The 57,671-nt window shown below is 55.6% G+C and carries 49 protein-coding genes and 4 tRNA genes (1 of these 53 running past the window's edge); 17 read left to right on the plus strand and 36 right to left on the minus strand.

Annotated features, from left to right (window positions below):
• Positions 1–20: 20 nt before the first annotated feature.
• The 12 genes from ACTVJH_RS11355 to ACTVJH_RS11410 form a co-directional block, all read right to left on the minus strand.
• Positions 21–239, minus strand: a complete 219-nt coding sequence (locus tag ACTVJH_RS11355; RefSeq protein ID WP_455990640.1) for a hypothetical protein — start codon at positions 237–239, stop codon at positions 21–23.
• Positions 236–1,309: an HlyD family secretion protein gene (locus ACTVJH_RS11360; RefSeq protein ID WP_455990643.1), complete on the minus strand. Its 1,074-nt coding sequence runs from the start codon at positions 1,307–1,309 to the stop codon at positions 236–238. The genes ACTVJH_RS11355 and ACTVJH_RS11360 overlap by 4 nt, the downstream gene beginning before the upstream one ends.
• Before the next feature lie 129 nt (positions 1,310–1,438).
• Positions 1,439–1,618, minus strand: coding sequence for a hypothetical protein (locus ACTVJH_RS11365; RefSeq protein ID WP_028577483.1), 180 nt, complete (start codon positions 1,616–1,618; stop codon positions 1,439–1,441).
• Complete coding sequence (locus ACTVJH_RS11370) at positions 1,615–2,661, minus strand: HTH domain-containing protein (RefSeq protein WP_455990646.1); 1,047 nt, start codon at positions 2,659–2,661, stop codon at positions 1,615–1,617. Before ACTVJH_RS11370 ends, ACTVJH_RS11365 begins: the two co-directional genes overlap by 4 nt.
• A complete protein-coding gene (locus ACTVJH_RS11375) occupies positions 2,651–5,641 on the minus strand; it encodes a type I restriction endonuclease subunit R (RefSeq protein ID WP_455990649.1) in 2,991 nt (996 codons plus the stop codon). The genes ACTVJH_RS11370 and ACTVJH_RS11375 overlap by 11 nt, the downstream gene beginning before the upstream one ends.
• Entirely contained in the window at positions 5,638–6,681 is a 1,044-nt protein-coding gene (locus ACTVJH_RS11380; protein WP_455990651.1) for a PDDEXK nuclease domain-containing protein, read from the minus strand. The genes ACTVJH_RS11375 and ACTVJH_RS11380 overlap by 4 nt, the downstream gene beginning before the upstream one ends.
• On the minus strand, positions 6,668–8,083 hold the full coding sequence (locus ACTVJH_RS11385; protein ID WP_455990654.1) for a restriction endonuclease subunit S: 1,416 nt from the start codon (positions 8,081–8,083) through the stop codon (positions 6,668–6,670). The genes ACTVJH_RS11380 and ACTVJH_RS11385 overlap by 14 nt, the downstream gene beginning before the upstream one ends.
• Complete coding sequence (locus ACTVJH_RS11390; protein ID WP_455990657.1) at positions 8,083–10,215, minus strand: type I restriction-modification system subunit M; 2,133 nt, start codon at positions 10,213–10,215, stop codon at positions 8,083–8,085. Before ACTVJH_RS11390 ends, ACTVJH_RS11385 begins: the two co-directional genes overlap by 1 nt.
• A gap of 510 nt (positions 10,216–10,725) precedes the next feature.
• Positions 10,726–11,982 (minus strand): MgtC/SapB family protein, encoded by a 1,257-nt coding sequence (locus ACTVJH_RS11395; RefSeq protein WP_455990660.1) that lies wholly within the window; start codon positions 11,980–11,982, stop codon positions 10,726–10,728.
• 129 nt (positions 11,983–12,111) lie between these two features.
• Complete coding sequence (locus tag ACTVJH_RS11400) at positions 12,112–12,522, minus strand: Fic family protein (RefSeq protein ID WP_455990663.1); 411 nt, start codon at positions 12,520–12,522, stop codon at positions 12,112–12,114.
• Positions 12,523–12,692: 170 nt separating this feature from the next.
• A tRNA-Ala gene (locus tag ACTVJH_RS11405) sits at positions 12,693–12,768 on the minus strand.
• A 24-nt stretch (positions 12,769–12,792) separates the two neighbouring features.
• Entirely contained in the window at positions 12,793–14,301 is a 1,509-nt protein-coding gene (locus ACTVJH_RS11410) for a glycosyltransferase family protein (RefSeq protein WP_455990666.1), read from the minus strand.
• Positions 14,302–14,325: 24 nt separating this feature from the next.
• Between ACTVJH_RS11410 and ACTVJH_RS11415 the strand changes: the two genes are divergently transcribed.
• From ACTVJH_RS11415 to thyX, 6 genes are all read left to right on the plus strand, one after another.
• Positions 14,326–14,931, plus strand: coding sequence for an RlmE family RNA methyltransferase (locus ACTVJH_RS11415; protein WP_455990669.1), 606 nt, complete (start codon positions 14,326–14,328; stop codon positions 14,929–14,931).
• Positions 14,932–15,083: 152 nt separating this feature from the next.
• Positions 15,084–15,833, plus strand: a complete 750-nt coding sequence (locus ACTVJH_RS11420; protein WP_455990672.1) for a YebC/PmpR family DNA-binding transcriptional regulator — start codon at positions 15,084–15,086, stop codon at positions 15,831–15,833.
• A gap of 65 nt (positions 15,834–15,898) precedes the next feature.
• Complete coding sequence (ruvC, locus tag ACTVJH_RS11425) at positions 15,899–16,402, plus strand: crossover junction endodeoxyribonuclease RuvC (protein WP_455990675.1); 504 nt, start codon at positions 15,899–15,901, stop codon at positions 16,400–16,402.
• Positions 16,403–16,449: 47 nt separating this feature from the next.
• Complete coding sequence (ruvA, locus tag ACTVJH_RS11430) at positions 16,450–17,058, plus strand: Holliday junction branch migration protein RuvA (protein ID WP_455990678.1); 609 nt, start codon at positions 16,450–16,452, stop codon at positions 17,056–17,058.
• Positions 17,058–18,026 (plus strand): Holliday junction branch migration DNA helicase RuvB, encoded by a 969-nt coding sequence (ruvB, locus tag ACTVJH_RS11435; protein ID WP_455990681.1) that lies wholly within the window; start codon positions 17,058–17,060, stop codon positions 18,024–18,026. Before ruvA ends, ruvB begins: the two co-directional genes overlap by 1 nt.
• Before the next feature lie 409 nt (positions 18,027–18,435).
• Positions 18,436–19,086 carry an FAD-dependent thymidylate synthase gene (gene thyX / locus ACTVJH_RS11440; RefSeq protein ID WP_455990684.1) on the plus strand — a complete coding sequence of 217 codons (651 nt, stop codon included), beginning with the start codon at positions 18,436–18,438 and terminating at the stop codon, positions 19,084–19,086.
• Positions 19,087–19,377: 291 nt separating this feature from the next.
• On the opposite strand, the gene ACTVJH_RS11445 is transcribed toward thyX, so the two are convergent.
• The 4 genes from ACTVJH_RS11445 to ACTVJH_RS11460 form a co-directional block, all read right to left on the minus strand.
• Positions 19,378–20,118 (minus strand): UPF0280 family protein, encoded by a 741-nt coding sequence (locus ACTVJH_RS11445; protein ID WP_455990687.1) that lies wholly within the window; start codon positions 20,116–20,118, stop codon positions 19,378–19,380.
• A gap of 304 nt (positions 20,119–20,422) precedes the next feature.
• Positions 20,423–21,565 (minus strand): hypothetical protein, encoded by a 1,143-nt coding sequence (locus ACTVJH_RS11450; RefSeq protein WP_455990690.1) that lies wholly within the window; start codon positions 21,563–21,565, stop codon positions 20,423–20,425.
• A gap of 47 nt (positions 21,566–21,612) precedes the next feature.
• Positions 21,613–23,715, minus strand: coding sequence for a right-handed parallel beta-helix repeat-containing protein (locus ACTVJH_RS11455; protein ID WP_455990693.1), 2,103 nt, complete (start codon positions 23,713–23,715; stop codon positions 21,613–21,615).
• Positions 23,716–24,147: 432 nt separating this feature from the next.
• Positions 24,148–25,269, minus strand: coding sequence for a glycosyltransferase family 4 protein (locus ACTVJH_RS11460; protein ID WP_455990696.1), 1,122 nt, complete (start codon positions 25,267–25,269; stop codon positions 24,148–24,150).
• Positions 25,270–25,465: 196 nt separating this feature from the next.
• Between ACTVJH_RS11460 and ACTVJH_RS11465 the strand changes: the two genes are divergently transcribed.
• A complete protein-coding gene (locus ACTVJH_RS11465; protein ID WP_455990699.1) occupies positions 25,466–26,296 on the plus strand; it encodes a glycosyltransferase family 2 protein in 831 nt (276 codons plus the stop codon).
• A 57-nt stretch (positions 26,297–26,353) separates the two neighbouring features.
• Positions 26,354–28,957: a tetratricopeptide repeat protein gene (locus ACTVJH_RS11470; protein ID WP_455990702.1), complete on the plus strand. Its 2,604-nt coding sequence runs from the start codon at positions 26,354–26,356 to the stop codon at positions 28,955–28,957.
• Between the two features lie 148 nt (positions 28,958–29,105).
• Here ACTVJH_RS11470 and ACTVJH_RS11475 read toward each other — a convergent pair whose 3' ends face one another.
• The 6 genes from ACTVJH_RS11475 to ACTVJH_RS11500 all read right to left on the minus strand — a co-directional run bounded on the left by ACTVJH_RS11475 (position 29,106) and on the right by ACTVJH_RS11500 (position 32,584).
• The gene (locus ACTVJH_RS11475) at positions 29,106–29,423 is read right to left on the minus strand and encodes a TusE/DsrC/DsvC family sulfur relay protein (RefSeq protein ID WP_455990705.1); all 318 of its coding nucleotides are present in this window, start codon (positions 29,421–29,423) and stop codon (positions 29,106–29,108) included.
• Between the two features lie 328 nt (positions 29,424–29,751).
• Entirely contained in the window at positions 29,752–31,482 is a 1,731-nt protein-coding gene (locus ACTVJH_RS11480; RefSeq protein WP_455990708.1) for a tetratricopeptide repeat protein, read from the minus strand.
• A complete protein-coding gene (locus ACTVJH_RS11485; protein WP_455990711.1) occupies positions 31,479–32,213 on the minus strand; it encodes a class I SAM-dependent methyltransferase in 735 nt (244 codons plus the stop codon). Before ACTVJH_RS11485 ends, ACTVJH_RS11480 begins: the two co-directional genes overlap by 4 nt.
• 137 nt (positions 32,214–32,350) lie before the next feature.
• Positions 32,351–32,425, minus strand: a tRNA-Gly gene (locus tag ACTVJH_RS11490).
• Positions 32,426–32,428: 3 nt separating this feature from the next.
• Positions 32,429–32,503: transfer RNA gene (locus tag ACTVJH_RS11495), tRNA-Cys, on the minus strand.
• A 6-nt stretch (positions 32,504–32,509) separates the two neighbouring features.
• Positions 32,510–32,584, minus strand: a tRNA-Gly gene (locus tag ACTVJH_RS11500).
• Positions 32,585–33,076: 492 nt separating this feature from the next.
• Here ACTVJH_RS11500 and dksA point away from each other — a divergent pair.
• Both dksA and ACTVJH_RS11510 read left to right on the plus strand, forming a co-directional pair.
• Entirely contained in the window at positions 33,077–33,439 is a 363-nt protein-coding gene (dksA, locus tag ACTVJH_RS11505; protein ID WP_455990714.1) for an RNA polymerase-binding protein DksA, read from the plus strand.
• A 209-nt stretch (positions 33,440–33,648) separates the two neighbouring features.
• Positions 33,649–35,151: an NFACT RNA binding domain-containing protein gene (locus ACTVJH_RS11510; protein ID WP_455990717.1), complete on the plus strand. Its 1,503-nt coding sequence runs from the start codon at positions 33,649–33,651 to the stop codon at positions 35,149–35,151.
• Positions 35,152–35,376: 225 nt separating this feature from the next.
• Here ACTVJH_RS11510 and ACTVJH_RS11515 read toward each other — a convergent pair whose 3' ends face one another.
• The 3 genes from ACTVJH_RS11515 to ACTVJH_RS11525 form a co-directional block, all read right to left on the minus strand.
• Positions 35,377–36,054, minus strand: a complete 678-nt coding sequence (locus ACTVJH_RS11515) for a DUF47 domain-containing protein (protein WP_455990720.1) — start codon at positions 36,052–36,054, stop codon at positions 35,377–35,379.
• Positions 36,055–36,225: 171 nt separating this feature from the next.
• Entirely contained in the window at positions 36,226–37,461 is a 1,236-nt protein-coding gene (locus ACTVJH_RS11520) for an inorganic phosphate transporter (protein ID WP_455990722.1), read from the minus strand.
• Positions 37,462–37,503: 42 nt separating this feature from the next.
• Positions 37,504–37,776 (minus strand): TMEM165/GDT1 family protein, encoded by a 273-nt coding sequence (locus ACTVJH_RS11525; RefSeq protein WP_455990725.1) that lies wholly within the window; start codon positions 37,774–37,776, stop codon positions 37,504–37,506.
• 285 nt (positions 37,777–38,061) lie between these two features.
• Between ACTVJH_RS11525 and ACTVJH_RS11530 the strand changes: the two genes are divergently transcribed.
• Together ACTVJH_RS11530 and ybeY are read left to right on the plus strand one after the other, a co-directional pair.
• Complete coding sequence (locus ACTVJH_RS11530) at positions 38,062–39,051, plus strand: PhoH family protein (RefSeq protein WP_455990728.1); 990 nt, start codon at positions 38,062–38,064, stop codon at positions 39,049–39,051.
• A complete protein-coding gene (ybeY, locus tag ACTVJH_RS11535; RefSeq protein ID WP_455990731.1) occupies positions 39,038–39,460 on the plus strand; it encodes an rRNA maturation RNase YbeY in 423 nt (140 codons plus the stop codon). Before ACTVJH_RS11530 ends, ybeY begins: the two co-directional genes overlap by 14 nt.
• 211 nt (positions 39,461–39,671) lie before the next feature.
• On the opposite strand, the gene ACTVJH_RS11540 is transcribed toward ybeY, so the two are convergent.
• From ACTVJH_RS11540 to ACTVJH_RS11565, 6 genes are all read right to left on the minus strand, one after another.
• A complete protein-coding gene (locus tag ACTVJH_RS11540) occupies positions 39,672–40,493 on the minus strand; it encodes a nitroreductase family protein (protein WP_455990734.1) in 822 nt (273 codons plus the stop codon).
• A gap of 91 nt (positions 40,494–40,584) precedes the next feature.
• The gene (locus ACTVJH_RS11545) at positions 40,585–41,301 is read right to left on the minus strand and encodes an ABC transporter permease (protein WP_455990737.1); all 717 of its coding nucleotides are present in this window, start codon (positions 41,299–41,301) and stop codon (positions 40,585–40,587) included.
• Between the two features lie 2 nt (positions 41,302–41,303).
• Positions 41,304–41,987: an ABC transporter permease gene (locus tag ACTVJH_RS11550; RefSeq protein ID WP_455990740.1), complete on the minus strand. Its 684-nt coding sequence runs from the start codon at positions 41,985–41,987 to the stop codon at positions 41,304–41,306.
• 65 nt (positions 41,988–42,052) lie between these two features.
• Positions 42,053–42,841 (minus strand): ABC transporter substrate-binding protein, encoded by a 789-nt coding sequence (locus ACTVJH_RS11555; RefSeq protein WP_455990743.1) that lies wholly within the window; start codon positions 42,839–42,841, stop codon positions 42,053–42,055.
• 34 nt (positions 42,842–42,875) lie between these two features.
• Positions 42,876–43,655, minus strand: coding sequence for an ABC transporter ATP-binding protein (locus ACTVJH_RS11560; protein ID WP_455990746.1), 780 nt, complete (start codon positions 43,653–43,655; stop codon positions 42,876–42,878).
• A 255-nt stretch (positions 43,656–43,910) separates the two neighbouring features.
• Entirely contained in the window at positions 43,911–45,602 is a 1,692-nt protein-coding gene (locus ACTVJH_RS11565; RefSeq protein WP_455990749.1) for a YcaO-like family protein, read from the minus strand.
• Between the two features lie 303 nt (positions 45,603–45,905).
• Between ACTVJH_RS11565 and ACTVJH_RS11570 the strand changes: the two genes are divergently transcribed.
• The 3 genes from ACTVJH_RS11570 to ACTVJH_RS11580 all read left to right on the plus strand — a co-directional run bounded on the left by ACTVJH_RS11570 (position 45,906) and on the right by ACTVJH_RS11580 (position 49,074).
• Positions 45,906–46,622: a hypothetical protein gene (locus ACTVJH_RS11570; protein WP_455990752.1), complete on the plus strand. Its 717-nt coding sequence runs from the start codon at positions 45,906–45,908 to the stop codon at positions 46,620–46,622.
• A gap of 397 nt (positions 46,623–47,019) precedes the next feature.
• A complete protein-coding gene (argF, locus tag ACTVJH_RS11575) occupies positions 47,020–47,922 on the plus strand; it encodes an ornithine carbamoyltransferase (RefSeq protein WP_455990788.1) in 903 nt (300 codons plus the stop codon).
• A gap of 105 nt (positions 47,923–48,027) precedes the next feature.
• Positions 48,028–49,074, plus strand: a complete 1,047-nt coding sequence (locus ACTVJH_RS11580) for an HD-GYP domain-containing protein (protein ID WP_455990755.1) — start codon at positions 48,028–48,030, stop codon at positions 49,072–49,074.
• A gap of 117 nt (positions 49,075–49,191) precedes the next feature.
• On the opposite strand, the gene ACTVJH_RS11585 is transcribed toward ACTVJH_RS11580, so the two are convergent.
• From ACTVJH_RS11585 to ACTVJH_RS11605, 5 genes are all read right to left on the minus strand, one after another.
• A complete protein-coding gene (locus tag ACTVJH_RS11585; RefSeq protein WP_455990758.1) occupies positions 49,192–49,896 on the minus strand; it encodes a protein phosphatase CheZ in 705 nt (234 codons plus the stop codon).
• Positions 49,897–49,932: 36 nt separating this feature from the next.
• Positions 49,933–50,796 carry a diguanylate cyclase domain-containing protein gene (locus ACTVJH_RS11590; RefSeq protein ID WP_455990761.1) on the minus strand — a complete coding sequence of 288 codons (864 nt, stop codon included), beginning with the start codon at positions 50,794–50,796 and terminating at the stop codon, positions 49,933–49,935.
• 289 nt (positions 50,797–51,085) lie between these two features.
• The gene (locus tag ACTVJH_RS11595) at positions 51,086–51,697 is read right to left on the minus strand and encodes a MotE family protein (protein WP_455990764.1); all 612 of its coding nucleotides are present in this window, start codon (positions 51,695–51,697) and stop codon (positions 51,086–51,088) included.
• A gap of 22 nt (positions 51,698–51,719) precedes the next feature.
• Positions 51,720–52,163, minus strand: coding sequence for a flagellar export protein FliJ (gene fliJ, locus ACTVJH_RS11600; RefSeq protein WP_455990767.1), 444 nt, complete (start codon positions 52,161–52,163; stop codon positions 51,720–51,722).
• A gap of 67 nt (positions 52,164–52,230) precedes the next feature.
• On the minus strand, positions 52,231–52,917 hold the full coding sequence (locus ACTVJH_RS11605) for a hypothetical protein (protein ID WP_455990770.1): 687 nt from the start codon (positions 52,915–52,917) through the stop codon (positions 52,231–52,233).
• A 204-nt stretch (positions 52,918–53,121) separates the two neighbouring features.
• On the opposite strand from ACTVJH_RS11605, the gene ACTVJH_RS11610 reads away from it, so the two are divergent.
• Complete coding sequence (locus tag ACTVJH_RS11610) at positions 53,122–54,387, plus strand: metallophosphoesterase family protein (protein ID WP_455990773.1); 1,266 nt, start codon at positions 53,122–53,124, stop codon at positions 54,385–54,387.
• Positions 54,384–57,671, plus strand: the 5' portion of a protein-coding gene (locus tag ACTVJH_RS11615; protein WP_455990776.1) for an AAA family ATPase. It continues 225 nt past the right edge of the window; only the first 3,288 of its 3,513 coding nucleotides appear in the window; its start codon is at positions 54,384–54,386; its stop codon lies beyond the right edge, outside the window. Before ACTVJH_RS11610 ends, ACTVJH_RS11615 begins: the two co-directional genes overlap by 4 nt.

Genomic DNA, 57,671 nt, shown 5'->3' on the forward strand with positions numbered 1-57,671 from the left:
TAAATCCATATTGTCGATTTTCAACATTTTTTCCTTACTAATAGAACTTGTTTCTTGATGCATTCTAAATTTGAATGCATCAAGGTTATTGTTGTATTCAGCATAACGTCCATTGCCACGGTTAATGCCTCGTCGAGCGCACGCACCTTGCCGTAGCGCAGGGACACATCCCGCAGGCGGGCAACCGGTGCGGCAGCACTCACGCCATCCTCGATCTGTGCATGTATGTCCCGGCTCATTGCGGCAGCCTCGTCTGCAGTTCAGGCGGCCAATCCACCCGTGGGTCGAGCCGCACATAGGCCATGCCCGGCAGGCCGGTCTTGACCTGGAGGAGGTGCTCTCTGAGCAGATCCGGGGCGATCCGCGCCTTGACCCGGAACATCAGCTTCAGGCGTTCTTCCGTTGTTTCCACCGTTTTTGGGGTGAACTGGGCCTCGTCGGCGACGAACGAGATCTCGGCCGGGATGACGTATTGCGGGGCGGCATCGAGCACAAGACGCGCTTCGGTACCCAGTGCGATCCGTCCGGCCGCCTTCGTCGGCAGGAAGAAGGTCATGTAGACATCGGTGAGGTCGATCATGTTCAGGACAGTGCCACCGGAGGCCAGCACCTCGCCGGGCTGGGCCACCCGGTATTGCACCCGTCCCTTCTGCGGCGCCTTCAGCACGCTGTCATCAAGGTCAGCCTGGATTCGCTCAAGCATCGCCCGGGTCGCCTCCACATCGGCTTGCGCGCCAAGCACCTGCGATCTGGCCGTGGCAATGGCCGCGGCCGCCCTTGCGACATCAGCCTCGGCAGCGCGCAACATAGCTTCGGCGCTGAGAAAAGCGGCTCGATCGTCGTCGAATTTCTGCTGGGAAACGGCTTTGTCGGCGACCAGCGATCGCGACCGCTCAAGCCGTATCCGTGCCACCTCGGCCTCGGCCACGCGTTGCGAGACCACTGCCTGCGCTGCCGTTTTCTCGCTTTGGCGCTGCACGACCTGGCTGTTGGCGATCCGCACCGAGTTCTCAGCCTGGCGCAAGTGGGCCAGCCCTTCTCTCAGCTGAGCTTCCAATACGGCGGTGTCCATCTTCGCCAGAACTTGTCCGGCCGTGATGAAATCGCCTTCGTCCACCAGGATATCCTTGAGCCGCCCCGCCGTCTTGGCGGCTATGTCAATCTCCACCGCTTCAATGCGGCCGTTGCCGCTGGTGAAGCCGTCGGGAATACCCTTTTTCTGCAAGGATTGCCAAGCAAAGAGTGCGGCCCCGATAACAAGCACCCCTATGGCGATGGCCAGCAACCGTCCTTTATTAAGCTTCGACATTTTTTGACCTCCGCTTTGCCCCGTTCCCAGAGAACAGGCGGCCATTCCGGAACAGATTCCAGTGAGCCGAAATATCTCCTAAAAACGGCTGCCCGGAATCCTTGTATTCTGGATAAGGGGCCAGCTTCATCACTCAGCCTCCCCGACAATCTGTTCCAGAAAGCCTTCGGTCTCCTGCTCCAGGGCGTAGATATCGGCCTTGATCTTATTTAAAGTGCATCCATTACGGAAGATCAGATGGCTTTTGATTTTGCTTATCCGTTCAATGGCCATTCTGTTCCCCACCGTTCCTCTGTCAATCGTGCTCATTTCACATCCCCTCCCATAGCAAACTCCTCATCGATCTCGAACAGATCCGGCGTCGAACGATGGACGCCGATGCCGTGTTCCATCAGCAGCATTACAAGCTGTTCCCCGTTCATCAGGGCGATGGGAGTCTTGTCGGGCTGGGCCGCTTCCTTGATGGCTCCGGCACTGAAGTCGCTGGTGGTAATGATCAGCCCTTGCTCGTGTGCTCCGAGGCTGCCGCGCACCTGCTGCACAACCGGAGCTTGGATATTATTCTTGAGCTTCCATTTCTTGACCTGGACGGCCATCTTGATGCGGACCACGTCACCGACCACCAAGGTGCCCCGGACATCGATGTCGCCGTCGCCGCTGAGTTTGGTCACCTCGACCATCTCGAAACCCATCTCCGCCAGTAACTGAGAGATGAGCTCCTCGAACTCACCGGGCTTCATGGCCAGCAAGCGCTCGCGCAGGACCTTGCGGACCTGGTGGTTGTGCTGCTCGATTTGGAATGCGAGTCCACGCCCCATCCATTGGCTCAGGCCGATATAGCCACGGCCGTGTTGGACAAAGCGGGGCCGCTCACCGCGTTTCTGCTGGCGCTTGATCTCGGTGATCACCTGGGCGTACATGGTGGCCTCGGGCGTTTTGCCGCCTGTCACCAGCCAGCCTTTTTGCAGGGCCTTCTCGGTTATTTCCTTGTAATGCATCGGCTTCTTGCCGCCGAACTCTTCGAGCACCTTCTGAGCGCAATCAGTGAAGGAGAAACCCGCGTTCGGATGATGTTTTGGGGCTTCTTCGACGGCCGCAGGAACCGGCGCAGCGCCGCTCGATATTTCAGTGGAATCTCGAAGTGCGAAGGTCTGAGGGCCGACTTTTACAAAGGGCGACTTGTCCCCATTGCTCTTGATGTCGGAGTAGAGCCGGGCGCTGACAGTGGCGTCTGGGGGCTTACCTCCGGACTGCCAGAGACCGGCAGCCATGATCTGCTCGGCGATATCCTTGGCGTGCAGCGCCGTTCCGGCCTGTTGCAAAACCTGAATTGCGGCCGTTTTAACGTCCATGGCTCGTTCCCGTTGCGGATTGTTCGGCCTGTTGCTGATAAGTCACGCCAAAGATGGTGTCGCCCAGCCATTTCTTGAACGACGGATTGTCGCTGAACTGCTTGAACAGCTCGGTGTGGTCGGACAAGAGGTCGATCATGACGCGTTGCAGCGCGGCGTCGTGTTCGATCCGGGCGGTCTTCTTATCGTTGTTCTTCATGGCGTTCTGGTAGGCGGCGTCCGCTGCGACCTTGGCCGGGATCTCCTCGGCGATGACCTGGCGGATCTTGTCGCCGTCCTTCCAATCGATGTTGCCGAACTGGTCGTTGAACGCCTTGATGATGTTGCTCAGTTGGTCCAGCTCCGGTTCCGGTTTGCGGCCACCTCCGCTGGTCGGCACCGGTCCGATTTCAGCATCCTGATCCGGAAGGCCTATCTTCAGGCTGGTTTTCACCTCGACACGGTAGCTGTCCATGTCGATGGCCTCCAGGATGCCCCGGGACAGGTCCTCTTCCTTGGGCGCGGGGAGTTTCGGGATCAGGAAGTTCAGGAAGATCGACAGCTTTTCCCAGTCGGCATTCGAATACGCCAGAATCGAGGACAGAAAGCCGTAGGTGCGGACGAAAGCCTTGGCCTTGCCCTTGAAGTCCACCTGGCCATCTTCGTCGAGATCGGCGTTGTAGGTGGCCACGCAGGCGTCCAGGATCGGGTCGAGCTTGTCGCGGTCCGCGCCGTTCAGGTAGAGCCCCACCAGGTCGTCGATTTGCTCCTGGGAGTAGACCTGGTAGCCGTCCAGATCCGACTTCAGGTCGTGCAGTTTATTCGGGTCGGTTTCGTCACTGAGGATAGTGGTGCGGTAATAGGGCTCGAACGACTTCTGGATGGTCTCCGAGTCGTTGTGGAAATCGAGCACAAAGGTATCGTGCTTTTTCGGGTGGGCGCGATTGAGCCGTGAGAGGGTCTGCACCGCCTTGATGCCGGAGAGCGCCTTGTCTACGTACATGGTGTGCAGCAGCGGTTCGTCGTAGCCGGTCTGGAACTTGTCGGCGACGATCAGGAAGCGGTACGGGTCCTGTTGTACCTTGTCCGGGATCTGGCTGCTGGGGAAGCCGTTCAGCGTCGCTTCGGTCACTTTCTTTCCGCCATACTCGTGCTCCCCGGAAAAGGCCACGATGGGCGCGTAAGGGCTTTTACGCTCCTTGAGGTAGTCCTTGAAGGCGTGGAAATACTGAATGGCTCGCTCGATACCGTTGGTGATGACCATGGCCCGGGCATGGCCGCCGATCTTGCGGTGGCCGATCACCTGGGCGTGGAAGTGGTCCACCATGATCTCCGCCTTCTCGCGGATGGCGTGATCATGGGACTCCACATAGCGGCGCAGCTTTTTCTGGGCCTTGTTAGCGTCGAAGAGCGGATCGTCCTCCACTGTCTTGGCCAGGCGGTAATAACTCTCCACCGGGGTGTAGTTCTTCAGCACATCGAGGATGAAGCCCTCCTGGATGGCCTGCTTCATGGTGTAGCTGTGGAACGGGTGATGCTTCACGGTGCCGTCGGGCTGCGGGTCCGGCTCGCCGAAGATCTCCAGGGTCTTGTTCTTGGGGGTGGCGGTGAAGGCAAAGTAGCTGGCGTTGGTCACCATCTTCCGGCCTTCCATGATCTTGTTGATCTTGTCCTCGGTATCCAGTTCATCCCATTCCGCCTTGTATTCACCCGGCTTTTCCGCAACGGCCATGTTCATGGCGGCGGTGGTCTTGCCGCCCTGGCTGGAATGGGCCTCGTCGATGATGATGGCGAATTTGCTCTTGCGGTGTTCGTCGCCGATCTCATCGAGGATGAACGGGAACTTCTGCACGGTGGTGATGATGATTTTCTTCCCGGCCTTGAGGAAGCGGCGCAGGTCGCCGGAATGCTCGGCATGGCCGACGGTGGCGGAAACCTGGGCGAACTGCTTGATGGTGTCGCGGATCTGTTTGTCGAGCACCCGTCGGTCGGTGACCACGATGACCGAATCGAACAACGCCTTGCTCTCGTGTTCCAGCCCCACGAGCTGGTGCGCCAGCCAGGCGATGGAGTTACTTTTGCCGCTGCCCGCCGAGTGCTGGATCAGGTAGCGTCTGCCGACGCCGCTCTCAGCGGCATTGGCCAGCAGCATGCGCACCACCTTTAGCTGGTGGTAGCGGGGGAAGATCTGCTTGTGCCTTTTTTTGCCGGTCTTCTCGTCCTTTTCCTCCACCACCTGGGCGTAGTTTTCCAGAATGTCGGTCAACCCCGCCTTGGAGAGGGCCTCCTTCCACAGATAGTCGGTGGCGAGCCCGGCCGGGTTGGGCGGATTGCCAGCACCGTCGTTGTAGCCCTTGTCGAAGGGCAGAAACCACGAGCCCTTGCCCTTGAGGTGGGTGCAGAAACGCACCTCGTGATCGTCCACGGCAAAATGAACGACGCAACGGCCGAACTGAAACAGCAGCTCCTTCGGGTCGCGGTCACGCTGGTACTGCTGCACGGCATCGAGCACCGTCTGCTTGGTGAGCTTGTTCTTGAGTTCGAAGGTGGCGATGGGCAGGCCGTTGATGAACACGGCCATGTCGAGGGAGAGCGCAGTCTCATTGCGGCTGTAGCGGAGCTGGCGGGTGACGCTGAAGACGTTGGCCGCGAACCGCTCGGCCGCCTTCACGTTGCCTGGCGTCGGCGTGCCGTAGAAAAGGTCCACATGGGCCGGGCCGTGCTTGATGCCGCCGCGTAGCACGTCTACCACGCCGCGCTTGGCGATCTCGCCCTGCAGGCGGTGCAGGAATTGTGTGCGTTTGGGGCCTTCCTCGTCGATGCCAAGAGCCTCATAGGTGTCGGGCTGGGTGGCGGCGAGGAATTGCAGCAGCTTGGCCCGGTCGACGGCGTGTTCCCGGTCGTAGTCCTGCGGGTCGCCCTGAACGTATCCGGCCTCCTCCACGAGGGACGCGACGATGATGGACTCCAGGCCCTTTTCGCTGGTGTCGGTCGGTTTCATAGATCCTCCAGCAAATGGGCGATGTCCTTCGGCGACGGCAGTTGACCTTTCAGCGCCTTGGGCAGGGTCTTGGTGATTTCATAAGTGGCCACGCCGATGGGCTTGCGGGCGTCGTGCAGGGCGTATTCCACAATTGTGCGGCTCTTCTCCTTGCACAGGATGATGCCGATGGAGGGGTTCTCGTCCTCCTGGCGGACCTGCCGGTCCAGCGCCGCCAGATAAAACTGCATCTTGCCGACGAACTCCGGAAGGAATTCGCCGACTTTCAATTCAATGGCGACAAGACAGCGCAGGTGGCGGTGAAACAACAAGAGGTCGATGAAAAACTCTTTGCCGTCCACCTCCAGCCGGTATTGGCTTCCCATGAAGGCGAACATGCCACCCATGGCCCGGAGGAAATCCTCGATCCGGGCGATGAGCGCCCGCTCCAGCTCCCGCTCGCTGTGTTCCTCGCCCAGTTCCAGAAAATCGAAGGTGTATTCGTCCTTCACCGCCAGCTTGGCCTGGGCGCGAAGTTCCGGCGTCAGCGCTTGGTCGAAATTGGTCTGGCCGAGCAGGGATTTTTCATAGCTCTGGTTATCGATTTGGTGGATGAGCACGTTCTTGGACCAGCCGAACTTGCGGGTCATGCGCAGATAGAACTCCCGCTCCAGCGGGTCCTTGCAGCGCTCCAAGATGGCCAGGTTGTGGCTCCAGCCGATTTCTCGCACCAGTGGTGCGAGTTTTTCTATACCGCTGTACGCCTCGAAAAAGGCCTTCATGCGCCAGAGGTTGGAAGCCGAAAAGCCGCCTACGCCGGGAAACTCCGTCCGCAGATCGGCGGCGAGCTGTTCCACCACCGCCTTGCCCCAGCCTTCAACATCCTGCCGCTCCACGATCATCCGGCCGATATCCCAGTACAGGCCGACCAGCTCCTTGTTGACCGCCTTGAGGGCTTCATACTGGGCGGAGCGGATGCGCTCCTTAATCTCGGACAGCAGGCGCGGGTAGTCCTGCGGTTTGCCGAGGCTGTTTTTTGGGGTTTTGTCAGTCGGTTTCATCCATCTCCCCCTCGTCATCGATCACGTCATCGGCTTCACCGGTGTCCTCATCCAGCGACAGCAGCTCTTCCTCGACAACCTCCGGCACCTCGATGCCGCGCACATCCACCTGGCCTGTGACCACATCGGAAATCAGCCGGGTGCGGTATTCGCGCATCAGTTCGATCTCACGTTGGGCCCTTGAAATCGCCTGGCTTATCTCAGCGCACTTCTCATTGATGTGAGCAATAATCGCCCGCTGTTCCTCCAACGGCGGGAGCGGGAAGAACGCCCCCTTGATTGCACCTTGCGCCAAGCCAAAGCGGGTCACGCCGGTAGCGGCAATCCGGAACTGGTCGGCCACTGGGTCGGAAGAGAAGGCCCTGAACAGAAACTCGCCTTCGATTTCACCTGAGAACGGTCTGATCAAGGCCAAGTGATAGGCGCAAACGATGCCGGGAAGAGCCTCGGGCACGAAAGTGGGAATGGCGATGTCGTCCCAACTTTCGGAGTCCTTGGTGATGATTACGTCGCCCGCTTTCAGCTCAAAAGCGCGAATCTCTTCCGGCGTGGCCGTGGCCTTCATAAAATCGATAGCAGCGGTGATGCGGTCGTTCTTGTAAACGTCCACGTAGTTGCAGAGCATGACCGGGACTTCGTCCTCGTTCGTGTTCTTGTCGACGCCACTGGCCCTGACCGCCGCCAGCGTGCGGAGCCGTCTGGCCTCCCAATGCTCCGGAATATCTCCGATCCATTCCACGCCGCTGGGCTTGAACTTGACCTTGGGATCAAGCCCCCGGGTCACGGCCTGGTTGATGACGTTCTGCTTCTGTTCCTTGAGCAGTTCGATGAGCCGCCGCTTGTTGCGGATGAATTTGTTGATCTTCGCTGTTTTCCAATTAAGGAAAAGTACGATTGAGTCTTGTTCGCTGGTGGGAGGAACTGGAACAGGTATTTGCCCAAACTGGTCAAAATACAGCCTAAGGCGCATATCCATGATGCCCCTTGACCTGATCTTGAATTGTTGGAGATATTTCGGTGTCCTGAAGAGATAGTGGTAATAGTCAGTATTGCATGCCTGAATCGGACGCAAAATGTCATAAGCGGGACTCGTCACCCCTTCATAGTGAGAAACACCGATCGCCCCCATCCAAGCGAGCAGCTTGTTAGATATTATATCGCCCTTCTTTACCATCCAGTACCCATCAGTAGTGGACGCTTTATTGCCTCGCTGTTCAAGATCCTTTCTTGGCCTTACACCAATATGCGTATAAATCGAAAGTAACTCCATCTGATTGTTATCTGGGGCCTTTTCAATCCTTAAACGAAAAACCTGCTTGGTTCGCAATATACCCCACGAATCCGGCAAGCGTTTAAGCCAGTTCAGTTCAGTTTGCCGGTAGTTTGGGAATGGCCCGAGCATTACTCAGCCTCCCCGACAATCTGTTCCAATAGCCCGTCGGTTTCCTGCTCTAGGGCGTAGATGTCGTCCTTGATTTCATCCAGGGTGCGCATGGATGCGGGCCGGTAAAAATGTCGGTTGAAGGAGATCTCGTAGCCCACCTGCGTCTTGCCCGGGTCGATCCAGGCATCCGGGGCATAGGGCAGCACTTCTCGTCGGAAGAAAGCCTCGATACCGCCTTTTTCCAGCAGCGGCACCTGTTCGCTGTCGCGCAGGGCGGTATCCGGCTCGAATTCAACCACGCAGTGTTTGCCGCCCACCTCGGCCTCGAACAGGCCGTGGATGGGATCGGGCGTGGCCTTGCCGGGCTTGTGAACCTTCTTCAGTACCGGCGCGGCGTCCTCGCGGGTGTCGCAGAGATCGCTCTGCAGCAGCTTCTTGCGCTTGGCGGTGAGCTTGACGCCGTGTTTGTCGGCATCGGTGTCGCAGGTGTCCATGAAGGCGTTGAAATCCAGGTGCGGACCGGCTCCAAGCGTCTCGGCCACGCGGCGGGCCAGGTTAGCCAGCGGCTCTTCCTTGGCCTTGGCGCACGCCCGCTCGAACCGTTCCAGCCGGGCCGGGTTCAGGTCAACGGCGAGGCGCAAGGGACGGTCCACCGTCACCTTCCAGTAGCCGAAGGCCTCGTTGGGGAAAATCTTGGATTTCCCGGTCTCGACCGGATTGACCACCAGCTCGCAGACAGCGCGGATGTGTTCCTCGGAGAACTCGCAGTTTTTCTTGCCGAGGTTGCGGCGCAGCGGCACGTACCATTCGGTGGCGTCGATGAGCTGGACCTTGCCTCGGCGCGTATCAGACTTGCGATTGGACAGAACCCAGATGTAGGTGGCGATGGGCGTGTTGTAGAACATGTTCTCCGGCAGGGCGATGATGGCCTCCAGCCAGTCGTTCTCGATGATCCAGCGGCGGATATTGCTCTCGCCCTGACCGGCGTCGCCGGTGAAGAGCGACGAGCCGTTGTGGACTTCGGCGATGCGGCTACCGAGGCGGGTAGTGTGCTTCATCTTGGAGAGCTTGTTGACCAGGAACATGAGCTGCCCGTCCGAGGAGCGGGTGATCATCTTGTATTCCGGGTCGCCGCCGTGCTGGGTGACAAAGCGCGGGTCCTTGATATCACCCTTGCCGCCCAGGCGCTCCAGGTCGGTCTTCCAGCTCTTGCCGTAGGGCGGATTGGAGAGCATGAAATCGAATTCCTGCGACGGGAAGGCATCGCTGGAGAGCGTGGAGCCGTACTTCATGTTCTCCGCCTCGGCCCCTTCGCCTTTGAGGAGCAGGTCGGCCTTGGAGATGGCGTAGGTTTCCGGCTGCACCTCCTGGCCGAACAGATGAATGGAGACATCCTTGCCGTGGCTTTCGGCCAGCTCGGCCAAGCGCTCCTCCGCCACGGTCAGCATGCCGCCGGTGCCGCAGGCCCCGTCATAGACGAGGTAGGTGCCGGATTCGATGTCGTCGGCCACCGGCAGGAAGATCAGGTCGGCCATGAGCTTGACCACGTCGCGGGGCGTGAAGTGCTCTCCGGCCTCTTCGTTGTTCTCCTCGCTGAAGCGGCGGATCAACTCCTCGAAAATGGTGCCCATGGAGTGGTTGTCGAGGGCCGGGAGCAGCTCGTTGCCGTCTATGTCCAGAACAGATTTGGGAGACAGATTGATCCGGCTGTCCAGAAATTTTGCAATCAGATGACCGAGGATGTCCGCCTCGATCAACGTGGGTATCTGGTTGCGGAACTTGAACTTGTCCAGGATCTCCTGGACGTTGGGTGAAAAACCGTCCAGATAGGCCTCGAAATCGGCCTTGAGCTGCTGTTGTTTGGCGCGGTTTCTCAGATCGCGCAAAGTAAAGGGCGAAACATTGTAAAAAGCCTGGCCTGCAGCCTGGCAGAGCGCGGCGTGCTGGTTGGCAATTTCGGCCCCGTCGAGCTGGGTTTTCATCTCGAGCACTTTTTCCTTGCTCGGCTCCAAGAGCGCGTCGAGACGGCGGATGACCGTCATTGGCAGGATCACGTCGCGGTACTTGCCGCGCACATAGACATCGCGCAGCACGTCATCGGCGATCCCCCAGATAAAACTTACAATATTGGTATGGGTCACATAGTTCATAGCCCGTTACCACTCCTTGCGCTTTGTGTAGGTTTGATTCGCATAACCCTTTGCATTCACCCTGCGAGTTTTCTCTGCAGGTGCGGCTGCGCCGCCAGCCTTGAACCATGCGTCCACTTCATCTTTTTTTTGAACTTCCAAAGACGACCCGTGTTGTGAGCGGGCATGTTAGATCTGTTGAGTCATTTGAACACGGTGTCATTGTCGCTTCCGAGATATTTGCAGATTTCGGTTATCGAAAACCAGCGATCTTTCATATCCTCGATGCTCATAACATTCGACATTTGGTCTTACGGTCATGTTCGCCAAAGCAAAACAGGTGAGCGCTGGTCGAAACTTTCCCAAATAAAAAACCTTATATAACTACTCAGGCGCTAGCTGCTGTGTCAAACAGTCTTTGCCGACTAGCACGATTTTTTTCTGTAACGGATGAAGTCAGACACCAGAGCGGTGTAACTTCGAGTACACAGGTCTGTGCTTGGATCAGATTTTTCTCTATGAAGACCATGCTTACGCCAGGGCAATGACCACGCCCGGCACCATGGCGGCGAGCATGAGCAGGGGGACATGGATGTTTTTTCTGAATCCGGCGATCCAGGCAAAGAGGATTCCTTTGAACAGGGTGTTGGTTGCACAGGCAAGGACAATGCCCGTGATGGCGACTTCTCCCTCCAGACTGGCGTGTGCGGACCGGGATAGGGAGAGGGTGATGGCGTCCACATCCATCAGTCCTGAAATCACCGACAGGATGTACACGCCCTGATTGCCGAACCAGTGTTTCATGGCCTCGGACAGGACGAGGATCACGGCCAGCAGGAGTCCGAACTGCAAGGCCATGCCGAGTTGGAGGGGGTTCTTCAGTTCGAGGCGCTGGTCCTGCTCCTTGCCGTTTTTTCCGTTTTGCCGCCAGATCCAGATCAGGCTGGCTAAAAGACCCAGCAGCATGGCGGTCAGCGGCAGCCAGAGAAGGCGCAGTAGCGCGGTATGGACCACAAAGACCTCGATCATGACCCGCACAAACATGATCGAAGACGCTATGAGGACCCCGCCTGAGAATATGAGACTGACCTCTTTGTTTCTGGCAAAACGGGCCAGGCTCAAGGTGACCGCCGTTGACGAGACCAGCCCGCCGGCAACGGCAGTGACGATCATCCCCATCCGATCTCCGGCCATTTTGATGACTATGTAGCCCAGAAAAGACAATCCTGAAATCAGAACCACCATCCACCAGGTCCAGTAGGGGTTCAAAGCTTCCCAGGGACCAAAGCCCTTGTCCGGCAAAAGGGGCAGCAGGACCACGGAGATGAGCAGGAGTTTGACCCCGGAAAAAAAGTCCTCGGGCGACACCCGGGTGAGCCATTGGTGCAGGGTCAGTTTGTGGCCGAGAATGAACATGGTGATGACTGTGACTGCTATTGCCGGGATCTGGTTGCCGTAGGCCGCCCAGGCTGCCAGGGAAAAGGTCAGTATCATGCCGAAGGCCGTGGTGGTCCCGACGTCCTTATCCTTTTTAAACTCCAGGATATGGGCTGCAATGACCAGGGCGGAAACCGACACAAATCCTACCATAAGCAGCCAATGCCCGATCTCCTGGGAGAGCAGGGCAATGACGCCTCCCAGCAGGCCGATAAGGCTGAAGGTTCGAATCCCGGCCACGCGCTGACCTTCATCCTCCTTCCTGTTGCTCCACCCCCTTTCGATCCCGATCAAAAGACCGATAGCCAGGGCTGCAAGCAGTTCGAGCGCTACAACATACATCTCATCCATGGGTACCCTGCTTGTTGCGAGTGTGTTTTGCTGGTTTCCTTTCCGGGAACGCCGAAGGTCCGGTCGGTATTTCCAATGGAATGACTCTAGCCGTGACTGGGCTCCATTCTTGATAATGGCGGAGAAATATCAATATTGCTCTGTCAGGAGAAGGCGCCCTTTGTTGGTCAGCCTATATTTCTGCAGTCGGCTGTTGGGCTTATCCGGGATTGTCCGTTCTATGTACCCGTTGTTCAGCGCAGGACGGAGATGATTTTTTCTAAAGGAATCTCTATGTTTGAATTTTAGCTGATTTCGTAACTCCCCAGATGATAAAGGACCGTTCTTCAGTATGTGGAGGAGATTGAGCAATGCCTCATCTGACTGGGTCGCCGAATGGGTCGCCGACTGGGTCACCGACTTGCTCATCGACTTGCTCACCGACTTGCTCACCGACTTGCTCACCGACTTGCTCGTTAGGTCTTTTCTGTGGTTTTGCAGGTAAGGCATTTTCAGGGACTGCCACTGGTTTTTTAGAGAAACGATAACCCGAACCCGCATGCCGATTTCGACAATGGATTTTTACGAAACGTAGCAATGGAACACCGTGCGACACAAGGAGTTTTTCCGGGCTGGGCTTTTGTTCGCATGAAAGTACTCGAATATGTGAGCACACGCCATGGGTATAAAAAAACGGGCATGTAGATTGGTTTCTACATGCCCGTTTCTCGTGGTGGAGGCGAAGAGGATTGAACTCTCGACCTCAGCGTTGCGAACGCTGCGCTCTCCCAGCTGAGCTACGCCCCCGGATGTGAAGATGAGTCTTTATGATCATTTGGCGAGGATATCAAGAATTTTTTGGACCCGGTGAACGTAGGTATGGCGGGCTGTGATTTCCTGTTGCCATGCGTTTCGCAGGTCGTTTTTTTCTTTGGACTCAGGAGTGAATTTTCGAATCAGGTCGGGGAGCTCGCTTGGGGCGGTGAAGGATATGGGCGCGCAGAGTTCTTTGGGGAAAATCGCCTGTCCCGGGGTGGTGTCGGTGAGCAGGAAGCCGCCCGCGGCCCAGACGTCGAAGTGGCGCTGGGTCAGGCCGTGGGGCAGGAGCATGCTGGTCATGTTCAGGGTGATGGCGGCCCGGGCGTACCAGGCCCCAAGGGGACCGTAATAGTCCAGGGGCGGGTGCAGGGTGAAGGGGCGGGTCAGATGGTTCTTCCAGGCCGGGTCCCCGACAATGTTCAGGTCCGAGCAGGCGGCTGCCTGTTCAAGACATGCCTGACGCCAGGCCAGGGAGGTTTCTTCAGCGCCAAGTCCTGCCTGGCGGATTTCGTTGCCGGGCCACAACTCGGTCGGGGCGAGTCGGTCGATCCACCAGGAGACATCCCTGCGTTTTCCCTGCAGGCAATCCTTGTTTGCCACGGCAAGAAGCTCTTTATTCACCGAGGCTCCGGCAAAGAAGCCCTGTTTGCGGGGAAAGGCGGTTCTTCCCACAAAGCTGACCTGAGGTCGTTTCAGATCATCGCGCTGATCACAGGGGCTGAAAAAATGCGGATCCGTGCCCAGGGGGAGGTGGAATGGTCTGCCTCCGAGATTCTCGAGCGGATCGAGGAACCAATCGTCTGTCACCCCGATGGGAATGTCCTTCCAAAAGAGACCCCGGCACGAGCCCAGCAGATGGAAAGGATTGTCCACCATCCAGACAGCTACAGCAACCCCTGCCTCGCGAAGGAGATAATAATGGCCTCCATAGCCGTCCAATCCGGCCATGTTGAGGCTGACGAACATCTGCGGGGACGTTTTGACAAGAAGATCTTCGAGTTGCTCCAGAGAAAGATTCTCCGGGATGAGCATGGGGTTGAACCCCAGCTGTTCAAAGGCCCGGGCCAATTCCGGGACAATAAGGGCGTTGGTGCTCCAGGGGAGTAGAACACGCTTTGTCCGGGAAGACGGCGTAGCGCTCTTCATCCACATCCGGACCCTGGCCAGGATCGGGCCCCAGAAGGAGGGAAACAGCCGTTCGCCCGGCGTGAAAATCCACAGGGTGGAGGCGGCCAGACGTTCGGGCGTCAACTCTTCCGGGGATATTCGTTGGAAAAACGGGGGGATGCGCTCATGCCAGTTTGTATCCATCTGTTCCCAAAAACGAGGGCTTTCGATGAAGCAGACATCCTCACATTGTCCGGTACGCCCGGTCAGTCCTTCCGGGTTGGGGCCCAGTCCCAGAAAAATATGTCTGCTGCCTTGTCCCGTGCGCGTGAATGCTTCCTCGGGGCCCGGCAGGGTTCGGGTTTTTCCGAGCTCATTTTGGGTCTTTACACGCGTGGGACGGACTGGCATCATTGAGCTCTTTTTTTGGAAAAGGATATGAAAAAATACAGAGATCACTATTTCAAGCGGGCCAAGCAGGAGAATTATCCTGCCAGGTCCGTATATAAGTTGCAGGAGATGGACAAGAATTTTCAACTCCTGCGGCCCGGTCAGAAGGTTCTCGACCTGGGTGCGAGTCCGGGATCATGGACCCTGTACGCCGCAAAGCGGGTCGGTGACAAGGGACGGGTTCTGGGTGTGGATCTCAATCCCGCCAATACCGCATTTCCTCCCCAGGTGACCTTTCTGCAGGAAGATGTTTTTGACCGGTCTCCGGAGTTTCAGGAACTTTTGGATTCATGGGCCCCCTTTGATCATGTCGTAAGCGACATGGCCCCCAAGACCTCGGGGGTCAAGTTCAAGGATCAGGCATTGTCTCTGGAACTCGTGGAGGAGGCCTTTGCCCTGGCCACGACCTGTCTGGCCGCCGGGGGATGTTTTGTGGTCAAAATTTTCGAAGGACCCGATGTCCACGGGTTTACCCAGAAAATCAGGCCATGGTTCGACAAACTGAAGACCTTCAAGCCCAAGAGTTCCCGTTCTGAAAGCAAAGAGATCTTTATCGTCGGCAAGGGATTCAAGCCTGATACGCAATGGGGTTGAGCATTTCTACCTCAAGGAATAACTGCACCACCATGTTTATTGGAATACGCACGAATCTGGATACAGGCGAGCCCGCCGCATAATCGGGTCGGTTCAGCCATTGTTCATTCATTACTTTAGCAAGAGATATGAGATAACGGAGGAGATCGTATATGTCCGGACATAGTAAATGGCATAATATCCAGCATAGAAAAGGACGGCAGGACGCTGCCCGCGGCAAGATGTTCACCAAGGTGACCAAGGAGATCATGCTTGCGGCCAAGGCCGGGGGCGGCGATCCCACGGGCAACAATCGGCTCAAGAGTGCCATCGATGCGGCCAAGGTCGTGAATCTGCCCAAGGACAAGATCGAAACGGCCATCAAGAAAGGCACCGGTGAACTGGCTGCCGATGCCATTGAAGAGGTCATGTACGAAGGATATGGGCCCGGCGGCGTGGCCATTCTGGTAGATGCGGCCACGGATAACAAGAACCGGACCGTTGCCGAGGTTCGACATATCCTGAGCAAGAACGGCGGTTCCATGGGCGCCTCCGGCTGTGTGGCCTGGATGTTTGACAAAAAAGGGATTTTTGCCTTTTCCAAGGATGCCCACAGCGATGAAGAGCTTTTGGAGATCGGTCTGGAGGCCGGAGCCGAAGACATCGTGGACGACGGAGAGACCTGGCAGGTTCAGTGTGCGCCCGAGGATTTCACGGCCGTGCGGGATGCCTTTGTCGAGGCCGGGATCGAGCCGGAAGAGAGTGAAATCACCATGATCCCCCAGAACACGGTTGCCGTGGACAAGGGCACCGGACTCAAACTTCTCAAACTCTATGACGCACTGGACGAGAATGATGATGTCCAGAATGTGTACGCCAACTTTGATCTTCCTGACGAATTGCTCGCCGAAATGGAGGAGTAACCGTGATCAGCTCCCGGGACGGCATATCAGAATGACATTGCGCGCAGGGAGTGCGGAGGGTGGTCGTGGCCGGTGAAGACGTTGTTGTCCTGGGGATAGATCCAGGTTCACGCTGCTGCGGATACGGTCTGATCCGGGAAACCTCGGGACAGCTCTCCCTGCTGGATACCGGGACGATCCGACCTGCCTTGGACAGCCCGCTGAGCACCCGGCTCGGGTATATTTTTGCAGCCATTGTGCAGCTTATCGAGACCCATCAGCCTGATGTCGCATCGGTGGAAGATGCCTTTTTCGCACGCAACGCAGCCTCTGCCCTCAAGCTTGGTCAGGCCCGAGGCGCAGTGCTCACGGCCTGCGCGTATCGGGATATTCCTGTGCACAGTTACGCCCCGACCATGGTCAAGAAGACTATTGTCGGGGCGGGTCGTGCGGAAAAATCCCAGGTCGCGTTCATGGTCGCGCAATTGCTCGGATGCAAGGGAACGTGGTCCAAAGATGCCAGCGATGCCCTGGCCATTGCCATCTGCCATCTCAATCAGCGACGATTCAAGCGCTTGTACGGGAAATAACGGGTTCAGAGCCTTTTTTCACCTACCCATACCTTTCGGGGAGCAGGATGATTGCCTATATAGCGGGAACATTGCTTCAGAAAACAGCGAATCGGTGCGTTGTCCTGACCGAATCCGGGGTGGGGTATGAGGTCGGAATGGGTGCCCAGACCGTGGCGCGGTTGGGGGATGCCGGGACCCCGGTTTCCCTGTACATCCAGACGATCGTGCGCGAGGATGCCCTGGCCCTGTACGGGTTTTCGACCTGGGATGAACGGGAGCTTTTCGGTATCCTTGTGGGAGTTCCCAAGCTCGGTCCCAAGACGGCCATGGCCATGCTCGCCTGTTTTGAACCCGAAGATCTCGCTGCCAAGGTGGCTGCAGACGATGTCCACGCCCTGACCCGGGTGCCGGGAATCGGCATGAAATCGGCCAAGCGGATTGTTCTCGATCTCAAGGACAAGCTGGCCACCTTTGTGACGCTTTCTGCAACGCCCTCGTTTGTATCTGGCAATCAGGTCTTCGAGGACACCCTGGGTGGACTTTTTGCCCTGGGATACAGCGAACGGGAGGCTGCGCCCGTTGTGCGCACAATCCTCGAGCAGGAACCCGACCTGGATGTGGGCGGGGCCATCCGTAACGCCCTCAAACTTCTATCTTCTGCTGCGTCTTCCTGATGACTATACCGAATCTGCCTTTGGATGATCATATCCGCCCGGGGAGTCTGGACGACTTCATCGGTCAGAATGATGTGCGGGCCAATCTGCGCATCTATCTCCAGGCCGCCAGGGAACGCGGGCAGCAGCTCGATCATGTCTTGCTCTACGGCAATCCCGGATTGGGCAAGACCACCCTGGCCCAGATCATGGCCTCGGAGCTCGGGGTCAATCTGATCAGCACCTCGGGCCCGGTGCTCGAACGATCCGGCGATCTCGCGGCCATTGTCACCAACCTGAAAAAGAATGATCTTTTGTTCATCGACGAGATTCACCGCATGCCCGCGAATGTCGAGGAAATCCTCTATCCGGGCATGGAGGATTTCAAACTCGATCTGATCATCGGCCAGGGGCCCGGTGCCCGGACCGTGAAGATCGACCTGGAACCCTTCACCCTGGTCGGGGCGACCACCCGGATCGGTCTGTTGACTTCGCCCCTTCGGGACCGGTTCGGCGTGATCTGCCGGCTGGAGTTCTACGAACCCGAGGACCTGGCCCGGATCGTCACCCGCGCAGCCTCCATCTTCGGCATCTCCATCACCCCCGACGGGGCCCTGGAAATCGGACAGCGTTCCCGGGGAACGCCGCGCATCGCCAACCGGCTTTTGCGCCGGGTGCGCGACTTTGCCCACGTCAAGGGATGCGAGGTAATCGATGCAGAGGTGGCTGCCCGAGGCCTGGACATGATGGATGTGGACGCCAACGGCCTGGATCAGATGGACCGCAAGATTCTCACCTGCATCATCTCCCATTTTTCCGGCGGGCCTGTCGGGGTCAAGACCATTGCCGTGGCCTGTTCCGAAGAGGTCCGGACCATCGAAGAGATCTACGAACCCTATCTCATCCAGTCAGGGCTGCTCAAACGGACCCCCCGGGGCAGGGTGGTCACGAAAAAGGCGTATACCCATCTGGGATTGCCGTTTGTTTGATAAAAGGAAAACAAGCACGCAAAAAAAGCGGGGAGAGGGGAAAAAGGGATAAGGGAGAAAGTGCGCAGCGCACAGTGCGCAGTGCGCAGAAAATGTCCGCAGGAAAAAAACAAAAAAGGGACAACTTCTTTTCAGGACAGGACACTCCCTGACTTGATCCGTCATCCCGGACTTGATCCGGGATCTTGGGGGAAGTGGTCGATAGATTGGCGACAGGGGCAAGCTTCATGTCGTTCGAGATCCCGGCCTTCGCCGAGATGACGACGAGGGGCGAAACTTCAGCTCCAAAATAACAATTTTTTTTCAGGACTCGACAATGCGCTCCAGCAACGTGTAATCTCTTAAATTTCTTAAATTTCTTAAATCTCTTAATTTTCTAAAATTTTACATTGTATCAGAGGCCAATCACATGCGAATCATTGAACCTTCCTATACCATATTGCAGATGCCTGACGGGAACCAGGTGCTCGAGCATCTGGAACGGGCGGCCAGGACCTGTTACAAGTCCGAGGACAAGATCACTGAAGGGTCGGCCAAGAAACTGATGGGCAGAATCCTGCAGGTCAAGCATGAGAGCGTGCTCGAACATGCCTGCGTGAGCGTACGCATTGTTTGTGACCGGGGCATTTCCCACGAGATTGTCCGGCATCGGCTGGCCTCTTTTTCCCAGGAGTCCACCCGGTATGCCAATTATTCCAAGGAAAAATTCGGAAGTGAAATCACTGTGATCCGACCTTTTTTCTGGTCCGAGGATTCCAGGGAATACGGGTTGTGGCTCGAGGCCATGGAAAAGGTCGAGGCCGTGTACCTGGCCCTGCTCGAGGCCGGGGCCAGGCCCCAGGAGGCCCGTTCGGTCCTGCCCAACAGTTTGAAGACCGAAATCGTGGTCACCGCCAACCTGAGGGAGTGGCGGCATATCTTCAACCTGCGCTGCGCTTCGCCTGCCCATCCCCAGATTCGTCAGATCATGCTGCCCATGCTGGCCAGCTTTCACGAACGGATTCCCGTGGTCTTCGACGATTTATACGAGACTTTTCAGGAAGATATAGCAAAATGGTAGCATGGTAGGCCGTTTTTGCTGCGTGGAAGCCAAAAAAAACGTCATCCCGGATCTGCACCGGAATGACGTTTTTTTTTGATTTCCACCTGAGTACCTTACTCGTGAAAGTCTGCCATAAAAAACAAGCAAATTTTATAACCTCTTAAATTTAAGACCTAAAACTTAAAACCTAAAACTTAAAACTGCGGCTTGGCCGCATGAGTACCTTACTCGTGAAAGTCTGCCATGAAAATAAGCAAATTTTATAACCTCTTAAATTTAAGACCTAAAACTGTGGCTTGGCCCCATGGCTCATTGTAACCCCACAAGCTCCATTTCACCCCGAATGCCGATCTGTCCCTGACATTGGGCCACAACGCCCAGCAATCCCCGGGTGCTGAAGTCTTCCGCCAGGGCCAGGACCCGGCGCAGATCCTGGCGTGTGCGCAGTTCGTTGCACAGCCTGGTTGCCGCGGCATCAGCCAGGGCGCCGCTGCGGGCCCGGGTCACCACCAGGTCGCCCCTGCCAAGACTCAGGGAGTGGCCGATGGATGCTGATGACGCGCACACGGCGCAGGGGAAATCTTCGGGTTTCAGGGCAAGTCCCAGGGTCATCTCGTTGTTCGGGTCGGGAAGCAGACCGATGGTGCGTGGGATACTCGAACGGATGAAGATGTCGCCCCCGTTTTCCACCAGGATGTCTCCGCATTGTGGACCAAAGGTATCGGCCACATCCTGGGCAATGGCCCCGGCAACTGCGGCCATGGGGCCGACCTGCATGACCTGGGAGGCCTCGAGCATGGCCGCAATGATCCGCGGTCCGTTTGATTCCAAGGGCAGAGGGACCAGGGATGTCAGAAACGCGGGATGCAGCTCGGCATAGGCCATTATCCGGCCGCGCAGTCCATGGACATGGTCGAAGATGGGTTCCCGAACATCCTGGTTACAGATGATGCACAGATCTGTCTGTTCCACCACCACCTGGAAGACGTGTTCCCGGTCTTGAGCATAGGTTGTTCTGTAGGCACGATAGGTTTCGGTGCGAAGGGTCATGAATGATTCCTGTGGAAAGAAGATGATGCCTGCGATACTCAGACCAATTCAGCCGCGCCCTTGTGGACGCGGCTGAATTGGTCTGCAACGTGGCCGAATCGTGTCGATGGTGTTTTATTGTGACTCAGGCGTCGTCTGGGTACCGCATGAAGCGTGTAATCGCCTGTAAAGGAAAAAGCCTTGCTCCCGGCGATATGACGTACATTTTGGTATATGAGTACCTTACTTGTGAAAGTCTGCCATAAAAAACAAGAAAGTTTTATAACCGCTTGAACTTAAAACCTAAAACCGCGGCTTGGCCGCATTAGAAAACAATGACCACCCTGCATCTGGACATGAAATTGGTGCTGTCGTCAATGATGGCAAAGAGCTCGCTGCTTGCTGCGTCCGGCAACAACAGGGTCCGGCTGCTTCCCGTGATCGTGCCGGCCGCCTTGACCGTGTAGGGGAGTTTGCCCACCATGGAGGATTGCTGGGCCTGGCGGAGGTCACGGTAGAAACGGGCATATCCCTGACGGACGGCAATGTGTCTGTCCACGTACGAACCCGGATAAATGAGTTTACTCTTTCCAAAGATATTGGGCCGCAGGCAGGGCTTGAAACCTGTGCCCCGGGCATCGATGACCAGACCGGTGTATCCGGCCTGGTTGCCGGATGCCGGACCGGATGTGGCGGGTGCGGTCGAGGTTCCCTCGAGCGTGGCCAATCGTTTGGAAAGGGTCTCCAACTGGGCCAGAATCCTGGTCTGGTTCGCCTGGAGTTCCTTGAGCGTTCCGGAGGTGCTCAGGGCGACAGGCTGGAGAGCGATGGGCTGGTTTGCAGACAGCATTGTGATCAACTCAAGAAACAAGTCGGAAAGGGCTTCCTGTCTGAAACGGATGTTCTGCAGGGAGTTGACGTGCTGCTCCAGGGCCTCGATCCGTTTTTCGAGCCGGGCGAGTCGGGCGGCCATGGAGATGTCGGTGGACGGGGTGGAGGCCGGGTATTGAGGCGTTTGCTGGTCCGAGAAAAAGATCTGACTCAGTTCCCCGGTAAGCGGCATACTGATGGTCGCGGTGCATGATCCGTCCGGAGCAAAGGCATAATCCTGGATCTGCGCGCCCTTGATCACCCCTTCGACCCGGGAGACAATAGTATCATCCTGGACCATGTAATTTTTGACCGTGGTCTGCGAGTCGATATGCACACCCTTGACGACCTCCAGAAGATTGCGCTGGGCAACGACCTTGGCCGCTTCACGGGCCAGGATTCTGGCGTGGGCCGCATTCATGGCATTGGGGCCGGCGACACCGAGTCCGGTTGCCGTAACCCGCAGGGATTGCCAGTCAATGGATCCGTAGTCACCGACAGGTTCCATGCCGTGAGAATCAAGAGCCCAGGACCAGGTGGCGAACAAACAACTCACAACGAGCAATACGAATGAGAGATGGGCGCGATATGGTTTCATGGTCTTCCCCCAACGAGGTGAAATACATGGTTCAGCGATCATGGTGATCAGGGCCGAGCGGACAATACAGGATCGATGAGCAAGCCTTCCCCGAGAAACAAATCCGGCCTTGGCTCTGGGCTCCCCCAATAGTTGTTGCGCAGGTCGATCTGCACGGGGACAAAGCTCTGAACCTGGAAGGGGGTGTTGTTTTCAAAGATATTCCCATGGATTTTTGGGGACACCCCTTCCCCGGCAATGAGGATGCCGCCCATGCCCTGGTTGGCGTGCACATGGCAGGCTGTCATTTCCGGCCCGGCTCCATCACCCAGATCGATCCCGACCTGGGAACTGGCCGTGATCTCTGTATGGGAAATGGATGGAGATGCCTTGACGAGCTTGAGCCCGGTGGATGCCCTGGAGATGCGCACATGGGTCATGACCCCGCCCGGCACATCGATCATGGTGATACCCTGGTAACTTCCCGAGGGTGCAGTGGCGGTTTCGGGTTGAAGGACGATGGGGCGATCGGGCTGTCCGTAGAGAAACAGCCCGCCCTTGTTCACGACCAATCCCGTATCCGGCCGGAAGAGAATGGTTGTTCCGGGTTCCGCATAGATACCCCCCCTGGGGCCGACGACCAGGTTTTTTTCAACGATAAAGGGCCCTTTGGCCGCACGTAAGAGGATGGATTCATCCACAGTCCCGCCCAAAACAGGACCGGGCTGGGCAAATGCGTACAGGTTGGGATGGGGAAGGGCGACCGCTTTCACGGGCTGGGTGAATTCGCCTTCATTACCGGCCTTGTCCACAGCCCGGATTGCGACATAGACAGGTTCGAAATTGGTCTGGTCTTGGAGCATGTGCCTGCTGGACTCTTTGCTGGCGAGCAGGGTGAAACCGGATTTTGGGGTCGGGCTGGTCCAGATCTCATACACGGTGATGTCCGGTTCGTCTGATGCGGTCCAGTTGAGTTCGATTTTGTTGTTCAACGGCGAGGCGATCAGACCTGCGGGAATCTCGGGAGCCTTGGAGTCGATATCCACCAGGTTTATGGGATCGAGGCGTGTAGCCTGGGTTCCGGCCGTGGCGACCAGATAGCCTTTGGGCATCAGGCCATAGGCCTGCCTGCCGGGCTCGACCATATAGACGCCTTCATAAATCTCCCGTTGGGCCAGCTCCTTTTCAATGGCCGCGGAGAGTTCAGGGGTGAGCTCGTGGCCGTTGGCAACATATTGTTTCTTGATCTCCGTGAGGGTTTCTTCCCACAGGGCGGCCTTGACTGCTGCAGGGACCGGTGAAAGCTCGATGCCGGATTGGAAGGATTCCAGATCCACATAGGCCCTGGCCCCGGGATCGCCTATCAGCCGGAAGGAGACAGTCTGTCCGGCCGTAAAGGGATGGTCGGCGTTCATGTAGGTGAACAGATCGATTCGCGGGATTGGTTGTCGGGTTGCCAGTACGGATTCCGGCAGTTCGATGCTGCTGACGATTTCCCGGAACAGATTGTCGTTTTGCTCGAGCATGGCCTCTTCCCTGAGGTTCCACACAGAGGCCAGCGCGCTCATGGCCAGGCCGATGGGGGTCAGGGAAACACCGCCGGCCGTGGCCCGGCTGACATTTTTGGCCCTCCAGAGGAGGTTGCCCGAGGAGAGCTCCCACATCTGCACCTCGCAGCCGACCGCGATCTGGGAGAAGATACCGGCGAACAATCGGTCGAAATGGGTGATGTCGCCGGTGACCAGGGCATCGACCCCAAGGAGGGACTTGAGTTTTTTGGGATTGGTCTCCAGCAGTTCCCTGACCTTTTCCGGGGTGTCCAGACCGGCGTTTTTCAGCCTGAGATCGGTTTCATACATTTCCAGATCACTAAACGGCAGGGAGGAGATGTGATTATACATCCCCTTGCGCACGATGGCGGCCGGGTCTTCACTGTCCATCTCCAGAGACCAGGCACTGGGATCCGCCTTGTGAAAGGGGGCCACCGCCACGGAGTTCGGCGGGCGTTTGCGCATGAGCGGGGTGTTTTCATACTCACCGTTGAAAAAGCTGAACGCCTCGGTGGTCATGATCGCGGTTGGTTTTTGACGCGATCCCGTATGGGCACAGGCTGTCATAAGTCCCAGACAGACCAGGAGCAGAATATAACGGACCGATGATCTGAAAGACATGATGGTAGTTCCCCCATGGCATGAGTGGAATGAATCGGCAGGTTACAACATGATGGTTTGACCATTTCACAGGAAGGGAGAAAAAACAAGAAAAAGGGAAAAAGGCAAGTGCGCAGAAGGCAGTGCGCAGAAGGCAGTGCGCAGTGCGCAGGAGAATGGAGACGGGAGGCAGGGAGGCGGGAGGCGGGAGGCAGGGAGGCAGGGAGGCGGGATATGAATCACCATAGGGACGGATTGCTGTGTCCGGCGAAAGCTGGAATGAAAAGAATGGGAACGTGACAATTAGTTGTTATGATTCGACGACAGGGGGGATTTAAGAAATTTAAGAAATTTAAGAAATTTGAGGGAGTTAAGAGATTGAAGAAATTTGAGAGGGTTGGAGAATTAACAAGGGGATGCAGCGGCTGGGAACAGTGACTCAGGGTGGTGATTTCAGGAAGGGGATCTGTGCTCGAGCAAACTCTTGTAGATGGCCAGGGTCTGGTTCAGAAAGTCCTGGCCGGAAAGATGTTCGATGGTTGCGGCCTGTTGACTGCGAAGGGTCTGACGAAAGCCGGGATCGTTGACGCTTCGGGCAAAACAGTCTGCCAGGGCGGGGACATCGCCGGGTGGCACCAGGGCGTGGGTCTGGAGCAGGTCGGGCATCACCCCTACCGTGGTTCCGATCAGGGGGATGGAGCAGGCCATGATCTCCAGGGCGGCCCGGGCAATGGTTTCGGACCACAGGGAAGAAACCACCCCGAGATCAAGCCCGCTGATGCATGCGCGGATGTCGGTCCGCTTGCCCGTGATTACGGTAATGTCTTGGATCCGGTTTTCCTTGATCCATTGTCTGACCTGGGCTTCGCTCGTATCCGTCTCAAATCCCAGAAGCATGAGTTTGATTGTTTTCGAGCCGATCAGGTTCCTGGCCCTGGCCACGGCCTCGATGGTCTCTTTTTGTCCCTTGACCCGATCGAATCGCCCCAAAAGACCGATGACGACATCCTGATCAGTGTAGCCGAATTCCTGGCGGATTTCGGCGCGTCCCCTGGGGTCGAAAAAGAATCTGGACCGATCCACGCCCCCGATGATCTGAAAAAGACGTTTGGGGTCGAGATGAAATCTGGTTGTGAAATGGTTGGTCATCCGGGTGTTGGTGGAGATGACGGCATCGGCCACGTGGCGGTGGAGAACCCGGTTGAAGATGTTCGCCTTGGGCAGACGTTGATCTCCCCGGGTGCGGACCAGTCTGAAATTTTGCGTGTACTTGCGCAAAAGCCCCCAAAGGACAAAGGATTCCCCCCGGTGACAATTGACAATGTCAGGGCGAAAGTACTCGAGTAGCCTGATGATCTCTTGAGAGAGTCGGATCACCCCCCAGGGGGTTTGCGTATTCAGGTCCATTGGGCTAATGGGAAGTCCCCACGAACACGCTTTTTCAAAGGACTCCGTTCCCTTAAGCCCCAGAATGCGGACCTCATGTCCAGCCTCCAGGAGCAATTTGCTCAAATAGAGTCCGTACCATGCTGTCGCGTTGAAGAAACGCACATTGACGACCTGGATGATTTTCATGGGTATTCGGGAATCTTGTTTAGCTCCAACTACCTGACGTATTTTTTTTGGCATATGCAGGGCCATTTTAACGCATTGAAAACGTTGAATTTACGAGATGCAAGGCAATGCAAAGAGTTGGCCTCAGGATGTTCGATCTCTCAACTCTCTCACATTTTTTACACCCAGAAAGCAGGCGTATCCTGCACCCGCTGCCATGCCCCTTGTCTCTGTCATTATACCCACATACAATCGATCCGGACTGTTCCAAAAGGCGGTCGCTTCAGTCCTGGAGCAGACCTGGACGGATCTGGAGATCCTGCTGGTCGATGATGGATCCGATGACAATACCCTGGCCTGTGCCTCCTGTATCAAGGATACCCGTCTTAGGGTATTCAGCCAGGAAAATAAAGGGGTCAGTGCGGCCAGGAATCTGGGGATCGCGCATGCCCGGGGGCGCTTTATCGCCCTGCTTGATTCAGATGATCAGTGGTTGCCCACCAAACTCGAGCGTCAATTGCGGTTCATGGAGGCGGGCGGGTTTCATATCTCCCAGACCGAGGAGATATGGATTCGCCGGGGGAAACGGGTCAACCCCAAACATATCCATACCAAATTCGCAGGATGGTTTTTTATTCCATCTCTGGCCCTTTGCCTGATCAGCCCGTCCTGTGTCATGTTCACCCAGACCTTGTGGAACGCGGTCGGCCCTTTTGACGAAAGCCTGCCTGCCTGCGAGGATTACGATCTCTGGCTCAAAACCGGTTTGCGCTATCCTGTCGGTCTTGTCCCCGAACCCCTGGTGATCAAAACCGGGGGACGGGCGGATCAGCTTTCAGGGAGGATCATCGGTCTTGACCTGTATCGATTGTATGCCCTGCGCAATCTTCTCGAAAAAGGGGATGTGCATGGCGATGAAAAGCACAAGCTCATCGAGATGCTGCGTTTCAAGGCGCTGATCTATATGCAGGGATGTTTGAAACGCGGGCGGGTCACCGAGGCCCTGCGTCTCCGGGAGCTTCTCGAGCCCTGGCTGGACGATGTCTGACCCTTTGCTGTTTTGGCGGTTTCAGTTTTTTCCACCCTCTCTCAAGGATAGTGTTTCGTGTACCATCTTTCATCTCTTGTCGGACAGCTGAAGCAGAAGGAAGAGGCCTTTGTCGTGGCCAAGGGGTATGCTCTGTGGCTTGTTTGGGAGGATACCCTCTCCGATACTGTGGCCCAGACCCTGTCCAGCTACGGGGGCTTCGCCATTGCCCGGGAAACCGAGCATGCCTTGTGGTTCTTCCCGGGAGAAGAGGTCTTCAAGAGTTTGGCCCAGATCTACACATGGTCCCAGATCCACCCACTGGCTCTGTCCGTTCAGGTGTTTCCGGCCAAGCTGTTGGTGGCCTATGATTTCACCATCGGGTTAGCGGTGGATAAGACCATTGTCAGTCAGAAGATTGCCGTTCCCAAGGAGCTGGATATCCTGGTTGCCCCGCAGGTGGACGTGACACTTCGCCGTGCTCCCGGACTCCATTTCGCCCCTGTCCAGCGGGAGGGCCTGTCTCAGGGGCAGTGGACCCGACTTACGGTCGATGTGGGATTGGATTATTCAACCTCTTTGGCCTGGTTTCTGATCATCAAGCCCCTTGGAAATGCCCTGGATCGAAACTTTGTCGATGGATGGAGAGTCTATTCCGCACGGTTGAAAAAGCTTTTCGACCAACTCAAAATCAAGTTTCTCTATTCCGAGAAAATGGAGGTTGTGCTCTATTGCAAGACCTACCAGATGCTTCAGACCATCTGCCTGGAGCTTATGGGGCTTATTGACGGCAGTGACGAGGAGGTCAAGGCGTGGCCCTGTATCTATCTGGGGGTGGAAAAGGGCAGTCTTCATTTCAGCAAGGAATTGTCCCAGAAAATTGATGTGTCCTGGGATTATTTAGAATCCGATTTCATCCATTTACCCCTCAAGACAGTCTATCAACTCGGGTCTCCCTTTCAACCCGTTGGGACCCTTGTGCCGCTTGAGAAGCAAACCGGCTTGGATAGCCTTGTCAAAATGGTCCTTGACGAGACAGGGGAAGAGGGAAGTATCGGCAGGCTAAAAATTTTTTTGCCCCACCATGTTATGGACGGGGATAATCCCCCCTGTTTTTATTGCGGTCTTTGCAATCATCCTTCAAGGGAATGTCCCACCCGTATGATCCTCAGTCCTGACGTAGGTATCCATGATGCCCTGGCCGAATTGGATCCTGACAGACTGCAGCTGGCCTTGAGCCGCATCGACAAGATGCTGGCCGAAAATGGTCTTGAGGGGATCAAGAATATTATCCAGGAAAAAGATGACGCATCGGTGGTCATGACCGCTTTTTTCGAGATCAATGCCCCGTGTCAACTCAGAACCATGCGCCTTGTGTGGCGGAGTAAAGGGAAAGACTGGCCCCGAGGACTCAAGGAATTGATGCCCCAGGAGGATGATGCCTCGTGGGCGGGATTGCATCGATTACGCAACGGGGATTTGGCCACGGCGACCACCCATCTCGAAACCTTTCTGCAGAATAGTCCCAGAAACTACAAGGGAAAGACCTTGCAGGGGCTCATCGCCATGGAAAGGGGGCAGTTCAAAAATGCCCTTGGATTCTGGAAGGAGGCCGAAGAGCTCAGCTTCACGTCGTTGCATCGATCCTATCATATGTATCTACGGGCCAGGCTGCACGAGGTCATGCAGGAATATGAAAAGGCCATGCATCTCTATCGTGAGGCCGTCCGCATGAGTCCGGCCATGCTCGAGGCCAAGTACCGTCAGGCCGCATGTCTGCTCAAAATGGGATTTGCCGAACAGGCCCTGGGTATTTTTCTGGATCTCATCGAAGAAGACCCTCGGGTCATGAACATGATCCTGATCGATCCGGAACTCGAGCGGGGGCATTTGCATCTCATGTCCGGCCTGTGGAAGCCGTGGAACAAAGCCCAAAAGATGGCCAAGTTGTGCATCGAGGAGAGTGAGGGATTACGGCGTACTGTGGAGCAATGGTTTACCTCGGATCATCCGGCCCATGACGAGTTCAAGGACCGGTTGGCGGCCATGCTCACCCACCGGGACAAGGAAAATTTTGTCCACCTGGTGCATCTCGCCAGAGAGAGCGAATCCCTTGCCAGGGATATCCAGAAAAGGGTGGAAAAGGATATTCAGGAACTTCACATCAATTGTAAGAACATGTACAACGAATTGGAAAAAATTCAGAAGGAGGCGGGATGGTTTCCTTTTTCCAAGTTCCTGAGGCGTTTTAACCGGGATTTCAATATCTGTCTCAGGGAATTGAATGTCATCGGCAGACTCAATCTCTATCATCCTGACAGCTTTAAAAAAGGACATGTCGGGATGATCAGAGCGGGGGATGCCCTTGACCGGCTTCGCGAACATCTGAAGAGTCTGGTTTTCATCAGGGACACGACATTGTTCATGCTTTTGTTCGGGAAGAACTTCCTCTGGTTCGAGGTCATCTGCCTGATCCTGTCCATTGTGATCGTCCCTTTGCTTATCATGTGGGGACTCAAGACCGGGCAACCGTGGGGCTACGCATTGGATGCTCAGAAATGGCTGATCTACAAGGTGGTCATTATCGTGGTTACCATCTGTGCCCTCGGGGGGGCGGCCGTCTGGACGACCATGCGTTTTGAAAAGAACCGCAAAAAGTATATCCAAAAGCATATACCATGATGCTCCGGCAGGGCCCAACCAGCATATTCCAGGTACGTGTATGAGAACAAATTTGCCTTGAGGTGCAGATATGGCAGATAGGGTTGTTGGACACAAAAAAAGGACGATCAAAAGATCGTCCTTTTTTTGTGTCCAACGGGATGCTCGATTATACGCAGCCGGTGGGTTTGGGAAGACCAGCCATTTTACAGGCTCCCTTACCCGGTCCGGAGGGGAACAATTCGTAGATATGTTTCAACTTGAAACCGGTAACCTTGGAAAGGATACGAACCATGGGAGCGATACCATTTTTCTTATAGTAGTCCTGAAGAAAGTCGATGACTTTCTGATGTTCGTCAGTAATTTCCTTGATGCCTTCACTTTCTTTTACGAAGTCGACCCACTCAGGGCTCCACTGCTCGAAGTTCAACAGGAAACCGTCTTCATCAACATCAAACTGCTTGCCCTCATATTCGACCATTGCCATACGAATAACCTCCTTAAATGATTAGTGAGATTAACGAGTATCACCGTACTGCTAATCTGCTGTAACAAATTCCTCTCGTAAGGTTATGTAACGCTGGTTTGTGATAGCTCCCAGGGGGGATTATTCATACACAAACCATCCTTGCATCTTCGATTCAGGTCTATAGACGAAGAATTCGCTTCCTGCAAGAGGAGAATGCCTGATTTCGTCATTTGATGTCAGCTGAATAAAAACAGATCACATAAAAAAGACATCACACCCTTAGATGTCGATCACCTGACTTGTCAACGGTTTTCGGGTTTGATTGTGTACGAAAAAAGGACGGGGATCACGTCTGGGAGGCCAGATTTACCAGGTGTTCCCATGCAAACTCTATGGATGGGTCCATGGTCACGGCCTCTTGGAGACAGGCGAGGGCCTGATCGATTTGACCCGTATTTTGGTAGCAAAGCCCCAGGTTGGCCATGTCCATGGCCGAGCCGGCATCCAGGGCAAGGGCTTTGCTAAAGCAACGGGCCGCTTGGGCGAAATTGCCGAGCTTGAACAGACAAACCCCGTGGAGATTGTGGTACTCCTTGACGTCTTCCTGCAGGGATATGGCCCGGGTGAGATGGAGAATGGCCTCTGACCATTGTTCCTGCAACGTCAAACAATGACCCTGATAAAATGCCGACATGGCCCGATTCTCGTCGTCGGGTTGCACGTCCTCGGACCGGGCGAACAACGTGAGGGCCATCTGGAGATTGCCCTGGTTCAGGGCGAGCTGGGCCCGGAAAAAAGGCAGAAAATGGGCTCCAGGACAGAGTTTTTCCAACTGGTCCAATTGTATCTCGACCTCATCTAAAGAGGCGGTTTCAAGGATCCGTTTGCCTGTGAGCATACCCAGTGAGGCGTGAGGGGTACGCTCCCTGAACGAAAAGCCCGGAATAAAGGTGTAGTGGGTGGGTATTCCCAAAGATTCAAGTGTGGTCGCAAGGGTGTAGACCGCATATCCCTGTTCGGCCAGGGCCTTGACGGCGTGTTCGAGTTCACGGCCAATGTCGTTGGATGCAATGGAGGGAAGATCACAGAGACGACATTTTGGCCCTTTGGTGATCCAGGCGGTTTCTTCGATGGTGGTGTATTTGGAAAGGCCGGAGGGTTCGTAGGTTGTCTTGCTTTCAAAATCTCCCGCCAGTTGAGCCACCTCGGTCAGGGCCCGTATGGCCGCTTTGGCCGGCGAGGTTGCCGTGCCTGCAGTGAAAACGATTTCGCTGTGTTCCGGAAAGGTATTCGGATCAACAGCCAGGGCCGCAACCGTCGGCAGGGGCATGGAGCCGGTCATGTCCTTGAGGGTGACCTCGATGCCCTGGACGCGGAATTTGTCCATGAGTTCAACCAGGATCGGGTCGTCATCTTCATGAACGGCTATGGTCGGCAGGATCGGGTGATTCCGGTCGGCAAGGGCGCAGACATGGCGCTCCACGAGTTCACAAACGGCCTGGAGGATGGACTCGCTGTCGGTGTTTCCGGCTGACGACCCGTTGTATTCGTTGAGCTGCCTGAACCAGTCAATTGGAACCATGACCTCGCGACCTGTTTTCAGGTCGAGGGCCTTGCTGAATTTCCAGGCGGTCAGGTCGAGAATTGCCGCCCCTTGTTCAGGGGTGCAGGGATCGTCGACCGAGTGGAGAATTTCCTGGATGGGAATCAGTTTCTGGCCGAATGCCTGGACCGCCTGGGACCAGGTCATGGAGGTGAACCGGGTCTCATCGTTCCAGAAGGTAAAGAATCCGTATCGCTCCATGAGCTCCATGAGCGCCGAGGCCTCGGCCTGGTCCGGGGAGGCCCCTTTGCCCATCTGCTTGCGTCCGGGCATGACTGTCTTGGCATGGTCACCGCAAATACTCATGAACACGGGGATGCCGAGACGTCCGGTATCGATCCGTCGGTTTTCAGCAAGAATGTTCTGGCCGCTTGTGGCAAGGGCCTGTTTCACTCGAGCCACGGTTTCGGCCGGGGAGCATGCCTTGTCCAGATCCTTGTGATACTTTTTGAGGCAGGAACCCAGGGTGATCATTGGGGGGTGACCTTGGTTTTGGGGGTGAGACGGTACAAAGCGGTCTGGAAAGAGGAAGCAGCGTCGCTGCCTTTGCCCGTGTACCCGATCTGTTTGGTTCCGATTTCAAAAAAGGGTGCTGCCTGGGTCAAAAAATCGTATTCTTTACGGGAGGTGTCCCGGGTGAACAAGGCCATACCCTCCGGCGTCAGGCTGTTGCGCAGAAAACGAATCAGTTGGGCGGCACAATCCTTGATATAGAATACTTCGGAACCCATAATGAGATCAAAGGGCTCTTCTGTATCCTGGGTCAGGATATTCAGTGGTTGGACCCTGGCCGTTTTTTCAAGCCCGTTTTTGAGGATATTGATCCGGGCGAAGAGCAGGGCATCCTTGTTGATATCCGAGATTGTCGTTGAAAATCCGCGGGCTGCGGCTGCAAGGGCTGGAATGCCAAGTCCGGCACCGATTTCCAGGACGCGTTTGTTCCGATCAAAAGGAAATTGGGCCACGGAGAGTGCCAGAAGCGTGGAGGCAGGCCATATTTTTGCCCACAAGGGAAGTTCGATATTTTTGCCCTGGCCGGATTGATTTGCCAACTGGTCCAGGTAGTCGGTCATATTGTCGATATGGGTGATCTCGAGGGTCAACTCACCGATCCGAACCGGTTTGAAGACAATGGAAAACCGCTGTCTGGCAAAGGCGAGAAGATCTTCGAGGGATGCATCGACTGGTGGGATTGAAGGGGCCATGGAGGTGTCCTCTTACACTGGGTCGTTACGGATGGGTTGGCCGCAGATTGACGTGTGAGACCTATACGCGACAGACGATCCAGAAGATGTCGCGTCCTGAAAAGGAAAAGGCCGGATACAATCCGGCCTTGTTTTTTTGGAGCGGGAAACGGGATTTGAACCCGCGACTTCAACCTTGGCAAGGTTGCACTCTACCGCTGAGTTATTCCCGCGGTTGGAGGCGGCATCCAGATTTGAACTGGAGAATAAAGGTTTTGCAGACCTCTGCCTTACCACTTGGCTATGCCGCCTCATGTTGGAGCGGGAAACGGGATTTGAACCCGCGACTTCAACCTTGGCAAGGTTGCACTCTACCGCTGAGTTATTCCCGCTCAACAGGGAAGACCTTCTAGCCGAGGGGGTGTCGGGTGTCAAGAGAAAATGAAAAATTGGAGGAAAAATCGACTGCATTGCTAACTTATTGTAAAATCGAAATATTTTAATTTGTACCCGGTTTGATTGTGCGTTGATATCGTGCCCGGCAAGGAGTTCGTATGGATAAAAAATCACCACCAAACCAAAGGAGTACCGACAACGCCGGAGGTGGAAAGGGTGGGAATCATACCGAGAAAAATACAAATTGACCATGGACGCACAAGGCAATGGTAGCTATAGGTATAATCTGCGCATGGGGTCTGATCTGGGAACTGATTCCACCGAGTTTTGAGATGACAATGGGTTTGACAGAGGCGTTCTGATTGTTTGAAGATGTCGTTTAAGCTTATTGTCTGACACAAAGGATCTGCTTTACTTTTTTCAATGTCTTGGGATATACCCGCCCGGTTTGAATGGTTCAGCGTTGAACACACAAGGAGGTCAAGCTCATGAATGCAAAAGATATTGAATTTTTCCGCAATCATCTAAATGAGATGCTCCAGGGAATTCTGCGGCAGGGAGAGGATACGCTTGAGGATATGTCCGAGAATCGTGAGTCCTATGCCGATCCGGCGGACAGGGCCTCGGCTGAATCAGACCGGACCTTCACCCTTCGGCTCAGGGATAGGGACCGCAAGCTGATCAAGAAGATCGAAGAGGCCCTTGAGCGTATTGAAGACGGAACCTTTGGGATCTGTGAAGACTGTGGCGAGGAAATCGGTATTGCCCGGCTCAAGGCGCGACCCGTGACGACTCTGTGTATCGAGTGCAAGAGCAGGCAGGAAGAGGAAGAAAGGCTGCGGGGCGATTAACTCTCCGTTTTTTCCCTGACTGGCCTGTCTGAAAGATATCTTGCGAGTGACGCGTCCGGACCATGGGTAAAAACCGCGTTCTTCGCTGTACATGCACGTCTCAATGGCGGCATGACGGCTTTTGTCTGCCTTCACCTTGTGCGTGGAGTCACGTACTTCCTTTTTTTCTGGCCATGTTCTCCCGTTGGGAGCAAAAACAGTGAATAGATATGGAAGCCAACTTTTTCCGGTATGCTGCAAAAGAGCTTGCAGCGCGTATTACCGGTGTGCGCATTGAAAAAATTTTTGATCCCGCGGCAAACACCTTCACCATAGATCTGGGTTCCTCCGGGTATCTCGTCCTTCACGCATCCCCTTCACGGGGATTTTTTTTTCTTTCTTCGTCCAAACCGGACAACAAGCCGCAACCTTCAGGTCAGGTCATGTGGCTGCGCAAGCGGACCCGAGGCCATCGCATCCTTCAGGTCCTTGTGGACTGGCCTTCCCGAAGGATGGCCTGGCTCATTGGCAGCCAACCGACCGTTTATATGCTCCTGGATCTGCGCACGGGGATCTCTCTGGTCAACGAGCTCGATCCCCTTTTCGGAAAAGAACCCTCCTGGCCGGATGTCGATGATATCGCAACCAGCAAGCGTATCTGGGAGATCTATCCACAGATAACCCCCCCGGTGCGTCATTGTTTGCAGCATATGACCCGGGAAGAGAAACAACAGCTTCTTGAAAGGCTGCGCAAGGGGGTTGCTCCGCAGACCTTTTGGATTCTTGGAGGGAGTGACAAGGCCCGACTCAGCCTGTGGCGGGAAGAGGGCAGGGCTGCACAGGGTTTTGCCTCCGCCCTGGATGCGGCCGAGAGGTATGGGACGACACGTGTTGCAGGTATGATCAACCAGGACGATGAGCAGAAACGTCGTGTGTCCAGGCGGATTCGTCACCTCAAGAAGGCCCTTGGCCGTGTCGAGCGGGACCGGTCCAGGCTTGCGAAGATGATCCTCGGCAAGAAGCATGGTCAGCTGATTCAGGCCAATCTTTATCGTCTGAACGGTGGTTCGCGGCTCGCCACGATCTGCCTGCAGGATGAAGCGGGGGAAACTCGCTGCCTGGACCTTGATCCGTCCCTGACCGTGAGTGAAAACATGGCCCGCTTTTTTGCCAGGGCCAAAAAGGGCACGCGGGGACTCCCTATGGTCGAGGCCAGAAGGCAGGCCCTGGTCAGGGAGATGCAGGAGGTGGAGACGTCCGGCATTCTTGCCGGGAACAGGGAAAAGGAAATCAGTGCATTACCAAACAGCCCCGCTCCTGGAGTCCCCAGAAAATACAGGTCCCTGGCGGTCAATCTCTATCGGACCAGTGATGGTTTTTTGCTTATCCGGGGCAGGAATCAAAAGGCCAACCATCAATTACTCAGTCAGCTGGCCGGTTCTCAGGATTATTGGTTGCATGCCCAGGACGGCCCCGGAGCACATGTCATTCTGAAACGGGATTTCAGCACCCAGACGGTCCCTCGGGCCAGTCTCGAGCAGGCCGCGGTGATTGCGGCCCTGTCCAGCTGGCAGAGGCAGACAAAAAAGGCCCAGGTCATCTGCGCCCAGGTCAAGAATGTCAGAAAAATCAAGGGCGCTGCCCTGGGACAGGTGCTGGTCGATCAGGTGGAAGAAACCCTGCTCGTAGAGGTGGATGCCTCGCTGGAAGAACGGCTCAGGTTAAGGGGGTAAAACGGGAATACGGGACGTGGGAAAAAAGGGCACAGCGTACAAGTGTACAGTACGCAGTCGGCAGTGCGCAGTGCGCAGTGTGCAGTAGGCAGTGTGCAGTAGGCAGGGCGCAGAAATTATCGATCCATCACGACCTGGGCTGTGGACGGGGGGTCACCGCGAGAGGCGCATTGTCGACGATTTACTGGAGGTCCCGTGATCCTTGTATCCTCTATCCGTGAAAACCTATCTCGCGATCATTGTCCGCAGGACATCCGCGCAATTTTCGCAGTTATGGCTCATGTCCACCATGCAATCCACGAAATGGATCAGCTGGTAAATATCCTTGAAATCCATGGATGAGTTATAGATCGCCTCGGTCAGTTTCCTGCTCAGCTTCTGGGCATCATGGTGCTGTCTGCGGACCGCCTGGTATTTTTGTTTGAGGGCCATTCTGTCCATGGTCTCCCCATGAACGAACCCGATGGTACCACGCAGGGCCGGACCCAAAAGCTCGGTGGTCTCCCTGACTTCCTCGAGCAGATCGATGAGCATTTTTTGGAAGTTTCCTTCGGGTATGGCCACCTGACGCATCCCCAGCCATTGGAGGGCCTCCTGGGCGGCGTCCAGGATATTGTCCTGACTTTTTGTGTAGTTGAGGAACAATGTTTTATCGACAGCCATGAAAAGACGTCGGGGAAGGTGGTTGCGGATATTTCGCTTGATGGAATCGGCGTGGTCCTCGATGGCGTCGATTTCACGGGTCAGTTCGGTGAATTCCCGACAGGCACCGACTCCGGACACATAGCACTCCAGAGATTCACCAATGACATGAGTGCATTCGGCGATCTTGTCGTAATGCTCGACCAACCCTTCCATGGGACATTTGGGGGCTAACAGCCCGAAAAAGGGAAGCTTGGACATGGGTATACTCCTTGGTGGAAAAATTTTATATCGACAGAAAATTTCAGCAGTAACGAGTTGAAGACATCTGCGATAGGGGCGAATCAGCTACCAACCTCTTGGAAACTCCAACGGGGCGTGAATCTCCAAACTGTTCAAACTCTCTAGAATTTATTAACTTACTCAGATTTATCAATAAATGGTCCAGCGAAGCAGCTGGAAAATGACGATTGATGTGAAGGCGGCAATGGGAACGGTCAACAGCCAAAAGATGACGATCTTTCCGATGACCCCGAAATCAACGGCCGAGAAACCCCTGGCCAATCCGACCCCGACAACGGCTCCCACGGCGGCGTGGGTTGTTGAGACCGGAAGACCCATATTCGAGGCGGCCAGGACCGTGCTGGCGGCGCCAAAATCCACGGCAAATCCACGGGTGTTGGTCAAGCGGGTGATCCTGTCTCCTACAGTAGCCATGACCTTGTGTCCAAGTACAGCGATACCCAGGGCGATCCCGAATCCGCCCAGCACGAGAACCGGCATGGGGACCTGGGCCTGGGCCAGAAGCTGATGCTCCCTGGCTATAAGATAGATGGCCGCAACCGGGCCGATGGCGTTGGCAACGTCATTGGCCCCTTGAGACAAGGCCACGTAACATGAGGTTCCGACCTGGAGCTTGCGGAAGATCCGCTCCACCCCTTCGGCGCCTTCGGTTTCGTCGCGTACGATCCGGTTGACCATGCGTCTGCCAAGGGCCCAGACGCCAATGGCCATGGAGCCGGTAAGCGCCATGGCCATTGGCAGGGATAATGCCATTTTTTTGCCGACAGGAGTTTTGTACAGCAGGGACAGGACCACCAGGGTTACTGTGAATCCCATCCATATAGGCCCCCATTTTTTGGCCTGATGGATGAACTGTCGGCTGAAAAAGATGGTCTTCCGGATATGGCTGAAAATAAGAAAGGCGATGGCTGCTGCAGCAAACGGTGAGATGATCCACGAGAGCACGATTCCGCCTATTTTGAGCCAATTGACCACACCCGGCCCCCCTGCAACAATCCCAAACCCCATGATTGCACCGACAATGGAATGGGTAGACGAGACCGGCAACGCTGTCAGGGTGGCGATGAGTACCCAAATCCCGGCGGCGAGCAAGGCCGAAAACATCCCGATCATGATCAGTTTCGGGTCGGTGATATGGGCCGGATTGATGATTCCCTTGCTCACCGTGGCCGTGACATGGGAACCGAGAAAGACCGCCCCCACGAAATTGAGGGTGCCTGCGATGAACACGGCCTGTTTGACCGAAATGGCCTTGGCTCCCACGGCCGAGGCCATGGAGTTGGCCACATCGTTGGCCCCGAGATTGAAGGCCATGAGAAAGCCTCCTCCCAGGGAAAGAAAAAAGAAGATGTCGTAGATATCCATATAGGGGGTACCCTCTGCTGGTTGCAGGAAGACGTGGGGACACTAGACCTTGTCCGCGAACATGAGGAGGCCGATGCCCACGAACATGGCTGCTGCCACCTTTTTGACGATGTTCTCCGGGACATGTTGAGTGACGACCTGGGCCAGGAGCACCCCGAGCAGACTGACCAGAACCAGTGCCGCAGAGGCGCCCAGCCAGACCGTCCATGGTTTATGGGTCTTGGCGGCCAGGCAGATACAGGCAAGCTGGGTCTTGTCGCCGATCTCCGCGATAAAGAGGGTCAGGAATGTGGTCAGAAAAAGTTTCAGATCCATGGTCATCGGGTATGATGGATGGTGAGGGGGTTCTTTGCGTGCCGTCGAAGGTCCACCTAGCGGATTTGATCTCCATTTGCCAGTGTTGATTTGCTTCATTGGACGGCTGGATGCAAACCGCGTAGGCACTTCCGAGCACATGAGAGCATCAGACGTATTCGTCTATCCCTCTGTTTTTTCGGATCTTCACGCGCATGGTGAACATATCTTTTGTTCACGTCATATCCGACCTGTATCGCGCATTGTTTGTGTCGAATTTTTTGTCAATTCAACCCCCCTGATCATATGGAATCATCATTTACACTTCATTTCGAGGATGCCCAGGGCGCCCGTGAACTTTTCGGTCCCAGGGACAAGAATATCCGGTATCTCAGGGACAGGACCGGCGTGGATGTCCAGACCCGGTCGACGTCCGTGTTTGTTTCCTCCGAGGACGAGGAACAGGCCGAACTGGTCCGTTCCTCGCTGAACCAGTTGTACGAACTGGCCCGCACGGGACACCGGATTCATACCCAGGATGTGGACTGCGCTCTGCGCATTCTGGCCCGGGAACCCACGACCTCGCTGAAGACATTTTTCAAGGACAATCTGTTCGTGGTCTCGCCCAAAAAGACCATCAGTCCCCGCACCGTGACCCAACGGGATTATCTTGCGTCCATCAGGACCAACGACCTGACCTTTGGAATCGGTCCGGCCGGCACGGGCAAGACCTATCTGGCCGTTGCCCTGGCCGTGTCCGCTTTTTTGAAACGAGAGGTCAAGCGGGTCATCCTGACGCGTCCGGCCGTGGAGGCAGGAGAAAAGCTCGGATACCTGCCCGGTGATCTCGTGGAAAAAATCACCCCGTACCTGCGTCCTCTGTACGATGCCCTGCACGACATGCTCGAGGTGGACAAGGTTCAGGAGATGCTCGAAACCGGGCTCATCGAGGTGGCTCCGCTGGCCTTTATGCGTGGAAGAACCCTGAATAATGCCTTCATTATCCTTGACGAAGCTCAGAATACCACCCCCGAGCAGATGAAGATGTTTCTGACCCGGATGGGGTTCGGGGCCAGGGCGGTGGTCACCGGGGACGTGACCCAGATCGATCTTCCGGGCAAGGCTCCTTCCGGTCTGGTCCAGGCGGCCAAGATTCTTCAGGGAATAGAAGGGATAGACTTTGTCCGTTTCAGGGACGACGATGTCATCCGCCATCCTCTGGTGGGGCGGATCGTTCACGCCTACGAGCGTTTTTCACGGACCGAGATCAGGGGGGCAGGCCATGATCCATCTTGAAACCAGGGCCCGTCTCAACCCCTGTCTTCCCCTGAGCCGGTCCGAACTGCTTCCTCTGCTCACGGCGATCCTTGACTGTCTGGGATTGCAGGATCGGGTTCTCTCTTTGCAATGTGTGGACGACAGGCAAATCGTCGTTTTGAATGAAGTCTTTCTGGGCTGTAAAGGTCCAACGAACATCCTCAGTTTCCCGGCATCTTCCGACGAAAGTGAGACCTTCCTCGGTGAGCTCGCTCTGTCCATCGATACCCTGACCCGTGAGATTCACCTTTACGGTCAGGAGCCCAGGGAGCACCTCGTCCGTCTTCTCGCCCACGGTATCCTTCATTTGGCCGGGTACGATCATGGAGAGGTAATGGATTCCCTCACAGAGATGGCTGTGGACACGGTCTGCAGTCCATCCCACTGAGGTATCCCTGAAGAGCAGAAAAAAGTGACCTGGGAGACAGAGTCATCCCGGATGTGAGCTGTATTGCGCTGCATGCCAACCGGGTGGTTGCGGGTTTGAATCGCGTCAAGCATGTAAAAAAACAGGGGATCCAACACATGTTGGATCCCCTGTTTTTTGGGATGGAAAAAAGACGGGCTTATCGGGCAAAAGATTGTTCCAAGCAAACGTTTCACTTCCAGATTATTCGTGCCGGTTTGCGCAGCGGCAGACGCTGGTAGGAAAACCTGGGGTGGCCGATCATCATGGCGCCAAAGCAGTCATTTGCCTCGGGAAGGGGTAATGCCTCCTGCACGGGCGAATAGCTGGCTGCTGCACCCATGAAATATCCGGCCCAGCAGCATCCCAGATCCAGGGTCGGCGCAGCCAGTTCCAGGTGGGACAGGGCTATGGTGCAGGCGGGAGGGGCCGGCTTCACCGTTCTATCGGCATGGGCCAGAATGAGCATGGGGGCGCCTCGGAAGATGACATCGCTGCCGTTTTCCCACCTTGTTACGGTATGGTCGAAGTGCATGGCCACAGCCGCTTCCCTCATGTTTTCAAGCAGCCAGCGCATCCAGTCTATGACCAATTCACCCAGATGATCAATCTCCTGGCGATCGCTTAAAACCAACCATTGCACGCATTGGCAATTGTGGCCGGTGGGGGCGTAGTGGGCCATGTCGATCAGCCGGGATATGCTTTGTGGTTTGGGGGGACGCTTCGTATAGGCCCTTATGGAACGCCGGGTTCGGAAAAAATGTTCGCATTGCTCCACGCCCGGTAACAAAGAGGGATCCACCCGGGGACATCGTTCTACCGGAATATCCCGGTGGGTGAGACTGGCTGTGGGGCAGACCGCTACGCAATGACCGCACCTGATGCACAAATCATTGGCCTCCACAGTGGGTTCCGGATATCCATCAGCAGAGAATCGAATGATCTGCGCCGGGCAGACCGCGATGCAAAGGCCATCCTGGTTACATGTCTCGGCATGTACTTCAAACAAATCCATGCGCCTTCTCCCATATACGTCTTTTGGCGTGATCTATCAGCGAGATGTGCCGATTGCCGGATCGTGGGCCGGAACGAACAATGAATAGTGGTTACAGCGCGGTATTGACCATATTCGAGTCGTCGGCAACGTCCAGATGCCGATTGAGTCGACGTTCCACGGCCTTGAAGGCAAAAAGCACCGCATATACAAGAACGACGTACAGGGCTGCGGCCGTTAGAAAAACCTCGTAAAAGGCAAAGCTTCGGGCAGCGATCACCCGGGCCACGCCGGTCAGATCCATGACCGTGATGATGGAGACCAGAGAGGTGGCCTGGAGCAGAAAAATGACCTCATTGGTATAGGCCGGCCAGGCCAGACGAAAGGCCTTGGGCAGGATGATCCGACGGTATTGAAGCCATTTGGACATTCCCAGGGCGCGGGCGGCCTCGATGTCTCCCCAGTCAACAGACTGGATTCCGCCCCGCAATATTTCGGCTGTGTATGCCGCAGTATTCAGGGTCAGGGTCAGGACCGCACAAAAATAGGCCTCGCGAAAAAACGTCCAGAGATGCAGCGTTTCCAGCAGGGATCGAAACTGCCCCGAACCATAGTAGATGAGAAAAATCTGCACCAGAAGCGGGGTGCCGCGGAAATAAAAATTGACCGCATAGGCAGGCCAGGAGATCAAACGACTCTTGGCAACACGCATAAGTGCCAGGGGGATGGCCAAAAACAGGCCGATGACCACGGAAATCGCCGTGATCTGCATGGTGACCCAGGTGCCGGACAAGAGACGCGGCAGAGATTCAAGAATGAGATCAATCATTGTCAGACCCTCCGCACGCCTTTGTTGGCCCAGACCTCGGCTCTCTGTTGTGCCAGAAGAGAGAGGATGGTGATGCCCAGGTAGATGAGAGAAGCCGCAAAAAACCAGGTAAAGGGGCTTCGGGTGGCGCGGGCAGCAATATCTGCATTGCGCATGAGTTCCGGGAGCTGGATGACGGAAATAAGGGCCGTGGCCTTGATGAGCACCATCCAGACATTGCCCAGGCCCGGCAGTGCGAACCGCCACATCTGGGGCAAAAGTACCCGGCGAAAGGTGAGGATCTTGTTCATGCCTACGGCTCTGGCGGCCTCGATCTGACCCTGGTCCACAGCCAGGTAGGCACCTCGAAATACCTCGGTGGCAAAGGCCCCATAGATAAACCCAATGGTAGCGGTACCGGCCATAAAGGGATTGATATCAAGAATGATTTCCGTTCCCAGGGAGGCGCTTATGTCCTGAATCATGGTCGGTACACCGTAGTAGACCAGCAGGATGAGCACCAGCTCCGGCACGCCGCGTACCAGGGTGGTATAGACGCCGGCCAGTATGTTTGCCGCCCGGTTCCGGGTAATCCTGGCCCAGGAACCCAACAGGCCGAGAACCATAGCAATGACCATGGAGCAAAGCCCCACAAGTACTGTCAGTTGTGCCCCTTTGAGCAGGAGCCAGCCATATCCCAAATCCATTGTCTCAGAGTTTCCTTGTCACGGAACCGCCGCATGGTGCGGCGGTTCCGTGACATATGAGATGGCTATTCGCCACCATAGACGTCAAAATCAAAATACTTGTCGTTGATTTCCTTATACACGCCATTGGCACGGATCTCGGCGATGGCCTTGTTGAACATCTTGCGCAGGGTATCGTCCTCTTTGCGCAAGGCAATGCCGATTCCTTCACCAAACCAGCGTGCGTCCGTATAGCCCGGACCAACAAACTCAAAGTCCTTGCCCATATCGGTTTTTAGAAAGCCTTCGTCCAGGACTACGGCATCGGCTATGACCAGGTCCAGACGTCCGGTTTCAAGATCCATGTTGGCTTCGTCCTGGGTAGCGTACGAGCGGATGGTGATGCTGTTTCCAAAATAATCGCGCACAAAATTTTCATGCACGGTGGCTCGCTGCACACCTACGGTTTTGCCCTTGAGCCCTTCCTTGGAAATTTCGATGTTCGATCCCTTGCGGGCGACAAACCGGGCGGGGGTCATATAGTATTTATTAGTGAAATCGACCTTTTGCTTGCGTTCGTCCGTCATGGTCATGGAAGCGATGATGACATCGTATTTCTTGGCCAGAAGTCCGGGAATCAATCCATCCCAGTCCTGGACCACGAATTCGTACTCCACGTCCATGGCCTCGCACATGGCCTTGGCAATGTCATAATCAAAACCGCCGAGGTTCCCGTTCTCATCCACCCAATTGAAAGGTGGGTAGGCTCCCTCGATGCCGATACGGACTGTATCCCATTTTTGTTCAGCTGAAACAGGCAGGGAGACCATCAGAAACGCGATCAGACTCAGTATGCATAGCAATGTTTTTTTCATTATTCCTCCGGGTTATGGTTCGTAGCATGTGCCCTTAGAGAAAGCGGGCCAAGAATTGACGGGTCTGGGGTGAATCCGGATCGTTAAAGACCTTGGATGGCGGGCCCTGTTCCTCCATGACGCCCTCATGCAGATGGAGAACCTGGGTTGAAACCTCCTGGGCGAAGTCCATCTCGTGGGTGGCCACGAGCATGGTCATCCCCTCCCGGGCCAGCTTGCGCATGACCTCGAGCACGTCGCCCACCAGCTCGGGATCCAGGGCGCTCGTGGGTTCGTCAAAGAGCATGACCGCCGGTTCCATGGCCAGCGCCCGGGCGATGGCCGCTCGTTGTTGCTGCCCGCCGGAAAGCTGTGCGGGATAGGCCCTGGCCTTGTCGGCAATACCAACTTTTTCCAGGTAATACAGGGCTGTTTGTACGGCCTTTTTTTTGGGAACATCCTGGACATGCACTGGGGCCTCGATGACATTTTCCAAGATGGTCATGTGACTCCAGAGATTGAATTGCTGAAAGACCATGCCCAGGCGGGTGCGGATGCGGTCCACCTGTTTGTGGTTGGCGGGTTTGGTCCGGCCGTGACGATCCTTGGTCATGGCGATCTTTTCGCCGCGAAGGGTCACGGTGCCGCTGTCGGGAATCTCCAAAAGATTGATGCATCGAAGCAGGGTGGATTTTCCGGATCCCGACGAACCGATGAGGGCGATGACGTCTCCTTCGTTTGCAGTCAGGGAGACGCCTTTGAGGACTTCCAGAGAGCCGAAACTTTTATGCAGATTTTCAACAACGAGGGCGGGTGTATTTGATGTGTCGTCCATGATTCTCCTTTGCTGGACGGATCGGAAACGAAATGGGCCTAGGTCCGATGTTTAAGGCGTATAGGTGATATTTAATGGATTGTCAAGAAATCGACGCGTAGCTTTCATGAAAATTTCACTGAGCATCTGCTCTTGTTGCTGCACTTGAAATGCAGGAGATATTGTATTGTTTTCTAAAGCAACAATACAAGGTGTATGTATTACTGAGATATACTACACTAGTTTTACAATAAACATGAACACTTTTTTTGAAAGTTACCTTGTTGTATTCAGATGCAGGTACTGGGCGTATAACCGGGGGCTGACCCGGGAAAACGCGTCGAAATCGGTCATGATTTCCAGACCGGGGATGATTGCCCGGATAACGGGAAAGCCCAGCCGTCTGCAGGTCAGATCCGCATAGTATGCCTGCAGTCCGTTGCGTTCCAGCAGAGTTTCCAAAAGAATCCGGTCACCTGTGGGGGAACCTGTGGAAAACGAGGGAAGATCTTCGATTGTTTTGACAGGCAGATCTCTGGGATCGGGCTGTGATCGAGGACCGTTTGGAAAGGGGTAGGGGGTCTCGGTCATGGCAGCTATCAGTGCCTTGGTGCCATCGAGGTTGGCTGCTGTCCCGGTGATGATCTGCCCTTCCGGTCCGATGACATAGCATCGGTAGCAGGGGACGCCCAATTCTCCGGTGATATCCTGGAACTGGACCTCGATTCCCAGATTGGCATACCGTTTGAGCAAGAGACCCCATTCAGGGTCTTTCGCAGTGATTCTGAAACAACGGGATGGATCAAAGAGACGGGTCCCCTTGCTGTCCCTTTCGATCACCTCGACAATCGCGTTGGTCTTGGCCTGGTCCATGACCGTTCCCGAGGCCAGTCCCGTGGAGCTCAGGCCGCTGAACAGGTCGGGTTCGTCGAGATTGGAGAAGAGAAAGGCGCATTGGACCGGGACCATGGCGGGAACGTGTTCGTCACCCTTGTCGTGCGTGTGGCCCTCCATCCAGTAGAGGGATTCACCGCCATAGGGTGCCTCCAGACAGAGTTTTCGCGGATCAAGGGGATTGCTGCCCTGATCCCTCAACCTTTCAAAGCCTGCCTTGATAAGCGGATAGTTCCGGGTGCATCCGGTGATCATCCCGTCGCTTATGGTCGCATAGGAAGAAAAACGCTCCACAACCTCCATGGCGCAGGAAACCCGTGCCCCCTCCAGGTCCAGCCCCCGTCCGTAACTTGTCTGCGGCCCGGAAAGCCGGAAGTGGTTTGTGCCGCTCGATGTACTCACGTCCAGGGTCCAATTGCGCTGTATGGCCCAGGGGCTCAGGGAGGCCTGGTGGCGCATCTCCTGTCCGAAGATGGCCCCGATGGAATAGAGCTTGTGCATGGCGTCGTTAAAGACCTGCATGCGCGGGGGGAGGGGCTCGGGCGTCATCTCCCCCATTTCCTGTCTGATCTGGGCGATGGGGGTCTCCAGGGAGGTTGTTTCGGATTCCAGGGAGAGCCGGTCGGCTGGACCCTGGATATCAAGGGCATCAAGAGATGTGTGCTCGTCGATGTTGCGTCGGAATGATTGAATAAGATCGCGGTGTGTTGCGTGATCGTCCTGGAGAAGGACACGGCCGTAGTTGAGAGGAGAACGTCGGGCGAGTTCCTCTCTGGTTTCCCCGGGAATGGTTTCCAGGAGGTTGCCGCAATCAGGTCGGAGAAGCACCACGATGAACAAAAGTGACATGACCACCGGATCGTCGGCAAACCGTGTGTACAGAGCGGTGAATTCTTCCCGGGAAGTCCCCAGCAGTTTTCTGACGGCAAAGGCGTGCAGAAAGCTGTCCAGGGGGCGTTGGCCCAGCATGGTCATGAGCGCTTCCGTGTCCGGTTCGTTGTTGGGACGGGGGGCGAACAGGGCCACACTGGCCTGGCTGAGTATGTGGCTGAGATCGTAATGGATTTTTTGCATGGGTTTCCGTGTACTGACCCTGGGGTCGGCTGAAGGTGGATCGTTGGATGCGACGGATGTCGGGAATCGTTTGCAAGTGGTTCGTCAAGGGGGAAATTCGTGGAACATTTACCGTGGAGAGTGACAACCTATTTCCAGGAGTCGATAAACGCGAGTACCAGAAAGCTCTCTGGGAGACAAAATGTGTCTGCCTGGGGCAGTGGCTGTATTTTTGCATGAGATGTGTTCGACAGTGTCCTTTGGAGGACGCAGGTACGGGTCATATTGATGCGCAACCCCTCGTTCTGGTACGGAGATCAGGTTATGAAGCACTATCTTGTCGGACTGGCATTTTTATTGTTCATGAATGGTTGTATAGCCTGGGAACCCAAGGTGGGCCCCCAGATTGTTCATATCGACCCCCTGGTGGAACGGGCCGTTCCACGGCTTATGGTCGCTCCCTTACATCCCCCGTCGCGGCCGCTGGGATGCATCTGCTATCCCTTCATGGTCCGACAAGAAATTGACAACTCCCAACGCGTTGGTGACGAACTCGGACGGGTTATCTGGGATAACCTCGTTTCCCAGCGTATTTTTGGACTCATGGTGTATGAGGAATCCCCCTGGACTGGCATCGCTGCCGCCTGTCGGTATGCCCGGAGCCAGGGGGTCGATCTCGTGGCCATGGGAGAGATCACCCGGTTCATGCAGGGCGGGGGGACCGGGGTCACGTCCATTGCCTTCAACTTCAGGATCTACGAGGCCGAAACCCAGATGCTCATCTGGTCCATGGCCCATTCCGGAAGGGTCGAGGGCAGCCGGGATCGTGACTACATGGTTTTGACCAGCAAGACCCGTATGCCCCAGTCACCGGAATACCTGGTCCTTGAGTCGCTTTCCAGGGATCTTGGACATATTCTCAAGGCCTGGGCCACAAATCCTGCCTGGGCCGGTCCCGAATCTCTGGAGAATTTTTCCAGCCGGCCGGATTCGTTATCTTCTCCTCAGCCGCCAAGAGAGAATCCTCCCGGCAGCCAGTGATTGTTTCAGGGAGAGGTCGTGCCAGCCAGCCGATCCACAAGCCGGGAACCTTTCGCAGGGCTGATTTGTTCGCATGGCCGGCTTGCCCCGTTCTGTGCGCTTTGAAACTCCCTCGCCGGCCTCGTACCATCAAGCCGTTGCTTCATCAGAGCATAGTTTTCCGACAACATGTCCGGCAACGGCTTGACGAACGATGCCTGGCTCGGTCAGACAGTCAAACCGCCCAGAACGGGGCAAGCCGGCCACCATATTCCAGGTACGTGTAAGAGAACACATTTGCCTTGGAACCTTTCGTTTCCCGGCTTTACAATATCCCCTGCCCTCGTATATGCCTTTTCCTGATCATTTGTTTTCCAAGACCTTGTGTACTACCAACCTTTTTCCCCTTTCTCACACAATTATGAAACATTTTTTAAGCATCAAGGACCTCAAACAGTCCGAGGCTGCGGCATTGGTTCGTCGTGCCCATGATATGAAAACCTCCGGCTTCCGCAGCGATCTGCTCGACGGAAAGACCCTGGCCCTTGTTTTTGAAAAGGCCTCCACCCGGACCCGAACCTCCTTTGAAGTGGCTATCCGTCATCTCGGCGGGCAGACCATGTTCATGACTCCCCGCGATTGTCAGCTCGGTCGCAGCGAACCCCTCAAGGACACTGCCAGGGTGCTCTCCCGGTTCGTTGACGGACTGGTCATCCGCACCTTTGGTCAGGAAAAGCTGGAAGAGTTTGTTCAGTACGGTTCCATTCCGGTGATCAATGCCCTGACCGATGAATTTCATCCCTGTCAGATCATGAGCGATCTGCTGACCATGTATGAGCGGACCCCTGATTTTTCCGATCTCGTGGTTGCCTGGGTGGGGGATGGGAACAACATGGCCCACTCATGGATCAACGCGGCGGTGTATTTTCCCTTTCAGCTCAACATAGCCGTCCCCGAGGGATATGAGCCCGACAGCACCATTTTTGAACGAGCCTCCCAGATGGGGGCGAAGATCTGGATCACCCATGATCCCAAGGAGGCGGTCAGCGGGGCCCATTATATCAATACCGACGTCTGGGCATCCATGGGGCAGGAAGAGGAACAGAAAAAGCGGGAACAGGCGTTTGCCGGTTTTCAGGTCGACGGGGAACTTCTCGCCCTGGCCGATCAGCAGTGCAGGGTGCTCCATTGTCTGCCTGCCCATCGCGGGGAAGAAATCTCCGAGGATGTTCTTGAGGGCCCCCAGTCCGTGGTGTGGGATCAGGCCGAGAATCGTCTGCACATGCAGAAGGCCATTCTCGAATGGATCTACACGGGCTGATGCTCCTGTCCCGAAAGGGGCGCTACCCGGGCGTGAGTCAATGCGTGGGGCAGGGAGGGTATTCCTGAACCAATTTGTGTGCGCTTACAATCTGAGGAGACAATCATGAAAGTTTCAAATCCCTCATTGGTCAATATTCTTGTTGTGGATGATGATCCGCAGATCCGAATATTCATGAAGGAACTGCTCGAATCATTCGGGTACAATTGCGCGGATGCCTCCTGCGCGGATGAGGCCCTGGAGATTTTTGACCAGATCGCCTTTGATCTGGTGCTCTGCGATATCGATCTCGGCGAGGACAACGGCATGGAACTGGCCAGGATGTTGCGGGGCAAGCGTTCCGATACGGCCATCATCATGGTCACCGGGCTGGATGACTCCACACTGGCAGAGACGGCTCTGGATTTCGGGGCGTACGGATATCTGGTCAAACCGGTCCGGGTCAACGAGGTGCTCATCAATGTGAGCAATGCCCTGCGTCGCAGGATCCTCGAACAGCAGTGCCTGCGGCATCAGAAGCTTCTCCAGGACAAGGTGGCCGAGCGTACCGAAAAATTGAACAAGACCCTGAGTGACCTCAGAAGGGCTTTTGACGACATCATCCATGTCATCGCCCTGACCGGGGAGATGAAAGACGCCTACACGGCCGGCCATCAGCAGCGGGTGTCTGAATTAGCCACCGCTATTGCGCGGGAGATGGGTCTTCCCTTTGAAACCGTGGAGACCATTCGACTTGTTGGAATGATTCATGACCTGGGCAAGATCGCCATTCCTTCGGATATTCTGGCCAAGCCCACCAGGTTGCGGCCTACGGAATTCGCATTGATCAAGGATCATCCCCAACTTGGATACGATATCATCTCAACCGTGGATTTCCTGAAACCCGTGGCGGAAATTGTGCTCCAGCATCACGAACGTCTCGATGGAAGCGGATACCCGCGAGGACTTCATGGAAATCAGATTCTTCTCGAGGCCAGAATTATAGCTGTTGCCGATGTGGTGGAAGCCATGTCGTCTCACCGCCCCTATCGTGAAGGTCTGGGACTCGATATCGCTTTGGACGAAATCGAAAAAAATGCCGGCCTGCTCTATGACTCGGAGGCCGCTAAGGCCTGTCTGCGACTTTTTCGGGAAAAGAAGTTTTCCTTTTGATGGAGTACGACCCTTTTTGGAAACAAGGGGTTTGTAATTGAATCAAACCAGATCGGGCCCGGATGCATGACAGCATCCGGGCCCGATCTGGTTTGCGGGAAAAAATGGTTCCAGCGATCAACCCATGTTGAGCTGTTCAAGCAGCGCGTCCACATCTGCCTGGCTGGTTGTAATCTGAACGGCCTCTTTGGTCTGTTTCAGATCCTTATCCGGGCTGCGTTCCCGAGTCTTGAGCAGAATACCGGTGGAAACATAGAGTTCCGCTGTCATGGATTCCACGCGCTGCAGCATTTCGATGACCCTTTTGATCCGTTGGCCGGTCAGATCCTGAAAGGACATACCCGTGGTAATCCCCAAAAGATCGTTGTTCAGAGAAACGGTCAACTCTTTAATCATCCGGCTGTCCGGGTCTTCCTGGACGATGGATTGCGCAAGGATTTTTTCGAGCTGGACCAGAGTCTCCATACCCCTGTCGACCCTGTCCAGGATTTCAAAGGTGGCCTTTTCCGTTTGCTCGATGATCTGGACGAGGCGCTGGGAGGCATCGGTGACCATGCCTGCAGCCTCCTTGGCCTGATTATTTTTCGAAGGGATTTCACCGGGAAGAGCGGAATTCTGCAGACTGTGTATTTCCTGGTAGATGGAGGAAATTTTGCCCATGAGTTCTTCTGTCAGATCCTTGAAGAACTTGGTGTCGTTGGTTTTGGACGGGGGAGCGACGGAGAGCTGACGGGACACTTCCTGAATGATGGCCTCCTTGAGGGGAGGCAGAAGTTGTTCGGATAAGCGTTCGCTTAGATCCTGAAGAGATGTGGGGTCCATAAAACTCATGTGGTAAGGTGACCGATTTGCACTTGACTACAGAAAATAATTTTCTTCGTCAAAAAAGGAGTACCCGTTCTTACCTGATTTTTTGGCCAGGTACATGGCTTCATCGGCTTTGTGAAGCAGCTCGTCGGCCGAATTTCCATCGTCTGGGATAATACTGATGCCGACACTGGCACTCACCCCGATGAGATGTTCCTGCCATTCGACGGGGCGGGTGATCTCCCTGAGCAGCCGTTTGGCCGTCAGTCCGGCATGTACGGGTTTCTGCATTTCCTTGCAGACAAGGACGAATTCGTCTCCGCCGATTCGTGCCACGGTGTCATTCTGTCTGACCAGCCTGAGCATTCGTTCGGAAGTTTCGATGAGCACATGATCCCCGCATTTATGACCGTAGGTATCGTTGATGGGTTTGAATTCATCCAGATCAACGAAAAGGATCGCTGCGTAGCATGCCTTTTCCCTGCATTCTTTGAGCGCACTGTCGATTCGTTTGCCAAGGAGGATTCGATTGGGAAGAGATGTCAGAGGGTCATGGCAGGCCTGGAAATTATGATCGAGTTCATCTTTTCCAAGAGAGCTCATGATCTGGAAGGTGACGATTACGCGTCCCTTGTCGTCCATGGTCATGTTTGCGTAGCTGCTGTGCAGGACCCCGGCATTGTCTTTGAACTCGAAATGATTGAAATAGACATTGTCAGGGGTGAGTTTGACGATCAGGTTGTGCAGGTCATGCCCGTGGTAGATTTTCGTAAGGGAAAGATTGTTTTTGGCCTCTTTGGTATAGCCGCTCGCCTCTTCAAAAGGCACATTGAAATCAAGGATCGTCAGATCCTGATCGCAGATAAGGGCGGGGTTCAGGGAAAAAGTGAGCAAGGTGCTGGAGGACAAGGCCATGATGGGCTTTCTGGAAAAATGATTATGAAACCACGGGGGTGCTCCGCAAACTGTCATTCACAATATGCCGTGTATGACATGTCGTCGTCTTGCATGACAACTCTACCCTTAAGTTCAAAAAGGTGCAACAATCTTTATGAACTTAAGGGTATGATGTTACCGAATTCATAACATGGCGGGGTTATTTGCGGTTGCAATGTCAATTTCCATGCGGACTCGGAAAAGAGGTGTCTGAGCCGTTTGGGAGGGAGACGGATTGTTTCTCCCCAGCTGGGGAGAAACAATCCGTCTAGTCGGCAAAGGGAATTCGCAGGTCGGTCAAGCGTTCCGAAAGCAGGGCCGCCTTTTTGGGAGTGACGTAGGAAAGAATTTCTCCGGCCTTGCGGCCGCGCATGCCGGACAAAATTTTGACGGCGATGTCTTCCTCAAGAGTCTCAAGGACCAGGGCGGCCTGTTTGGCCTTCATGTTGGAGTAGACGTCGATCAAGTGTTTGATTTTCTTGTCCTTCAGGGTGTCGGCCTCGTCAAGCATCTTGCGGATATTGTCCTGGATTTGCTTTGACTCGGCCAGTTTGGCGTCCAGGATTTTTTCCAGTTGCCGCAGTTCTTCTTCCTTGCGGGCCAATTCCTGTTTCTTTGTGCGGATCTCAGCCCATTTTTCAGAGATGATGCCGGGATCTTCTTTTTCCTGGCCTGAAGTCATATCTGTAGCGTTCCCCGAGGTTCCGCCTTCAGCGGAAGGATCCTTTGCCGCGGAGTTGGCAGCAGCGTCGGCATTTTCCTGGGCGGCCTGGGCTTCCTGTACTTGGACCACCTGTGTTCTCTGGTGCAGCGAGCTGTTTGGAAGGATCTGCTGGCTCACACCATACCAGCCCAGCAGTGAGAGTTTGATAAGCCCCACGACGATGAGGGCTTCAAGGAGTCTAGGAATACGTCTTGTCGAAGCGGAGTGTTGCTGTTTCGTCGAATTCCTTTTGTTCGAGGGTACGCTCGTTTTCTTCATGCTCTCTGGCCTGGTTTGATTGGAGTTTTTCAAGGAGTTTTTTGTTCTTGGCACAGACGATAAGGCGGGCGCGTTTTTTTTCCACGTCTCTGGCATAGTTGCCGAGCAGGATCTCTGCTTCCTTATGATCCTGTTCCAGCCTTTTCTTGTAGTTTCCCCACAACCAGAGATCGGCCTGGGTTATGCTTTGTCGGGTCATGAACCGTGCATCGCATTCCTTTATCTGGGATGCAAGTTCACTGACCAGCCGGCCCTGCCGTTCATACAGGGATTTTGCCAGGGAAAAGGCCATCTGGGCCTGCTCTTCCTGCTGGACGCGGTATCGCAGGATGGATGCGAGTTTGAAGACAAAAGGCCGACTCATTGGACTGTTTAAGCTAATTTTGTGCCAGGCCAGAGTGTTTTCGTGATGTTTTCATGTTTGAAGAGAATCAATCGTCGCTCCCGCCATCGTCGCTATCTCCTGAATCTGATCCGCCGTCATTAGTATCTCTCTCATCGTCCAATCTGTCTGACTCATGCCTTGTATCATGATAGGTGGTTCCGTAAGAACCGGATCGTCTGCCTCTGCGGCCGTTTTTAAAAAAGAACCAGAGAATGGACCCCAGCACACCAAACACCAATACTGTTTGGGTCTCGAGATTTTCACTCATCGTCGCATACACGATCAGGATAATGAAAATCAGGATGGCAAGCTTGAGAAGGAGGCTCATTTTTTTGACCGGCTTTGACCGGCCGGCATTTCGGGAAGAAGATGTGGTTTTTTGATGCATGCTCTGGGAGGATAGGTTGGAGGAGCCGGAAGGGTTGAGTCCACCGGCCACGGAAACCGCTTCAATGGGCGTGATGATGGTTTCATGCTCCACGTTAAAGAATTTGCCATCCTCATCCACGATAAAGCTGAACCTGCCCGCGTCACCGGTGACGGTCACCAGGGGAGTGCAGAGCTCGGTGGTATTGTGGATACGGGCGGGATCTTCCATGTAACGGACTCTGTTCAGGAGTTCGAGCAGGGCTTCCTGATCCATGCTCCCGCGGTTTATGGTAACGAACGATCCGGTACTTTCCCTGTAGTCACGGCTGATTCCCTGCGTTTCTACCCGGTACATGGTGCTCATGAGATTCTCCCATTCTCTGAATGGTTGGTGCATGCAGGTCAAGGACTGCATGCCGGGCGGTTATCCAACATTATTGTCAAATAATATGCGAATACAAGGATGATGACAAGAGGGGGTCGGCAAGTCGCCTTTACAGCATCCCGCATCGCCGATATGTTTTTATATTCATACCCCTTCATGATCAGAGACGGTTACGAGGTAGTCATGTTCAAATTTATCCATGCGGCCGACATCCATCTGGACAGCCCGCTTTGCGGTCTGTCCAGATACGAGTCGGCTCCTGCCGAATCCATCCGCAACGCCTGTCGCAGGGCCCTTGAAAATCTGGTGGATCTGGCCATTGACGAAAAAGTCGCCTTTGTTCTTCTGGCCGGTGACCTGTATGACGGGGACTGGAAGGACTACAGCACGGGCATATTCTTCAGCCGCCAGATGGGCCGTCTTGACCGGGAGAACATCCGGGTCTTTGCAGTGGCCGGCAACCATGACGCAGCCAACACCATGACCAGGGCCCTGGTCACTCCCGCCAACATGACCCTCTTTGCATCCCATAAACCGCAGACCACGGTACTTAAAGATATCGGCGTGGCCATCCATGGCCAGAGTTTCAGATCCCGCCATGTCCAGGACAACCTGGTCGCCGCCTATCCTCCTGCCCGGGCGGGGTTGTTCAACATCGGTCTTGCCCATACCAGCCTGGACGGCCGCGAGGGCCACGGGGTGTACGCCCCCTGCTCATTGGTCGACCTCCAGTCCAAAGAGTACCACTACTGGGCTCTGGGACATGTGCACAAGCGGGAGATCGTCTCCCGCGATCCCTTTATCGTGTTTCCCGGGTGTATCCAGGGACGGCATATCAGGGAGACCGGCGACAAGGGGTGTGTGCTTGTCACGGTCGACGATCTGGCTGTCACCCGGGTGGAACCCGTTGCCCTGGACGTGTTTCGCTGGGCCCTGTGCGCGGTGGATCTGGACGGTGCAAAGGACGAAAACAGCGTAATGCAACGTGTTCGCGAGGCACTCCACAAAGAACGGGTCAGGGCGGATGACCGGCCCCTTGCCGTGCGCGTCCGGTTGCAGGGAGCCACTAAAATGGCCGGAGATCTGGCCGCGCAGCCTGAGGCCTGGCTGCAGCGGATCCGGATGCTCGGGGCGGAGATTGCAGGGAGCGAGATCTGGGTGGAGCGGCTCGAACTGGCCGCCACCGGCAGACTTGATCGCGATGCCGTGATGAACGAGGATTCGGGATTTGCCCGGATGCTCCGGGAGATCGAGGCCATTCCCTGTCATTTTGATGCGATCGAGGGGGTGAATGAGATTGTCGAGGAGCTGCTGCAAAAGGTGCCTGCCGAGGCCCTCGTCCCGGAATTCAAAACAAACATCCATGATTCCGACGCGATGTGCAGGCTGGTCAGCGAGGCCAGGCAGATGCTCGTGGGGAGGCTGCTGGCCATGGGAGGCGACCAATGAGAATCGATCGTTTCGACCTGCTTGCCTTCGGACGGTTCACGGATACCTCGCTGGATCTCTCCGCAGGTGAGCAGGGACTTCATCTGATTTATGGGAACAACGAGGCGGGAAAAAGTACCTCCCTGCGGGCATTGGTCGCCTGGCTGTTCGGCATTCCTGTCCGGAGCCAGGACAATTTTCTCCACACCCATGCCCAGCTTCGACTCGGCGGCAGACTCAGACGTGCAGACGGCAAGACCCTGGAATTCGTGCGCAGGAAGGGGAATAAGGGAACTCTCCTTGATCCCGCAACTGGTGAGGTCATGGATGATGCGCTTCTCGAACCCTTTGTGCCCCGGGGAATCGATGAATCTCTGTTCCGGCATCTCTACGGCATCGATCACGAACGACTCGTGGCCGGGGGGCAGGAACTTCTGGATCAGTCCGGGGATGTGGGTCAGGCCCTGTTCAGTGCGGCCGCAGGAACGGCCGGTTTGCGAAACGTGGTCAGCGAGCTGCGTGCAGGGGCTGAAAATCTGTTCAAGCCCAGGGCGTCGACCAAGGTGATCAACCAGGCTGTGGCCAGCTATAAGGAGGCGCAGAAACGAATCAGGGAGACAACCCTTCCGGTCTCCGAGTGGAAACGGTTGCAAAAGGAACTTGCCGACACCCTCGAACAGATCAAGGAGATCGAAGAGATCATCCGCCGGGCCAGCGGGGAGAAAAGTCGGCTGGAGCGTCTGGTTCGGGTCAAGGGGCCGCTGGCTGAACGTCGCGTTGTTCGCGCTCGTCTGGCTGAGCTTCAGGCGGTTCCTCTGCTGCCAGCTGATTTTGAGGCGAACTGCAGGATGTTTACAAAGGATTTTCAGGATGCCGAAAAAGCGCAGAAAAAGGGCCAGGCGCGTTTGGCCCTGCTGGACGAGGAGGCCGCATCCCTGAATGTCCGTCAGGATTTTCTGGACAACGAAGGGGTCATAACCGAGCTGTTCAAGGAATTGGGCGCGGTGGAGAAGACCATGAAGGACCGTCCCCGGCAGGACGGCCAGCGTCGGCGACTGCGCAACGATGCCATGCTGATCCTCAAGAGTATCCGACCGAACGCCACGCTCGAGGATGCCGATCAGCTCCTCCGCCCCCTGCTTAATAATCAGAAATGGGTCATAACGCTTGCCCAGTCGTATGAACTGCTGGCGCAAAAACAAAAGACAGCCGAGACCCTCCTGCGGGATATCGAGGACGAGCATGCCGCGGTGAAAAAAGAGCTTTTCCAGATTCCGCCGTCGGGGAGGGATTTGAGGGAGATCAAGGCGACCATTGCCGCTGCCCGCAAGGCCGGAGACGTGGAGGCGCGTCTGGCTGACAGTGCGCAGCGGGCCAAGGATGCGATGCAGACTGTACAGGCGGGTTTTGCCGCGCTGGGCCGGTTTGCCGGAACGCATGACGAGCTTGAAAAGATTCCCATGCCGGTATCCGAGACCCTTGATGCGTATGAGAAGCGTTTCGACGAGATCAGCGATGCCTGCAAGGATCTAAATACCAGGCTCAAGGATGTTCTGGAGCAGAAAAAGAATGCCGAGCAGGAACTCAAGGTGCTGCTTCTGCAGGAACATGTCCCGACATTAATGGATCTGGAAGACTCACGTTCGTTACGGGAGAGGGGCTGGGCACTGATCCGGGGGAGGTATATCGAACAGCGTGATGTGGGGGAGGCCGTGACTTCCTATGCGCCCGCGGGTGATCTCCCCGGAGTGTATGAGGATGCTGTCTCCCAGGCAGACAGGGTCGCCGATGCGATGCGTGCCAGCTCGGAACGGGTTGCCAAACGGGCGAATCTGGAGGCGCGAATCGAGGAGTTCGGGGTGCGCATCCAGAAGCTGGAAGAGGAAGAGCTCGCCGTCCAGCGGACTCATGATGCATTGAACCGGGCCTGGGAGGATGTCTGGAAACCTCTGGGTATCGAGCCGGGCACGCCCAGGGAGATGAAGCAATGGCTTCTGCGGGCGGCAAAATTGATCACCGACATGAAGTCGGCCAGACTCGTTGCCACGGAGGCGGCCAGGCTCGAGGCGGAAGAGACTCGGCACAGAGAGGCGGTCGCCCGGCAGATAGCCGTGTTCGACGCGCAATTATCCACCAGGGATATGGGACTGGCGGCCATGATCGAATGGTGCGAGCAGCGGGTCGAGCATGCCGAGGACCGTCTCAAGCAGAGGGCGCGGCTTCAGCAATCTCTGGAGATGATCGGGCAGCGCATGACCCGTGCAAAGGAGGCCTTGGAAGCTGTCAAAAAAGAGCGCAGACAATGGGCAGCGGAATGGTCTCAGGCCATCGACGGGCTGGGTGTGGCCCCTGATGTCCATCCTGAGCTTGCCAAGAGTATTCTTGAGCGGCTTGCAGATTTTTTCAGGACCTTTGATGAATCCGAAGCCCTGGGTCGGCGTATCTTCGGGATGGATCAGGTGGAGAAAGAGTTCGAGACCAGGGTGCTCCAGCTGGCCGATCGGGCGGGATGGGAGATGCACGAACAGGATCCCAGGTCTTTTGTCACCCAGTTGAACAGGGATGTGGTCGAGGCGCGCGATGCCCGGGCCACACTCAAGAAGATCAGCGGGCAGAAAAAGGATATCAAGGAAGAAATAGAGAGCGCCCTGATCACCATGGCCACGGCACGGGAGAATCTGGCACGGCTCAGGGAACTCGCCGAGGTGCAGAGTGACGAGGATCTGGAAGCAGCCGGTGAACGATCCCGGGACAAGCGGGAACTCATGCAGCGGCTCGACAGCCTGGAAAAGGAGCTGATCCGCAACGGAGACGGTCTGCCTATCGAGACCCTGGAAAAGGAGTTCGATCAGGCGGAGATGGATGCCATCACCGAAGACCTCGACAAGGTACGATTGACCCTTGAGGAGTACCAGAAAAAGCGGGACGAACTGCGCGATGTCCGGCAGACTTTGCAGAATGAAATCCAGGCCAAAGACGGCAGTGCCCTGGCGGCCGGGGCCTCTCAGGATGCCCAGGAACACCTGGCCGTGATTGCCTCCGGGATGGAAGAATATCTCCGACTGCGCATAGCGGGACAGATCCTTGAACAGCGCATCGAGACCTACCGCAGGGAAAATCAGGGCCCGCTTCTTGGCAGGGCCGGGGAGCTCTTTACCCGGCTGACCCTGGGTTCGTATGACGGACTGCGTGACGAATTGGACAGTGCAGGCAATCCCGTATTGCTCGGCATCCGTCCCGGAGATGCCGAGGTTCCTGTGGAGGGAATGAGCGAGGGGACCAGGGACCAGCTTTACCTGGCCCTG

This window comes from Desulfoplanes sp. PS50 (assembly GCF_053851535.1).

Bases quoted from the DNA above. Each gene is read 5' to 3' on its own strand.
- ACTVJH_RS11355 (WP_455990640.1), bottom strand. From the start codon at position 239: ATGAGCCGGGACATACATGCACAGATCGAGGATGGCGTGAGTGCTGCC.
- ACTVJH_RS11360 (WP_455990643.1), bottom strand. From the start codon at position 1,309: ATGTCGAAGCTTAATAAAGGACGGTTGCTGGCCATCGCCATAGGGGTG.
- ACTVJH_RS11365 (WP_028577483.1), bottom strand. From the start codon at position 1,618: ATGAGCACGATTGACAGAGGAACGGTGGGGAACAGAATGGCCATTGAA.
- ACTVJH_RS11370 (WP_455990646.1), bottom strand. From the start codon at position 2,661: ATGGACGTTAAAACGGCCGCAATTCAGGTTTTGCAACAGGCCGGAACG.
- ACTVJH_RS11375 (WP_455990649.1), bottom strand. From the start codon at position 5,641: ATGAAACCGACCGACACCAGCGAAAAGGGCCTGGAGTCCATCATCGTC.
- ACTVJH_RS11380 (WP_455990651.1), bottom strand. From the start codon at position 6,681: ATGAAACCGACTGACAAAACCCCAAAAAACAGCCTCGGCAAACCGCAG.
- ACTVJH_RS11385 (WP_455990654.1), bottom strand. From the start codon at position 8,083: ATGCTCGGGCCATTCCCAAACTACCGGCAAACTGAACTGAACTGGCTT.
- ACTVJH_RS11390 (WP_455990657.1), bottom strand. From the start codon at position 10,215: ATGAACTATGTGACCCATACCAATATTGTAAGTTTTATCTGGGGGATC.
- ACTVJH_RS11395 (WP_455990660.1), bottom strand. From the start codon at position 11,982: ATGGATGAGATGTATGTTGTAGCGCTCGAACTGCTTGCAGCCCTGGCT.
- ACTVJH_RS11400 (WP_455990663.1), bottom strand. From the start codon at position 12,522: ATGCGGGTTCGGGTTATCGTTTCTCTAAAAAACCAGTGGCAGTCCCTG.
- ACTVJH_RS11410 (WP_455990666.1), bottom strand. From the start codon at position 14,301: ATGATGCCAGTCCGTCCCACGCGTGTAAAGACCCAAAATGAGCTCGGA.
- ACTVJH_RS11415 (WP_455990669.1), top strand. From the start codon at position 14,326: ATGAAAAAATACAGAGATCACTATTTCAAGCGGGCCAAGCAGGAGAAT.
- ACTVJH_RS11420 (WP_455990672.1), top strand. From the start codon at position 15,084: ATGTCCGGACATAGTAAATGGCATAATATCCAGCATAGAAAAGGACGG.
- ruvA (WP_455990678.1), top strand. From the start codon at position 16,450: ATGATTGCCTATATAGCGGGAACATTGCTTCAGAAAACAGCGAATCGG.
- ruvB (WP_455990681.1), top strand. From the start codon at position 17,058: ATGACTATACCGAATCTGCCTTTGGATGATCATATCCGCCCGGGGAGT.
- thyX (WP_455990684.1), top strand. From the start codon at position 18,436: ATGCGAATCATTGAACCTTCCTATACCATATTGCAGATGCCTGACGGG.
- ACTVJH_RS11445 (WP_455990687.1), bottom strand. From the start codon at position 20,118: ATGACCCTTCGCACCGAAACCTATCGTGCCTACAGAACAACCTATGCT.
- ACTVJH_RS11450 (WP_455990690.1), bottom strand. From the start codon at position 21,565: ATGAAACCATATCGCGCCCATCTCTCATTCGTATTGCTCGTTGTGAGT.
- ACTVJH_RS11455 (WP_455990693.1), bottom strand. From the start codon at position 23,715: ATGTCTTTCAGATCATCGGTCCGTTATATTCTGCTCCTGGTCTGTCTG.
- ACTVJH_RS11460 (WP_455990696.1), bottom strand. From the start codon at position 25,269: ATGAAAATCATCCAGGTCGTCAATGTGCGTTTCTTCAACGCGACAGCA.
- ACTVJH_RS11465 (WP_455990699.1), top strand. From the start codon at position 25,466: ATGCCCCTTGTCTCTGTCATTATACCCACATACAATCGATCCGGACTG.
- ACTVJH_RS11475 (WP_455990705.1), bottom strand. From the start codon at position 29,423: ATGGCAATGGTCGAATATGAGGGCAAGCAGTTTGATGTTGATGAAGAC.
- ACTVJH_RS11480 (WP_455990708.1), bottom strand. From the start codon at position 31,482: ATGATCACCCTGGGTTCCTGCCTCAAAAAGTATCACAAGGATCTGGAC.
- ACTVJH_RS11485 (WP_455990711.1), bottom strand. From the start codon at position 32,213: ATGGCCCCTTCAATCCCACCAGTCGATGCATCCCTCGAAGATCTTCTC.
- dksA (WP_455990714.1), top strand. From the start codon at position 33,077: ATGAATGCAAAAGATATTGAATTTTTCCGCAATCATCTAAATGAGATG.
- ACTVJH_RS11510 (WP_455990717.1), top strand. From the start codon at position 33,649: ATGGAAGCCAACTTTTTCCGGTATGCTGCAAAAGAGCTTGCAGCGCGT.
- ACTVJH_RS11515 (WP_455990720.1), bottom strand. From the start codon at position 36,054: ATGTCCAAGCTTCCCTTTTTCGGGCTGTTAGCCCCCAAATGTCCCATG.
- ACTVJH_RS11520 (WP_455990722.1), bottom strand. From the start codon at position 37,461: ATGGATATCTACGACATCTTCTTTTTTCTTTCCCTGGGAGGAGGCTTT.
- ACTVJH_RS11525 (WP_455990725.1), bottom strand. From the start codon at position 37,776: ATGGATCTGAAACTTTTTCTGACCACATTCCTGACCCTCTTTATCGCG.
- ACTVJH_RS11530 (WP_455990728.1), top strand. From the start codon at position 38,062: ATGGAATCATCATTTACACTTCATTTCGAGGATGCCCAGGGCGCCCGT.
- ybeY (WP_455990731.1), top strand. From the start codon at position 39,038: ATGATCCATCTTGAAACCAGGGCCCGTCTCAACCCCTGTCTTCCCCTG.
- ACTVJH_RS11540 (WP_455990734.1), bottom strand. From the start codon at position 40,493: ATGGATTTGTTTGAAGTACATGCCGAGACATGTAACCAGGATGGCCTT.
- ACTVJH_RS11545 (WP_455990737.1), bottom strand. From the start codon at position 41,301: ATGATTGATCTCATTCTTGAATCTCTGCCGCGTCTCTTGTCCGGCACC.
- ACTVJH_RS11550 (WP_455990740.1), bottom strand. From the start codon at position 41,987: ATGGATTTGGGATATGGCTGGCTCCTGCTCAAAGGGGCACAACTGACA.
- ACTVJH_RS11555 (WP_455990743.1), bottom strand. From the start codon at position 42,841: ATGAAAAAAACATTGCTATGCATACTGAGTCTGATCGCGTTTCTGATG.
- ACTVJH_RS11560 (WP_455990746.1), bottom strand. From the start codon at position 43,655: ATGGACGACACATCAAATACACCCGCCCTCGTTGTTGAAAATCTGCAT.
- ACTVJH_RS11565 (WP_455990749.1), bottom strand. From the start codon at position 45,602: ATGCAAAAAATCCATTACGATCTCAGCCACATACTCAGCCAGGCCAGT.
- ACTVJH_RS11570 (WP_455990752.1), top strand. From the start codon at position 45,906: ATGAAGCACTATCTTGTCGGACTGGCATTTTTATTGTTCATGAATGGT.
- ACTVJH_RS11580 (WP_455990755.1), top strand. From the start codon at position 48,028: ATGAAAGTTTCAAATCCCTCATTGGTCAATATTCTTGTTGTGGATGAT.
- ACTVJH_RS11585 (WP_455990758.1), bottom strand. From the start codon at position 49,896: ATGGACCCCACATCTCTTCAGGATCTAAGCGAACGCTTATCCGAACAA.
- ACTVJH_RS11590 (WP_455990761.1), bottom strand. From the start codon at position 50,796: ATGGCCTTGTCCTCCAGCACCTTGCTCACTTTTTCCCTGAACCCCGCC.
- fliJ (WP_455990767.1), bottom strand. From the start codon at position 52,163: ATGAGTCGGCCTTTTGTCTTCAAACTCGCATCCATCCTGCGATACCGC.
- ACTVJH_RS11605 (WP_455990770.1), bottom strand. From the start codon at position 52,917: ATGAGCACCATGTACCGGGTAGAAACGCAGGGAATCAGCCGTGACTAC.
- ACTVJH_RS11610 (WP_455990773.1), top strand. From the start codon at position 53,122: ATGTTCAAATTTATCCATGCGGCCGACATCCATCTGGACAGCCCGCTT.